This is a genomic window from Nocardioides sp. P4_G10, from assembly GCF_056401175.1.
The window spans coordinates 1-56,681 of the sequence record NZ_JBFUJV010000014.1 but is presented as its reverse complement, the minus strand read 5'-3'; the positions used below and the strand labels follow the sequence as shown (position 1 = coordinate 56,681).

The 56,681-nt window shown below is 71.1% G+C and carries 55 protein-coding genes, 2 pseudogenes and 1 riboswitch (1 of these 58 running past the window's edge); of the genes and pseudogenes, 27 read left to right on the top strand and 30 right to left on the bottom strand.

The window, feature by feature from the left end; translation table 11 throughout:
* A protein-coding gene (locus AC1DP1_RS15000; RefSeq protein WP_477507487.1) for a DEDD exonuclease domain-containing protein crosses the window boundary here: on the bottom strand, window positions 1–707 show its start. Its footprint begins 1,084 nt before the window's first position; the window shows 707 of its 1,791 coding nt (coding positions 1–707); the start codon lies at window positions 705–707; the stop codon falls past the left edge of the window.
* 106 nt (window positions 708–813) lie between these two features.
* Here AC1DP1_RS15000 and AC1DP1_RS14995 point away from each other — a divergent pair, with 106 nt between their 5' ends.
* The 6 genes and pseudogenes from AC1DP1_RS14995 (at window position 814) to AC1DP1_RS14970 (ending at window position 6,216) form a co-directional block, all read left to right on the top strand.
* Window positions 814–1,089: a hypothetical protein gene (locus AC1DP1_RS14995; RefSeq protein WP_457185347.1), complete on the top strand. Its 276-nt coding sequence runs from the start codon at window positions 814–816 to the stop codon at window positions 1,087–1,089.
* A gap of 10 nt (window positions 1,090–1,099) precedes the next feature.
* Window positions 1,100–2,341, top strand: coding sequence for an NYN domain-containing protein (locus AC1DP1_RS14990; RefSeq protein WP_477507486.1), 1,242 nt, complete (start codon window positions 1,100–1,102; stop codon window positions 2,339–2,341).
* A 65-nt stretch (window positions 2,342–2,406) separates the two neighbouring features.
* Window positions 2,407–2,613, top strand: coding sequence for a hypothetical protein (locus AC1DP1_RS14985; RefSeq protein WP_477507485.1), 207 nt, complete (start codon window positions 2,407–2,409; stop codon window positions 2,611–2,613).
* 32 nt (window positions 2,614–2,645) lie between these two features.
* Window positions 2,646–3,578, top strand: a pseudogene (locus AC1DP1_RS14980) (acyltransferase family protein); the annotation flags it as partial.
* A gap of 216 nt (window positions 3,579–3,794) precedes the next feature.
* A riboswitch (cyclic di-AMP (ydaO/yuaA leader) is annotated at window positions 3,795–3,929 on the top strand.
* Window positions 3,930–4,028: 99 nt separating this feature from the next.
* Window positions 4,029–4,955, top strand: a complete 927-nt coding sequence (locus AC1DP1_RS14975; protein WP_307821103.1) for a C40 family peptidase — start codon at window positions 4,029–4,031, stop codon at window positions 4,953–4,955.
* 73 nt (window positions 4,956–5,028) lie between these two features.
* Entirely contained in the window at window positions 5,029–6,216 is a 1,188-nt protein-coding gene (locus AC1DP1_RS14970; protein ID WP_477507484.1) for a hypothetical protein, read from the top strand.
* Between the two features lie 13 nt (window positions 6,217–6,229).
* Here AC1DP1_RS14970 and AC1DP1_RS14965 read toward each other — a convergent pair whose 3' ends face one another.
* From AC1DP1_RS14965 to AC1DP1_RS14905, 13 genes are all read right to left on the bottom strand, one after another.
* Entirely contained in the window at window positions 6,230–7,582 is a 1,353-nt protein-coding gene (locus AC1DP1_RS14965) for a hypothetical protein (RefSeq protein ID WP_477507483.1), read from the bottom strand.
* A 149-nt stretch (window positions 7,583–7,731) separates the two neighbouring features.
* A complete protein-coding gene (locus AC1DP1_RS14960; protein WP_477507482.1) occupies window positions 7,732–7,905 on the bottom strand; it encodes a Flp family type IVb pilin in 174 nt (57 codons plus the stop codon).
* A gap of 82 nt (window positions 7,906–7,987) precedes the next feature.
* Window positions 7,988–8,170: a Flp family type IVb pilin gene (locus tag AC1DP1_RS14955; protein ID WP_477507481.1), complete on the bottom strand. Its 183-nt coding sequence runs from the start codon at window positions 8,168–8,170 to the stop codon at window positions 7,988–7,990.
* A gap of 570 nt (window positions 8,171–8,740) precedes the next feature.
* Entirely contained in the window at window positions 8,741–9,388 is a 648-nt protein-coding gene (locus tag AC1DP1_RS14950) for a response regulator (protein WP_477507480.1), read from the bottom strand.
* Window positions 9,385–10,950, bottom strand: coding sequence for a sensor histidine kinase (locus AC1DP1_RS14945; RefSeq protein WP_477507479.1), 1,566 nt, complete (start codon window positions 10,948–10,950; stop codon window positions 9,385–9,387). Before AC1DP1_RS14945 ends, AC1DP1_RS14950 begins: the two co-directional genes overlap by 4 nt.
* Before the next feature lie 7 nt (window positions 10,951–10,957).
* Window positions 10,958–11,878, bottom strand: coding sequence for a type II secretion system F family protein (locus AC1DP1_RS14940; protein ID WP_477507478.1), 921 nt, complete (start codon window positions 11,876–11,878; stop codon window positions 10,958–10,960).
* 3 nt (window positions 11,879–11,881) lie between these two features.
* Window positions 11,882–13,765 carry a type II secretion system F family protein gene (locus AC1DP1_RS14935; RefSeq protein ID WP_477507477.1) on the bottom strand — a complete coding sequence of 628 codons (1,884 nt, stop codon included), beginning with the start codon at window positions 13,763–13,765 and terminating at the stop codon, window positions 11,882–11,884.
* Between the two features lie 14 nt (window positions 13,766–13,779).
* A complete protein-coding gene (locus tag AC1DP1_RS14930) occupies window positions 13,780–15,192 on the bottom strand; it encodes a CpaF family protein (protein WP_477507476.1) in 1,413 nt (470 codons plus the stop codon).
* A 1-nt stretch (window position 15,193) separates the two neighbouring features.
* Window positions 15,194–16,444 (bottom strand): CpaE/TadZ family protein, encoded by a 1,251-nt coding sequence (locus AC1DP1_RS14925; RefSeq protein ID WP_477507475.1) that lies wholly within the window; start codon window positions 16,442–16,444, stop codon window positions 15,194–15,196.
* Window positions 16,441–17,223 (bottom strand): Flp pilus assembly protein CpaB, encoded by a 783-nt coding sequence (gene cpaB, locus AC1DP1_RS14920; protein WP_477507474.1) that lies wholly within the window; start codon window positions 17,221–17,223, stop codon window positions 16,441–16,443. The genes AC1DP1_RS14925 and cpaB overlap by 4 nt, the downstream gene beginning before the upstream one ends.
* Before the next feature lie 51 nt (window positions 17,224–17,274).
* The gene (locus tag AC1DP1_RS14915) at window positions 17,275–18,951 is read right to left on the bottom strand and encodes a pilus assembly protein TadG-related protein (protein ID WP_477507473.1); all 1,677 of its coding nucleotides are present in this window, start codon (window positions 18,949–18,951) and stop codon (window positions 17,275–17,277) included.
* A complete protein-coding gene (locus tag AC1DP1_RS14910) occupies window positions 18,951–19,382 on the bottom strand; it encodes a TadE/TadG family type IV pilus assembly protein (protein WP_477507472.1) in 432 nt (143 codons plus the stop codon). Before AC1DP1_RS14910 ends, AC1DP1_RS14915 begins: the two co-directional genes overlap by 1 nt.
* A 197-nt stretch (window positions 19,383–19,579) precedes the next feature.
* Window positions 19,580–21,376 (bottom strand): AMP-dependent synthetase/ligase, encoded by a 1,797-nt coding sequence (locus AC1DP1_RS14905; RefSeq protein WP_477507471.1) that lies wholly within the window; start codon window positions 21,374–21,376, stop codon window positions 19,580–19,582.
* A gap of 117 nt (window positions 21,377–21,493) precedes the next feature.
* Here AC1DP1_RS14905 and AC1DP1_RS14900 point away from each other — a divergent pair, with 117 nt between their 5' ends.
* The 4 genes from AC1DP1_RS14900 to AC1DP1_RS14885 are packed head-to-tail and all read left to right on the top strand — an operon-like array spanning window position 21,494 to window position 24,478.
* Window positions 21,494–21,931, top strand: a complete 438-nt coding sequence (locus tag AC1DP1_RS14900; RefSeq protein ID WP_457185383.1) for an SRPBCC family protein — start codon at window positions 21,494–21,496, stop codon at window positions 21,929–21,931.
* Window positions 21,932–21,945: 14 nt separating this feature from the next.
* Window positions 21,946–23,133, top strand: coding sequence for an ArsA family ATPase (locus tag AC1DP1_RS14895; RefSeq protein WP_477507470.1), 1,188 nt, complete (start codon window positions 21,946–21,948; stop codon window positions 23,131–23,133).
* A complete protein-coding gene (locus tag AC1DP1_RS14890) occupies window positions 23,130–23,513 on the top strand; it encodes a hypothetical protein (protein ID WP_477507469.1) in 384 nt (127 codons plus the stop codon). Before AC1DP1_RS14895 ends, AC1DP1_RS14890 begins: the two co-directional genes overlap by 4 nt.
* The gene (locus AC1DP1_RS14885; protein WP_477507468.1) at window positions 23,510–24,478 is read left to right on the top strand and encodes an ROK family protein; all 969 of its coding nucleotides are present in this window, start codon (window positions 23,510–23,512) and stop codon (window positions 24,476–24,478) included. Before AC1DP1_RS14890 ends, AC1DP1_RS14885 begins: the two co-directional genes overlap by 4 nt.
* Here the strand turns inward: AC1DP1_RS14885 and AC1DP1_RS14880 are convergent.
* The 3 genes from AC1DP1_RS14880 to AC1DP1_RS14870 form a co-directional block, all read right to left on the bottom strand.
* Entirely contained in the window at window positions 24,467–25,849 is a 1,383-nt protein-coding gene (locus tag AC1DP1_RS14880) for a hypothetical protein (protein WP_477507467.1), read from the bottom strand. The genes AC1DP1_RS14885 and AC1DP1_RS14880 overlap by 12 nt on opposite strands.
* An 88-nt stretch (window positions 25,850–25,937) precedes the next feature.
* Entirely contained in the window at window positions 25,938–27,173 is a 1,236-nt protein-coding gene (locus AC1DP1_RS14875; RefSeq protein WP_477507466.1) for an ornithine cyclodeaminase family domain, read from the bottom strand.
* A 39-nt stretch (window positions 27,174–27,212) separates the two neighbouring features.
* Entirely contained in the window at window positions 27,213–27,695 is a 483-nt protein-coding gene (locus AC1DP1_RS14870) for a hypothetical protein (protein WP_477507465.1), read from the bottom strand.
* A gap of 114 nt (window positions 27,696–27,809) precedes the next feature.
* Here AC1DP1_RS14870 and AC1DP1_RS14865 point away from each other — a divergent pair, with 114 nt between their 5' ends.
* Genes AC1DP1_RS14865 through AC1DP1_RS14845 form a run of 5 tightly spaced genes read left to right on the top strand, consistent with a single transcriptional unit; the run spans window position 27,810 to window position 31,742 of the window.
* On the top strand, window positions 27,810–28,622 hold the full coding sequence (locus AC1DP1_RS14865; protein ID WP_477507464.1) for an alpha/beta hydrolase: 813 nt from the start codon (window positions 27,810–27,812) through the stop codon (window positions 28,620–28,622).
* 9 nt (window positions 28,623–28,631) lie between these two features.
* Complete coding sequence (locus AC1DP1_RS14860) at window positions 28,632–29,399, top strand: lysophospholipid acyltransferase family protein (protein WP_457185395.1); 768 nt, start codon at window positions 28,632–28,634, stop codon at window positions 29,397–29,399.
* Complete coding sequence (gene macS / locus AC1DP1_RS14855) at window positions 29,396–30,550, top strand: MacS family sensor histidine kinase (RefSeq protein ID WP_477507530.1); 1,155 nt, start codon at window positions 29,396–29,398, stop codon at window positions 30,548–30,550. The genes AC1DP1_RS14860 and macS overlap by 4 nt, the downstream gene beginning before the upstream one ends.
* A 4-nt stretch (window positions 30,551–30,554) precedes the next feature.
* Window positions 30,555–31,061 carry a flavin reductase family protein gene (locus AC1DP1_RS14850; protein WP_477507463.1) on the top strand — a complete coding sequence of 169 codons (507 nt, stop codon included), beginning with the start codon at window positions 30,555–30,557 and terminating at the stop codon, window positions 31,059–31,061.
* A 36-nt stretch (window positions 31,062–31,097) separates the two neighbouring features.
* Window positions 31,098–31,742, top strand: a complete 645-nt coding sequence (locus tag AC1DP1_RS14845) for a response regulator (protein WP_457185399.1) — start codon at window positions 31,098–31,100, stop codon at window positions 31,740–31,742.
* A gap of 9 nt (window positions 31,743–31,751) precedes the next feature.
* Here the strand turns inward: AC1DP1_RS14845 and AC1DP1_RS14840 are convergent, their stop codons facing one another.
* The 3 genes from AC1DP1_RS14840 to AC1DP1_RS14830 form a co-directional block, all read right to left on the bottom strand.
* A complete protein-coding gene (locus AC1DP1_RS14840) occupies window positions 31,752–32,354 on the bottom strand; it encodes a hypothetical protein (protein ID WP_477507462.1) in 603 nt (200 codons plus the stop codon).
* 458 nt (window positions 32,355–32,812) lie between these two features.
* Complete coding sequence (locus tag AC1DP1_RS14835) at window positions 32,813–33,469, bottom strand: class F sortase (RefSeq protein WP_477507461.1); 657 nt, start codon at window positions 33,467–33,469, stop codon at window positions 32,813–32,815.
* Window positions 33,466–34,338, bottom strand: a complete 873-nt coding sequence (locus AC1DP1_RS14830; RefSeq protein WP_477507460.1) for a DUF4397 domain-containing protein — start codon at window positions 34,336–34,338, stop codon at window positions 33,466–33,468. Before AC1DP1_RS14830 ends, AC1DP1_RS14835 begins: the two co-directional genes overlap by 4 nt.
* 137 nt (window positions 34,339–34,475) lie before the next feature.
* On the opposite strand from AC1DP1_RS14830, the gene AC1DP1_RS14825 reads away from it, so the two are divergent.
* On the top strand, window positions 34,476–34,931 hold the full coding sequence (locus tag AC1DP1_RS14825; RefSeq protein WP_477507459.1) for a GNAT family N-acetyltransferase: 456 nt from the start codon (window positions 34,476–34,478) through the stop codon (window positions 34,929–34,931).
* Window positions 34,932–34,940: 9 nt separating this feature from the next.
* On the top strand, window positions 34,941–35,840 hold the full coding sequence (locus AC1DP1_RS14820; RefSeq protein WP_477507458.1) for a zinc ribbon domain-containing protein: 900 nt from the start codon (window positions 34,941–34,943) through the stop codon (window positions 35,838–35,840).
* Window position 35,841: 1 nt separating this feature from the next.
* Here the strand turns inward: AC1DP1_RS14820 and glpK are convergent, their stop codons facing one another.
* Both glpK and AC1DP1_RS14810 read right to left on the bottom strand, forming a co-directional pair.
* Complete coding sequence (gene glpK / locus AC1DP1_RS14815; protein ID WP_477507457.1) at window positions 35,842–37,311, bottom strand: glycerol kinase GlpK; 1,470 nt, start codon at window positions 37,309–37,311, stop codon at window positions 35,842–35,844.
* Window positions 37,308–38,147, bottom strand: a complete 840-nt coding sequence (locus AC1DP1_RS14810) for a DUF1028 domain-containing protein (RefSeq protein WP_477507456.1) — start codon at window positions 38,145–38,147, stop codon at window positions 37,308–37,310. The genes glpK and AC1DP1_RS14810 overlap by 4 nt, the downstream gene beginning before the upstream one ends.
* A gap of 154 nt (window positions 38,148–38,301) precedes the next feature.
* Between AC1DP1_RS14810 and AC1DP1_RS14805 the strand changes: the two genes are divergently transcribed.
* Complete coding sequence (locus tag AC1DP1_RS14805; protein WP_457185415.1) at window positions 38,302–39,549, top strand: MFS transporter; 1,248 nt, start codon at window positions 38,302–38,304, stop codon at window positions 39,547–39,549.
* A gap of 4 nt (window positions 39,550–39,553) precedes the next feature.
* Here AC1DP1_RS14805 and AC1DP1_RS14800 read toward each other — a convergent pair whose 3' ends face one another.
* The gene (locus AC1DP1_RS14800; RefSeq protein WP_477507455.1) at window positions 39,554–40,762 is read right to left on the bottom strand and encodes a pyrophosphate--fructose-6-phosphate 1-phosphotransferase; all 1,209 of its coding nucleotides are present in this window, start codon (window positions 40,760–40,762) and stop codon (window positions 39,554–39,556) included.
* Between the two features lie 197 nt (window positions 40,763–40,959).
* On the opposite strand from AC1DP1_RS14800, the gene AC1DP1_RS14795 reads away from it, so the two are divergent.
* From AC1DP1_RS14795 to AC1DP1_RS14780, 4 genes are all read left to right on the top strand, one after another.
* Complete coding sequence (locus tag AC1DP1_RS14795; protein ID WP_477507454.1) at window positions 40,960–42,405, top strand: APC family permease; 1,446 nt, start codon at window positions 40,960–40,962, stop codon at window positions 42,403–42,405.
* 65 nt (window positions 42,406–42,470) lie between these two features.
* Window positions 42,471–43,841 (top strand): metallophosphoesterase family protein, encoded by a 1,371-nt coding sequence (locus AC1DP1_RS14790; RefSeq protein WP_477507453.1) that lies wholly within the window; start codon window positions 42,471–42,473, stop codon window positions 43,839–43,841.
* Window positions 43,842–43,929: 88 nt separating this feature from the next.
* The gene (locus AC1DP1_RS14785) at window positions 43,930–45,267 is read left to right on the top strand and encodes a class II 3-deoxy-7-phosphoheptulonate synthase (protein WP_477507452.1); all 1,338 of its coding nucleotides are present in this window, start codon (window positions 43,930–43,932) and stop codon (window positions 45,265–45,267) included.
* 101 nt (window positions 45,268–45,368) lie between these two features.
* Window positions 45,369–46,370 carry a threonine aldolase family protein gene (locus AC1DP1_RS14780; RefSeq protein WP_477507451.1) on the top strand — a complete coding sequence of 334 codons (1,002 nt, stop codon included), beginning with the start codon at window positions 45,369–45,371 and terminating at the stop codon, window positions 46,368–46,370.
* Here AC1DP1_RS14780 and AC1DP1_RS14775 read toward each other — a convergent pair.
* From AC1DP1_RS14775 to AC1DP1_RS14750, 6 genes and pseudogenes are all read right to left on the bottom strand, one after another.
* Window positions 46,348–47,499 carry an NADase-type glycan-binding domain-containing protein gene (locus AC1DP1_RS14775; RefSeq protein WP_477507450.1) on the bottom strand — a complete coding sequence of 384 codons (1,152 nt, stop codon included), beginning with the start codon at window positions 47,497–47,499 and terminating at the stop codon, window positions 46,348–46,350. The genes AC1DP1_RS14780 and AC1DP1_RS14775 overlap by 23 nt on opposite strands.
* Before the next feature lie 57 nt (window positions 47,500–47,556).
* The gene (locus tag AC1DP1_RS14770; protein ID WP_457185429.1) at window positions 47,557–48,456 is read right to left on the bottom strand and encodes a DMT family transporter; all 900 of its coding nucleotides are present in this window, start codon (window positions 48,454–48,456) and stop codon (window positions 47,557–47,559) included.
* Window positions 48,457–48,473: 17 nt separating this feature from the next.
* On the bottom strand, window positions 48,474–49,487 hold the full coding sequence (locus AC1DP1_RS14765; RefSeq protein WP_457185620.1) for a Stk1 family PASTA domain-containing Ser/Thr kinase: 1,014 nt from the start codon (window positions 49,485–49,487) through the stop codon (window positions 48,474–48,476).
* Window positions 49,488–49,727: 240 nt separating this feature from the next.
* Window positions 49,728–50,660 (bottom strand): annotated as a pseudogene (locus AC1DP1_RS14760) (protein kinase domain-containing protein); the annotation flags it as partial.
* A gap of 149 nt (window positions 50,661–50,809) precedes the next feature.
* On the bottom strand, window positions 50,810–51,574 hold the full coding sequence (locus AC1DP1_RS14755; protein ID WP_477507449.1) for a transglycosylase SLT domain-containing protein: 765 nt from the start codon (window positions 51,572–51,574) through the stop codon (window positions 50,810–50,812).
* Window positions 51,575–51,749: 175 nt separating this feature from the next.
* Entirely contained in the window at window positions 51,750–52,550 is an 801-nt protein-coding gene (locus tag AC1DP1_RS14750) for a glycoside hydrolase family 16 protein (RefSeq protein ID WP_477507448.1), read from the bottom strand.
* A gap of 92 nt (window positions 52,551–52,642) precedes the next feature.
* Here AC1DP1_RS14750 and AC1DP1_RS14745 point away from each other — a divergent pair, with 92 nt between their 5' ends.
* From AC1DP1_RS14745 to AC1DP1_RS14735, 3 genes are read left to right on the top strand one after another with little or no spacing between them, the layout of a single operon-like run.
* Window positions 52,643–53,014 carry an Rv2175c family DNA-binding protein gene (locus AC1DP1_RS14745; RefSeq protein ID WP_477507447.1) on the top strand — a complete coding sequence of 124 codons (372 nt, stop codon included), beginning with the start codon at window positions 52,643–52,645 and terminating at the stop codon, window positions 53,012–53,014.
* A complete protein-coding gene (locus AC1DP1_RS14740) occupies window positions 53,014–53,505 on the top strand; it encodes a guanyl-specific ribonuclease (protein WP_477507446.1) in 492 nt (163 codons plus the stop codon). Before AC1DP1_RS14745 ends, AC1DP1_RS14740 begins: the two co-directional genes overlap by 1 nt.
* 4 nt (window positions 53,506–53,509) lie before the next feature.
* Window positions 53,510–53,944 carry a barstar family protein gene (locus tag AC1DP1_RS14735; RefSeq protein WP_477507445.1) on the top strand — a complete coding sequence of 145 codons (435 nt, stop codon included), beginning with the start codon at window positions 53,510–53,512 and terminating at the stop codon, window positions 53,942–53,944.
* Here AC1DP1_RS14735 and AC1DP1_RS14730 read toward each other — a convergent pair.
* A complete protein-coding gene (locus tag AC1DP1_RS14730) occupies window positions 53,941–55,005 on the bottom strand; it encodes a polyprenyl synthetase family protein (RefSeq protein WP_477507444.1) in 1,065 nt (354 codons plus the stop codon). The genes AC1DP1_RS14735 and AC1DP1_RS14730 overlap by 4 nt on opposite strands.
* A 63-nt stretch (window positions 55,006–55,068) precedes the next feature.
* Here AC1DP1_RS14730 and metF point away from each other — a divergent pair, with 63 nt between their 5' ends.
* Window positions 55,069–55,959: a methylenetetrahydrofolate reductase [NAD(P)H] gene (gene metF, locus AC1DP1_RS14725; protein ID WP_477507443.1), complete on the top strand. Its 891-nt coding sequence runs from the start codon at window positions 55,069–55,071 to the stop codon at window positions 55,957–55,959.
* A 5-nt stretch (window positions 55,960–55,964) separates the two neighbouring features.
* Window positions 55,965–56,573 carry an SIMPL domain-containing protein gene (locus AC1DP1_RS14720; protein WP_477507442.1) on the top strand — a complete coding sequence of 203 codons (609 nt, stop codon included), beginning with the start codon at window positions 55,965–55,967 and terminating at the stop codon, window positions 56,571–56,573.
* Window positions 56,574–56,681: the final 108 nt, after the last annotated feature.

The window sequence follows — 56,681 nt, the reverse complement described above, 5'->3', positions numbered from 1 at the left end:
CCGGGGGAGTGGGGCAGGCCCTCGGCGAGGTGACGCTTGCGGCGCTGGGCGGTGCTGACCCTGGCCGAGAACGTCTGGAGCTCCTCGAGGGTGTGGACGCCGAGGCCGCCGAGCCGTTCCATCAGGCCGTGCAGGACGTCCACCGTGGCCCGGGCGTCCGAGAGCGCACGGTGGTTGGGCGTCGTGGTCGAGCTGAACACCTTGGCCAGCGACGACAGCTTGCAGTTGGGGGCTTCGTCGCGGGTGATCACGCGCCGTGCGAGCTTCGCCGTGTCGAGCACCTCGAACTTCGGCCACGGGCGTCCCTGCTCGCGCGCGAAGTGCTGGAGGAACCCGACGTCGAACGGTGCGTTGTGCGCGACGAGGACGCACCCGGCCGCGAAGTCCAGGAACGCGGGCAACGCGGTCTCGATCGGTGGGGCGTCGCGGACCATGGAGTTGCTGATGCCGGTCAGCACCGCGATGAACGCCGGGATCTCCGTGTGCGGGTCGACCAGCGTCTGGAACTCGCCGAGCACCTCGCCGCCCCGGACCTTCACCGCGCCGATCTCCGTGATCATCGACCCGGCCGCAGCGGAACCGCCCGTCGTCTCGAGGTCGACCACGCAGAAGGTCAGGTCCCGCAGCGGCCGCCCGAGCTCGTCGAAGCTGCGCTGCGCCTCCCAGCGGGACCTCTCCCGCGTCGGACGGTGGGCGGTGGTGCTCATGTCCGACGACGCTAGACGTGGGATCCGACATCGGGGCCGCGGCGCGCGGACTACGCTGACCGCGCCCGCCCACCAGGGGCGGCCACCGACGACCGAGGAGACCTCCGTGCCCGAGCAGACCAGCGACCTCCGCGTTCCCGGCGACGGCGAGCGGTGGCGTTGTGCCGGCTGCGGCAACCTCACCCGCTTCGACGTCACCCGCACCCGTCGTACGACGGAGTACTGGCACTTCGACCTCGCGGGCGAGCACCAGGTCGAGGAGGAGACGGTGCGTTCTGAGGCGGTCGAGTCGGTCTCCTGCCGCTGGTGCGGACGCAACGACGCCATCGAGGTCGTGGATCGCGCCTCGGCGGACACGTCCGCCGACCCGGCCGCCGGATGACGGGACGTCGGTGACCGACCCAGCGGCCCTCCCGGAGCGGCTGCGCCTGCGGGTGGTCGCACTGGTCTCGGCGGTCCTGCCGTCGGTCGCACCGGTGCCGCCGTCCCTCCGCAAGGTCGCCGGCTTCGCGCCGGCGCGCCGTGCCCGGCTCGGCGGGTCGGCGATCTGGGCCGCCCTCGATGACGCCGCGTTCCGCGAGCACGCGGCGGTGCAGGTCGCGGTCGTACCGGCCTCTGCGGACGACCCGGTCGACACCGCCGCGCGCGCGTGGCTGGCCAGGGACGAGGGCTGGGAGTCCGTCGTCGCGGAGGTCGCCGGCTCCCTGGGCGAGCACGAGGAGCGCGACGAGCAGGCCCACGCCGAGCACGCCCGCCTGACCGCGCAGGTGGCAGCGCTGCAGGCCGAGCTCGGTGCCGTACGCGCGGAGCACCGCGAGGAGCTCGAGCGCGCGAAGGCCGACCACAAGGTGCTGCGCCAGAGGCTGGGCGAGGCACGCGGTGTGCTGCGTGCCGCCGAGCAGGCGAGGGACGAGGCCCACGCCGCCCGGGACGAGGCCCTGGCTGCTGCAGCGTCTGCGACCCGCACCGCCGAGGCAGACGTACGACGACTGCGCGCCCAGCTGGAGGAGGCCGAGGCCGGCCTCGCCGCCAGCCGACGCGAGACGCGGTCCGAGCGCGACGCCGCGAGCATCCGGGCGCGGCTCCTGCTCGACGCGGTCGTCGACGCCGCGACGGGGCTGCGGCGCGAGCTCGCCCTCCCCGCTGTCAGCGGCGCTCCCGGCGATGCCGTCGAGGCCGCCCTGGCAGGCGTGGAGGCGGCGCCCTCCTCCAGCGCGCCGGCCACACCCGCGCTGCTCGAGCAGACCCTCGCGCTGCCGCGGGCCCGACTCGTGATCGACGGTTACAACGTCACCAAGCAACGCTGGCCCAGCGCGAGCCTCGAGGCACAGCGCAGCCGACTGGTCGCTGCGCTGGGGCCGCTGGTGGCGAGGACGGGGGCGGAGACGACCGTGGTGTTCGACGCAGCGGAGTCCACGGTGCGCACGGCGATGCCGGCGCCCCGCGGCGTCCGCGTGGTGTTCAGCCCGGAGGGCGTCATCGCCGACGACGTGATCCGCCAGCTGGTGGCAGCCGAGCCTCGTGGGCGGGTGGTCGTCGTGGTGACCGGAGACCAGGCAGTCGCGCGCGACGTGGCACGTGACGGAGCGAGAACCGTTCCCGTGGCGGCGCTGCTCGGCGTGATCGCCGGTTAGCCCGACACGCCGGCGCGCGACACGCCGCGGAGGCGTTGTCGGTGGCCCCTGTCACCGTTCGGGACATGACGACACGGATCGATTGCGACACCTGCGTGGTGCGTGGGCTGCACTGCCACGACTGCGTGGTGACGGTGCTCCTCGGCCCACCACCCGAGCTGACCATTGATGACGACGAGATGGCGGCGCTCGACGTGCTGGCCTCAGGTGGCCTGGTGCCGCCCCTACGGCTCGTGGAGCCGGTGAGCGGACCTGTGGTCGAGTCCGCCTGACCAATCCGGTCAAGCCGCTTCGCGCCGGACTGATGTCGGCGAGGATGGCCGGCGTGGACACGACGGGCGAGCGTTGGCGGCTGACGCACCTGCCGAGCCTCGACGGCCTACGTGGCCTCGCCATCGTCCTGGTGATGCTGGCGCACACCCAGGTCGGCGTCCTCCACGCGGCGGGCACCGTCGGCGTCACGGTGTTCTTCACCCTCAGCGGCTTCCTCATCACCGGACTGCTGCTCCAGGACATCGAGGATCATGGAAACGTGAGGCTGCGTCGTTTCTTCGCCAGGAGGGCGAGGCGGCTCGCTCCTGCGCTAGCCCTCTTCCTGGCGGCGATGGCTGCGCTCGGGGTCGTCTCCGAGAGCCCGGTGGTTCCCGGTATGCGCGACATCCTCGGTGCGGTGTTCTACGTGAGCAACTACACGGGCGCCATGGCAGCCCGGGACACGGTGATCCTCCACACCTGGTCGCTCGCCGTCGAGGAGCAGTTCTACCTCGCGTGGCCGTTCCTCCTCATGGCTCTGCTCCGATGCGCGCGCGGACGGTGGCTGGTGCCGTGCGTGGTGACGCTCGCCCTCGTCAGCGTCCTCGGACGCTTGGTCCTGTGGGACGACGGCTCGGGGTTCCTCCACGTCAACTACGGCACCGACATGCGCGTCGACGGACTTCTGATCGGGTGCCTGGCAGCGGTGCATCTCTGGCGTCGAGGGCCTACGTGCTGGTGGGCCGGCACGTCGGTCGTCGTCGTGGCGGCCCTGGCCGCCATGTCACTCGCCGGGCTGGCGTGGGAGATGCTCGCGGTCACGACCTTCGTTCCACTGCTGACGGCGCTCGTTCTCATGCATGTGGCCGCGGGTGGAGCCACGTTCTTGGCGTCATCCCCGTTGGTGCTCCTCGGGCGGCGGTCCTACGGGCTCTACCTCTGGCACTATCCGCTCTTCGCGCTGGCCAGCCTTGCCCCTCCCGGCCAGAAGCTGGTCGCCTGGACGATCGTCCTCTTCGTCACCGGAGCGATCGTCCATCTGTCGTGGCGGTGCGTTGAGGAACCCTTCCTGAAGAAAAGTCCCATCGGTCGTGGCGAAGATTGGCGAGGCCCGGACGAGCGGTCTAAGGTGTGGGCTGACGTCCGTGGCAGTGGGTCACCAGGCCCGCGCGGACGTCGCGCCGAGTCGTGGACCACACCCCCGCATCACCCGTGGTCGACGAGCCGGGGAACCACACTTCCCCCTGGGGTGAATCGCCTGCGAGGCGTGCTGCGCGAGCGGCACGAGGAGCAGGAGTAGGCCAGTCGTGCCGAACCCGTCAGCTCACCTGGTAGGCGTACGACACCCCGAGGAGTTCCCCCGCTCGTGGCTCACACCCGCAAGCGAGTTGGCGCGACCGTTCTTGGTCTCTCCGCGATCGCTGCCATCGCTTTCGTGCCTGCAACCCCCGCGCAGGCCGACCCCGACATCAAGGACGTCAAGGTTCGCGTCGACCGCCTCTACCACGAGGCCGAGGCGGCGCAAGAGCGCCTCCACGACGCCAAGCTCGACCTCGCCGACCTGCGAAGCGACCTCGACGGTCTGAAGGCCGACCAGGATCGCCAGGACGAGCGCCTCGGCGCCGTGCGCGACCAGGTCTCCGACGCCGTCGTGCGCCAGCTCGAGGGAGAGGGCATCTCGACCGTCGGTCAGATCGTCGTCTCCGACGACCCGGGAGCGTTCCTCGACTCGCTCTCGACGATGTCGTCGTTCAACGACCTCCAGGCCTCGCTGCTCTCCGACTACGACACCGAGCTCGAGGCCCTCGAGATCCGTCGCGAGGCCACCGCGTCCCGCACCAAGGAGATCGCTGAGATCACCGAGCAGCTGAGCGCCGAGAAGGACACGGTCGACGACAAGCTGGCCGAGGCCAAGGACCTGCTCGCCGACCTCGAGGCCGAGGAGCGCGAGCGCGTGCTCGCCTCGCGCGGCACCACCACCCGCGCGCCCAGCTCGGTCTCCGTCCCCGCGTCCGGCCGTGCCGCCGCGGCCGTGCAGTATGCGATGGCACAGGTGGGCGACGCCTACGTCTACGGCGCGATGGGTGAGAACGCCTTCGACTGCAGCGGCCTGACCATGCGCGCCTGGGCCCAGGCCGGCGTGTCGCTCCCGCACTCGTCCAGCGCCCAGTTCAGCTCCGGTCCGCGCATCGCCGCCAGCGACCTGCAGCCCGGCGACCTGGTCTTCTACTACAGCCCGATCAGCCACGTCGGCATGTACATCGGCAACGGCATGATCGTCCACGCTGCCAACCCCGGCACCGGCGTCGCCGTCTCGGGCCTCTACTCGATGCCCTTCGTCGGCGCGGTCCGCCCTGGCTGACCAGCAGACATCGAAGGCCGGTCGTCCACTCCTGTGGGCGGCCGGCCTTTCGCTGTTCCTCGGGGTCGTCCTGGTGGTCGTCCTGGTCGTCGTCCTCACCCGGGACGGCCGGCAAGAGGTGGCGCTTCCTCAGCCGACCGAGGCGCCGCGGGCGAGTCCCGCGGAGGCTACGGCCGCGCTGACTGCGTTCGTCGAGGCCGTCGAGGCACGTGACGGGCAGGCCCTGGCGCAGCTGGCGCCCCCTCAGGTGCCGGCCGCGGACGAGCTGCTGTCGGGCATCGCGGCCAACGTCCGCTCGCTCGACCTCGCGGGCGTGGACGCACGCTATGTCGACCAGCTGGGCGCCGTCGCCCCGGACGGCTCGTGGAGCGGCGTGGCCGAGCTGACCTGGCGCGTGCGCGGCTTCGACGCGGCGCCGGCGCGCAGCGACGTGGTCGTGAGCTTCGCGCCGAGTGGCGGGGGACTGGGCATCGTGGAGTTCGCGCCGTCCGACGCAGCGGGAACTCGCCTTCCGCTGTGGCTCCATGGCCGCCTGTCGGTCACCCGGTCGGGCGACGTCCTGGTGATGGCGGACGGGCCCTCGAGCGTCGCCGAGGCCACGGCCGCACGAGCGGCGCGTGGCATCGACGTCGTACGGCGCGTCCTGCCGGAATGGAGCTCGCCCGTCGTGGTGGAGGTGCCCGCCACCGCAGCCGCGCTCGACGAGACCCTGGGCGTGCGACCCGGGACCTACGCCGGGATCGCTGCGGTGACCGCTCCGGTCGGGCGAGCCTCGGACGGTGACGGGCCCGTCCACGTGTTCGTGAACCCCGACCTCACTGACGGGCTGCGCCGCGTGGGCGCGCAGGTGGTCATGAGCCACGAGCTGGTCCATGTCGCGACCGATGCGGTGCGGAAACCGGTCGAGCCGTGGCTGCTCGAGGGCTTCGCTGACTACGTCGCGCTCCGTGGGACGCGACTGCCGGACCGCGTCACCCTGGGACGGGCAGTCGCGGCGGCCAGGCGCGACGGCGTACCGGACGCACTCCCGACCGCGGCGGACTTCGACACCCGCGCGCACGACCTGCAGGCCCGCTACGAGGAGGCGTGGCTCGCGTGTCGGATCATCGCCGAGAGGCTGGGGGAGCGGGACCTGGTGGCGGTGTACGCCGCTGCCGCTCGGGGGACGCCGGTCGAGGTCGTGCTTCGACGTTCGGGGCTGCCGGTCCTGGCGCTCGCCCCGCTCTGGCGCGCGAGGCTCCGATTGCTCTCCGGGCGCTGATCAGCGGGTCGGATCAGTGAGGTGGCTCGAGCAGCACGTAGCCCTCGTCATGGGCGACCTCGGTCCATCCCCGCCGCTCTGCCAAGGCCGTCGCCAAGGGGGACCGGTCGAGCACGAGGGCTGCGGCCGGGTTCCATTCATCGAACGTCGTCTCCCAGCCGGCAGCCATCGCCTGCACACGTCCGAAGCCCTGCAGGTGCTCGACGGAGTACGCCTCGGACATCCCGTCGACGACGGGCTCGAGATCGGGATGCTTCCACCGGAGCCAACCGCCCAGCTCGTAGGCGTTGAGGACAACAGCGCCTGCCGGCAGGTCGTCCAATTCCTGCGCGAGGGCAGAAGGTACACCTTCCGGGTTCGCTGCAGTGCTGGGGACGGCGACCGCAGACATGCAGGCAATGACGCCGGCAACCACTCCCAGGGACCAGGTCTCGCGGCGGTTGGGCAAGCGGTGCTCGCGTGCCATCAGGTCCTGCAAGGTCGCCGCAACCAACGGACACGCGATCAGGGCACCCAGCGCCACGGTGCGGGTCGCCAGCAGGATCCATCCGCCGGCAAGCGCGAGGAGCGCGATGTGTACCCAGGGGACCCTCCGCGGCGACCGCGCCCATGCCGTGACGACGACGGCCACCATGAGGGCGGCGGCTGCTGGACCGGGTGACCGGAACGACGGTGGCTGCCACTCGGTGATGAACGCACCCACGCCCGCGACGGCCACGGGTGCCCCCAGCAGGTCAGGACCCACCGGGGTGAACGCAGCCGCAGCGATGCTGGCCACCGGTACGGCAACGAGTCGCAGTACCTGCGACCTGTCCACCCGTCGATCCAGGACCAACCCGGTGACGACTGCGAGGCCGACGAGGGGGCCGACGAACCACATGCCGTGGGACATCGCCCACACCCAGGTGAGGGGCGTGAGCCACCACCGCGGTCGAAGGTCCTCAGCCGTGCGCTGCCACGCGATGAGCGTGGCGCACAGGAGCAGATAGGTCATCAGGTGCGGTCGAGGAGACAGACTCGCCGACATGGCGACGATGGTCAGCCCGGTGGTGAAGGCCGCTGGCACGGCGTCGGACCCTTGTCGGGCGAGCTGGTGGACGAGGAGCACAAGGACGAGAAGCGCGATGGTGAAGAGCCACGCCACGGCGGGAAGCCCCCCCACGTCCTCAGCGAACGCAAGGACCGCCTCGGTGAGCCACTGGGTCGGGACCCACGGCTGGTCGGACAGCGAGCTCCATGGGCCGGTCACGGTCTTGACCGACCGAGTATCGAGGATGTCGTGTCCCAGGCGTAGGTGCCAGAACGTGTCGGGGTCGGAGATGGCCTGCACGCCCTGGCGTGCGACTGCAGCGAGGAAGACACCCATCAGCCCGAAGGGAAGCCACCCCGGGATCACCGAGTAGCCACTTCGTTCCTCCGCGCTTCCCGCAGGTGCAGCTGCGGTCGTCCCCACACGCCGCATCACGTGCCCCGTCCCGAGATCGAGCCCGCCAGTGTGGCAGGGCGCTGGATGTGTCAGATGACGGTGGCCAGCCAGGTGGACAGTCCGTCGAAGTAGGTGTTGAGTGCCTCGCCGAACAGCCCCACCCCGACCACGATCACGATCGCGATGAAGCCGACCAGGAGGCCGTACTCGGTTGCAGTGGCACCCCGTTCGTCGCGCTCCTGGGGGGCATCGATGTCCTTCACGGCGTCTCCTCTCAAGTGGGACAGAAAGAGGCCGACCACTCCGAGACGGAATGGCCGACCTCTCATCGTCAGGAGTTGATGGTCACCAGCTGCCGACGGTGCCAGCGAGGCCGCTGAAGAAGGTGTTGAGGGCGTTGCCGAAGAGGCCGACACCGACGACGATGATGAGCGCGATGAGACCGACGAGGAGGCCGTACTCCGTGGCGGTGGCACCCTTGTCCTCGTCGCGGCCGACGATCATGAGGGTGATGAACTTCTCAAGCATGGTTTTCCCCTTGTTGTCTGTGTGATGAGTCTCGGTTGCGAGCCGCGAAGCCCGTCGAGGAAGACTCTGCCAAGTCTTGGCGGTTTCCGGATCGGGTGATCGGCCCGCTCTGGATAGCCCCTTGTGACTATCTCCGGGTCACCCTGCTGGCCTCCTGGGTGGCCCGGTCGGCGTTCGATGTCCCGATCGGGCTCGTTGGTCGAGATCGTGTGACGACGCGGTCTCATCGAGATGCGGCGAAGGCCTGGGCGCTCGGACTGGACCTGGCCAAGAACAGGACCGACACCGATGGGGCAACGCTGACGCCCGCGCTGGCTCCTTGCGCCCGTGTGCGTTGAAGCTACGACGCGGGCGGGCCAGGTCGCCGACCGCAGGTCAGCCGGCAACTGGGGAGTCGATCGACGACCACCCGAGCGCCTTCGCCGGGACCCACGACCACGTGGCCGCCGCCGTCAAGGCCCTCCGCCGAGCACATGACCAGGCTCGCTGGATGCGGTGTCGTCGTGGAACTGGTGCTGCCGACAACGGAGCGGCGCCCGTAGCCAGACGAGAATTCACCGATGAGTACAGTCAGAAGCGCTGCGACGAGGCGTGGTCAAGCAGGCCCAGCCGCATGGCCGCGACGAGCGCCTGCGCGCGGTTGGCCGCACCGAGCTTCTGGTAGATGTGCGTGATGTGCGTCTTGGCGGTGGATTCACTCATGTACAGGTTGACGGCGATCTCGCCGGTGCCCATTCCGTCGGCGAGCAGCGCGAGCACCTCGTCCTCACGCGCCGACAGCCTCGGGGGGGCGGGTGCCGTGGCCCGACGCACCATCGCCGCACTGAGACCGGCACAGAGGAACGTACGGGGCGCAACAGCCGCGTGCCTGGCCGCGCTCACCACGTCCGTCGCCTTGCTGTCCTTCCCGACGAAGGCGGACGCACCTGCCTCCATCGCGGCGAAGATCTGGTCGTCACCCGCGTGCATGGTGAGCACGACCAGACCGACCGTGTCGGTCGTCGCCCTCACCTTGCGGACCACCTCGAGGCCGTGCCCGTCGGGTAGCTCGAGGTCGGTCACGACGACGTCGGGATCGAGCCCGACGAACGCGGTCATGCCCTCCGTGACGGAACCGGCCTGACCGACGACTGTCATGTCGTCGTCGCGCTCGAAGGCGCGCGCCAGTCCCTGGCGGATCAGCTCATGGTCGTCGATGAGCAAGACACGGGTGGTCATGCGTACTCCTTGGTGGCGGTGGCGAATGGGGTGCTGGGGGGCGACTGGAGGCGGACGATGGTGCCGCCGCCCCGACGGGCCGTGACCTCAAGGGAGGCCTCCATGGCCGCGGCGCGCTCCTGCATGCTCTGCAGCCCCCAGTGGCGATCCCTCGGCCTGGCGTTGCCGACACCGTCATCCTCGACCTCAAGGAGCAAGGTCGTGCCGTCGGAGACAAGCGTGACCCAGAGGTTGTCAGCGTGCGCGTGCTTGCGCACGTTGCCGATGGCCTCCTGCGCTACACGGAGCAGCTCCGACTCGGTCCTCGGCGGAAGGGCTGGCCCGGACTCGTCGAGGGTGAGGTTGACCCGGAGATCCATGTCCTGGGTGACCTGGTGGACGTAGTCGGCGAGCGCACCGGACAGTCGGTGGTCGGTGACGTGGTGTCGCAGGTCGAGGATCGAGTACCGGATCTCGGCGACGACCCGGCTTATTTCCGCTCGCAAGCTCTCGGCCAGCACGACGGTCTCAGCCTCGTCCGAGATCGAGGCGATCTCATCAACGAGATAGCCGAGCGCGACGAGCTCCTGCGCGACCCCGTCGTGCATCTCACGGGCGATCCGTTTGCGCTCCTCAGCGGTCGCGAGGCGGCGGACCTCGTCGAAGAGGACGGCGGTGTCGAGGCGCAGCGCAAACTCGTCGGCGACGGTCTGGGCGACGGCCCGGGACTGGTCGGTCCATCCATCGGCACGCTTGAGGACGACGCTGCCGAGCTGGTGCCCGGCGCCGCGCAGGCCGATCACCAGCACATCGTCCTTGTGCTCGTGGTTGGCCCCCAAGGCATGGCTGGCCAGTGAGCTCGTGTCGCCCTGGCCGGCGAGCTGCACGAGCGGCTGTCCCCACGCGTGACCGTAGACCRCGACACCCATGGCGCCGGTGCCGTCGCGCAGCCGTCCGGCAAGCTCGGTGGCGAGCTTGACGCTGTCGAGGCCCACCTCGCCGCGGCTGGCGAGGTAGTGGAGCTGGCTCATGAGCTGATGAGTGGCGACGTAGGGAGCTTGCCCCTGTTCAAGATCACGGATGCTGCGCGTCTGGACGCCGGCGAGCACGCCGATGCCGAGCCCGGTGACCAGCCAGAACCCGGCCGCCTGGAAGCGATCGACGTCGAATGGCGCGCTGGGCAACGCGCTTCCCAGCGCGAGTGCCACCGCTGACACGAGGAAGGTGTTTGTCGCCGAGAGCCAGCCGTGCCGGACCCCGGCGGCCAGGGCTGGCACGGTCAGGTAGAGGAGGATCGACTCCTCCTGGGACGGGTTGAGGGCGACGACCGCGGCGACAAGGAGCGCCTCCGCGATCGGGATCCACCGTTGCAGTCCATCTGCCGCAATGCCCTCGACCAAGCTGGCGAGTGTCGCTACGAGCGCCAACGCCACGATCGGAATGGCGATGGCGGTCGCACCGTCGGATGACACGGCCCGTCCCACACAGAGAGCGATGGCAAAGACCCGCACCGCCGTCGTTATCCGCCACGTTCGCCGAGCCGCTCCCCTCGGCTCGGACGACGCGACGAGGTCGATGATCACTGGAGGATCACCCGAACAGGTCGCCCATCGACAGGAACACCGGGCCGATGACGACGATGAAGATGGTCGGAAGGATGAAGAAGATGACCGGGAAGAGGATCTTGACCGGCACCTTCTGGGCAGCCTCTTCGGCGCGCTGGCGGCGCTTGGTCCGCATCTCGTGGCTCTGGATGCGCAGCACGCGCGCGATCGGGATGCCGAGGCTGTCGGCCTGCACCATGGCGAGGCAGAACGACTTCAGGTCGGGCAGGCTGGTCCGTTCGCCCATCGCGCGCATCGCCTCGGCGCGGCCGATGCCGAGCTGCATCTCCTGGAGCAGGCGCGAGAACTCCTGAGCCAGAGGACCAGAAGTGTTCCTGGCTACCCGCGCGACGGCGGCATCGAACCCGAGGCCAGCTTCGACGGAGATCGTGAGCAGGTCGATGGCGTCCGGTAGGGAGTTGCGCATGAGCGTCTCGCGCTTGTCGCCGGCGTTCTTGAGCAGCAGGTTGGGCAGGACGTAGCCGAAGGCGGCGAAACCCGCCGTGAAGAGCAGGACACGGTCGATCGCGTAGCCACGGGAGAGGCAGAACAAGAAGCCGAGAATGCCGACGACGCCGAGCCCCAGGACTTTGAGGCCGATGATGCGGTTGACGTCCCAAGCGGGCGGATTTCCGGCGATGTCGAGTCGGTGCGCGATCTTGCTGGCTGTGTCCGCGCGCGTGACCTTGCGGCCAACGCCGACCAGACGTCCGCCGAGGGGAGCGATCACCCGCTCAGCGAACGGCCGGTCGAGCTCGTCGTCGATGAGGCTGGGCGCCGAGTTGATGGCTTGAACGGCGGCAACGGAGCGGGCCACGGCGCGACGTTCGCTCGTGAGGACACCCATGATCGACAGTGCCAGGACGAGGGCGGCGAAAAGGAGACCGGCTCCCATGAGAAGCAACATGTGTCACACCTTGATCTTGGTGAGCCGAGACATAACGAAGTAGCCGGCGGCCAGCATCGTCACTGCAACCCCCAGAAGGACGTAGCCCATTCCGGTGGTGTACAGCGGTTCCACGAAGTCAGCCTTGAAGAGCATCATGTAGACGAACAAACCAACTGGTAGCGCAGTGAGCACGTAGCCGGAGAACTTTCCCTCGGCGGCCAGCACCTTGACCTGGCGGCGCAAGTACTCGCGGTCACGCAGTGTCTCCGACACCGTGTTGAGCAGCTCGGCCAGGTTGCCGCCGACTTCACGCTGGATCCGGATGGCCATGACGACCCAGGAGAAGTCCTCGGACTCCATCCGGGCGGCGACGTTCTCAAGGGTCTCCTCGATCGGGATGCCGAGGCGCTGCTCGATGAGCGCACGCCCGAGCTCGCTCGCCATGGGCTCGTGTCCTTCGCGGACGACGGTGTCCACCGCTTGGGGGAGGGACAATCCCGCAGAGAGGCCGCCTGCCATGAGCGTCAGCGTCTCTGCCAGCTGTGCATTGAAGGCAGCCAACCGCTTCGAGTGCTTGCGCTTGAGCCACCACCATGGCACCAGGATTCCGCCCACGAGGGCGACGATCGACAGCAAGCCGCCCTTCAGGATGAAGCCCACGAAAGCAGCACCCACAGCTATGGCGGCGTGGAGCAGCAGCCACTCCGCGGGTTTGAGGGACGATCCAGCGCCAGCCAGCCGCTTGGAGAGCCGGTCCTCGAAGTCTCCCTTGACCACCTGGCCGGCAAGCCCTACTGCAGCCTCCTTGAGGCTGCCCTGCGCCTTCGCTCGGCTCTTGCGGCCGTCGACGGACTTCGCAGGGCCCCCCTGCTCGAAGTAGGCACTCAACCGCTGATCACTCAGTGACTTGGACGAACCGCCACCAAGTGCGAAGGCGAGAACACCGGCGAGCCCAAGGCCCAGGGCTAGCGCGCCCAGAAGAAATCCGGTGCGGCCGATGATGGGCTTACCGGGGTGAACGACCTTCGATGTCGCCGCTGTACTTGAGGCGGCCAGCGTGACGAACGCGGAGTCGGTGAACGTGTCATCACCCACCGTGAGGGACGTCTCGACGGTCTGCTCTCCGGCGACACCGACGGGCAGCTCGAACGTCACCAACACCTGCGACGCGAGTGCCTCCGCCTGGGCCGAGAACACACCTCCCAACGCTTCGGGTTCCGCAGGAATGACCTGGCCACCGGCGGCCGACGCGAGACCGTCCAGCGTGGCCTCCTGCTCGGCGGATTGACCCAGCGCTACGACGTCGACCACGACCCCGGCATCCGTCGCGGCCGTCGAGAGCTCATCGATCGTGGACGTGCTGCCCGTGTCCGCCCCGTCCGACAGGACGAGCAGAGAACGGGCGCCGTCGTCGCCCGCGAGCTCAACGCCGGCAGCGACGGCGTCGTAGAGCTTGGTACCGGGCCTCAGCTGCAGGTTCTCCAGCTCGCCGATGATCGACTGGTGGTCGGTGGTCGGTTCGACAGATGCCTGGACGGAGCCGGCGAAGGTCACGAGACCGATGCGCACGTCCTCGGGAGCGGTGTCGAGGAACGACTCGATGGCAACCGTGGCAGCCTCGAGCTTCGCGCCCTCCATGCTGTTGCTCGCGTCGAGCACCAAGACGGTCGTGCGCTCGACCTCACCGCCCTCCACGTCCTCGGCCGAGGCCGTGACGGACTCACCGTCGACCGTGACGGCGACGCTGTCGAGGTCCGGGCTGACGCCACCCGGCAGGCGGCCGACGCCGAGCAGCATCGAGACCTGGCCGTCGGTCGCCTGGACGTGGTCGATGGTGATCTCGTCGGACGCGCTGGCGGGACTTCCCACCAACGCGGTTCCGCACACCACGGCGGCGGCAGCCACCAGGGGGCCGATCCTCATCGCACGCCCCCACGCGTGGCGAACACCGCGGGGTCGACGTGCACCCCGTGGTCCGCGAGTCGCTCGAGGAACCGGGGACGCAGTCCGGTGGAGATGAGCTCGCCCTGGAACTTCCCTTGGTCGTTCACGCCGGCCGAGAAGTCGAACATGAAGACGTCCTGCGTGGTGATGATGTCGCCCTCCATGCCCACGATCTCTGTGATGGCCGTGATGCGGCGCGAGCCATCCTTGAGACGCGTCTGCTGGATGATCAGGTCGACCGCACTGGACACCTGCTCGCGGATTGCCCGCACAGGAAGATCCATGCCGGCCATGAGGACCATCGTCTCCAGTCGCGCGAGGGCGTCCCGCGGGGTGTTTGCGTGGAGCGTCGAGATGGAACCGTCGTGACCCGTGTTCATCGCCTGCAGCATGTCCAGGGCGGCGGCGTCACGGATCTCACCGACGACAATGCGGTCGGGCCGCATGCGCAGCGAGTTCTTGACCAGGTCGCGGATGAGCACGGCGCCCTTGCCCTCGATGTTCGGCGGTCGTGACTCGAGCCGGAGGACGTGGTCCTGCCCGAGCCTGAGCTCGGCAGCGTCCTCGATGGTCACGATCCGCTCGTCGTCCGGAATGAACGACGACAGAACGTTGAGCGTCGTCGTCTTGCCCGCGCCCGTTCCACCCGACACCAGGATGTTGAGCCGGCCCTTGACGCAGGCCTCGAGCAGGCTCGCCGACATGTTCGTGAGGCTGCCGAAGTTGATGAGGTCCTGGACGGTGTACGGATCCTCCGAGAACTTTCGGATGGTGAGCTTGGACCCGTCGAGGGCGAGCGGAGGGATGATCGCGTTCACACGAGACCCGTCAGGAAGGCGGGCGTCCACCATGGGACTGGCCTCGTCGACGCGTCGACCGATCTTGCCGACGATCTTGTCGATGGTGCGACGGAGGTGTGCCTCGTCGGAGAAGCTCGTCCCGGTCTTGACGAGCTTTCCGCTGCGCTCGACGTAGATGGAGTTGTAGGCGTTGACCATCACCTCGGTGAGGTCGGGGTCACGCAGGAGCGGCTCGAGAGGGCCGTAGCCGAGGATGTCGTCCGAGATCTCCTGCGTGATCCGGGTGCGGTCGGCGCCCGACATGACGACGTCTGTCGCAGCGACGGCGCCCTGGAGCGCGAGCCGGACGTTGCTCTCCAGCTCGCTCTGCGTCATGTGGACGTCGTAGAGCTTGGGGCCGAGCGATGCCACGAGCTGGGCGTGCACGGCCCGCTTCACGTCCTCGAACGGGTCGCGCGCCTGGGCACGGCCCGCCTGGGGAGCGGTCTGCGTCGCGGTCGTGGTGGTCGCAGGAGTCTTCTCCTGGGAAACCTGTGGGCCCTCACTGCGCACGCGCTGCGCGGCGGCCAGTCTGTCGGTGAGACCCATGTCAGGCCTTTCTCAATCGAAATCTGCTCGCAGACGAGGGAGACTTACCGGCTGCGTCGGCGTCTGCTTCCGCTGTGCGGGCAGCGCCCGCGATGGACTTGGCAAACGCCTTGATGGCCTTGCTGTTGGCGTGACCGGAGTAGGCCTTGACCAGGGGCTCACCCCGGTTGACCGCCGCAAGTACCTCCCGGCTCGAGACGAGCGAGCAGTCCGACTTGAGGCCCAGCGTCGACTCGTACTCGTCGGTCGAGAGACCCACCTTGGCGTCGGCTCGGTTGAGCACGAACCGCCACTTCTCGCGCGGGAAGTTGAGCAGGTCGAGGGTCTGGGTCGCGAGCTTGAGACCCTTCAGCGCCGGGATGTCGAGCGTGCCGACCAGGACCAGGGTGTCCGTCCGGTCCAGCGCGGCCAGCGCGAAGTCGTCGAAGACCCCGGAGGTGTCGATCACGACGTAGTCGTAGACACGCACGAGGATTTCGAGCAGCTTTCCGACATCCTCGGTCGTGGCTTGGTCCGGCGCATCCAGGTGCACCGGCGCGGCGACCACGCCCAGTGTCTTGGACCAGGGGGTCACGAGCGTCTCGACCACGTCGATGTCGATGTCGCCGCGGAAGGCGGCCAAGTCGTTGAGGGTGCGCGTCGGCGTGAGCTGGAGCATGATTGCCACGTCGCCGTTGTTGACATCGAGGTCGACGATGCACACCGAGCTGCCTTGGTCGGCAAGGGACACCGCGACGTTAGTGGCCATCAGGCTCTTGCCCACCCCGCCCTTGGTGGAGAACACGGTGATCGTGTGCCCCGACGGCTTCTCGGCGGCCTCACGGGCAGCCTCTGCCCGTGCGTGTGCCTCGGTCAGGGCCGCTTTGGCCGCTGCCTGTGTCTCGTCCTCCATGGTCTGGGCGATGGCGGTGGAGACCGCCCGCGCACGGCTGACGGCCGTTGTCAGGCCGGCGAGGTCCCGCGACTCCACGACCTCGCGCATGCCGCTGCGCAGAGCGGTCGACAGGGCGCGGGCGTCCACGGTCTCGCGGAGCAGGATCACGCCGAGGTCCGGCTTGTGCACCCGCGCCCACTGGGCGAAGACTGCTGCGTCGTCGACGAGGATGGACGGGCCGATGACGATCGCGAACTCCTGGGGCGTCGAGCCGACGTGCTCGCTCAGCGCCTCCATCGACTCGAGGGGTACGGAGCCGTGAAGCATGGCCTGCAGGACGCTCAGCCGGGACCGGTCCGTCTCCACGATGGCTGTCATCCAGCGGCCCCCCTGAACGTCTCGGGCAGGATGTCGATGGGAGTGACGCCGGCCTTGTCCTGCGACTTGGTGCCTCCGCCGAGCAGTGCGAACGTGAGCTCCGTGGTCCGGTCGGCCAGGACGAGCTTCTCGGCCTCCTCCTGGGTCACTGCCACCGTCAGGATCGTACGCGGAACTGACTCCGTGACCTGCTCACCCTCGCCGGTGGTGGTCGTGGTGGACGTCACCGACGTGGTGCCCACGCCGATGACCGGTACCCGGGTCAGCACGATTCGAGTGACCGCTGGCAGCGTCTGCTCGGTCCCGTCAGGCAGTCGCCGAATGGGCGATGCGGCACTTCCGAAGATGGCGACCTCGGAGCCAGGGTTCACAAACCCCGCGACTCGCTCGAAGTCGGTCAGCTCGATCGAGATCGCCATCTTGTCGTCCGGGATGACCAGGTTCTCGATGCTGCCCAGGCTGCCGAACCTGTCGGAGATGATCTGCTCGCCGGGGTAGACGGTCCCGAGAGCCACGAGGTCGGAGATGGACTCTGTGGTGTCGAGGGCACCGGCCACCATGTCGTCGCGCCGGACCTCCCGCGCCTCGAACTTGCCGGCCTCCTGTGCAGCTGTAACGGTTTCACCGGCCTCGATGACAGCGGAGGCCGTCAGCACCTCGACGAGTTCCTGACCCTGAGCTGCGCGGTCATCGATACCCCGCACGTAGAGGACGATCATTGTGGTTCCCAGTGCCGCAATCAGGACGGCGACGATGAGCAGCATGGAGCGGCGTGCCATGAAGAGTTCCTTCACTCGAGGTGGATCGAAGATGTAGGTGGTGAGTCAAGCTCAGTCGACGAGGACGATGACCTTTGCGCCGGTGCCGCGGTAGGCCACTTCGTGACCTTCGGCAGTCGAGCTGGACGGCAGCGCGTTGGGTTGGATGAACCAGACCCTCATTTCCCGCACCTTGGTGCCGGAGAGAGTCAGGCCATTGGGCACGCCGGTTACGGTGCCCGGGCTTCCACTGGTACCGGACGCAGGCTGGTCAGTGATGAAACCAGGCTTGAAACCCTGAACCGAGACGTTCTGGCTGGCCCCGCTGGGGGGCTCCGCGATGATCGGCACCCAGACGAATCTCGGCGAGTCGAAGATCGCCGGGCTGATGACAGGCTCGCCCGTGTAGGTGGCCCCGGTGACGTCGCCGACGCGAGTGCTGGTGGTCGTGAAGAAGCAGCTGAGCACGTCGTCGTTCAAGCTGTAGGAGCCCACCGTGACATTGGGCCGGGTGCACGGGGAGGTGGCCGGTTTGCGCAACCGCCCCACCGGCGTCGTACCAGTGATCATGCCGTCTTCGAGCGCGTTCGCAGGAAGGCCCGTGTCCATGGACAGGCAGTTCTGCCCGTCGACGGCCGCGGTGACGAAACCGCTGCCCGATGTGCAGAAGCTGGGTGCGCTTGGTGCGCCCGGGGCCGTGCTGAGCTCGTGGTCGACGCCGAGGGCGGTGTTGTAGTAGACCAACGTGTTCTTGTTGCTGATCGAGGGGGTGCGGTCGATCATCAGCGAGCCGAAGTTGCCCTTGTCCGAGAGGTTGCAGTAGAGCTTCTCGTCACCGACGGTGAACTTCTGGACGCCCGAGGTGGCGTTGCCGTCGAGGGCTGACCAGTTGCCTCCCTGGAGCACGCGGACGTACCAGATGTCGTCCTTGGCGATCACCTGCGACGGCACGGATACCACCGTGATCTTGGTCGACGAGTCGATGACTGCGCTCCCGGGCCCGATGGGCACTTGGAAGTGGTCGCCGGACGCCGTGGTGAAGCCGACGGCGGTCACTGATGTCGGCGACGTGAAGCTGGTGCCAGTGATGACCAGGTTCGAGGCCGGGGTACCCACGGGGGTGCTGGTGGGCGACAGGGCGGTGACGTTCGAGCTGTTGAGCGTCCCAGTGGACGGGGTGAGCGGGATGACAGGGAGAGACGCGTGCCCGCTGGAATCGGTCGAGAGCACCTGTTGGCCGTTGCTGCAGGTGGGAGTCGCGTAGAACGGCAGCGTCCCGAGCCGGGGGGAACGAACCTCGGCGACCGCGTGTGCCGGCACCCGGATGTCGGACCGACTGGTGACGGCCTTGGCAAGGCCCAGGTTCACCTTGGCGGTGGGAGCCCAGAGCTCGACGCGCCACTTGTTGCAGCTCATGTAGCCGTTGCCATCGCCAGCCGAGCCGCCGAGGTCGATGTCCGTCAGGGTCTTCGGGTCTCCGCCCTGGTCGATCCAGTTGCTGAGGAGGTACTGCTTGGCCGCGTCCACCGCTCCCGCCGTGCACACGGTGGTGCCGTCGAGCTCGGCTGCGGCTGCCAGCACGGCTTGGTCGGCTGCGCTCTGAAGGGAGGCACGCTTGGCGTAGACCTGCCCGACGTCGATCGCGACCGCTGCCATCCCGAGGATGACCAACGACATCAGCGCGACCATCACGGCGATGGTGCCGTTGTCGTCGCGGGACGTGCGCCAGAGGGCGGTGAACCGGTACATCAGGGGCACCCCTGTACGTCTTCGACCCGAGCTGTTGCGGTCTTGGTGATGTCGCGGTCGTAGTTCCAGCCCGGCACAAGGTTGAAGCCGAGGGCCTTTGCCTTCATCTTCACCGTCACTGTCACGCTGTCGCCTGGCTCGCGGCCAGTCGCCGTGTTGCCGGAACCCTTGGTGAACGCGGGGGTTGCGGTCACGGAGCTGGTGCGTGCTGCGGGCGTCACTGCCGTGATCACCTTGGCGGCGTTGGTCGTCCCGCACGGGTTCACGGCCCAGGCACGTGCTCCTTCGCGGGCGCCGTTGGCGGCAGCTTGGAACGCCCAGAGATAGATGGCGAACTGGAAGACCACACCCACGAGCGTGATGAGGACAAGCGAGACGAGCGCGAACTCGACTGCAGCGGCTCCCCGCTCGTGGTTCCTGCGTCGACGCATCACTCGTACCCTTTCGCCGGACGACGTCTGCGAGGGCCCGATTCCTAGCAGCGGCACGAAACTAGTGCCGTCGTCATCCAGCTCGGGGGCTAAACCGAGCAAACCACCCGATGATGCGCTCGCGTAGTCAGAAAGGACTAGTTCGACCTAGTCATGGTCCAGCCCGCCGCCGGACGCGAGTGGGCCAGCCAGGTCGCTCACCCGAGGTAGAGCGCCTCGATCTCCTCGCGCGACTCGCGCATCACGACGCGTCGCTTCAGCTTCAGGCTGGGCGTGAGCTGCCCGCCCTCCTCGGTCCACTCACCGGGCAGGATGGTGAACTTCCGGATCGACTCGGCTTTCGAGACCGCCTTGTTGGCCTCGTCGACCGCCTCCTGGACCGCAGCGACCAGGTCGGGGTCGTCGATGAGGGCGTCGAGGTCCGCCGACTTGCCGTGCTGCTCGGCCCAGGCCGGGAACGTCTCGCGGTCGATGGTGACGAGCGCGCCGATGAACGGCTGTCCGTCACCGACGACGAGGCACTGGTCGACGAGGGCGTGGGCCCGGAGCCGGTCCTCCAGGACGGCGGGCGCGACGTTCTTGCCGCCGGCCGTCACGAGGATCTCCTTCTTGCGGCCGGTGATGCGGACGAAGCCCTCGTCGTCGACCTCGCCGACGTCCCCGGTGTGGAACCAGCCGTCGCGGTCGACCGCCTCGGTCGTCGCCTCGTCGTTGCGCCAGTAGCCGGCGAAGACCTGGCCGCCACGGAAGAGCAGCTCCCCGTCGTCGGCCACGCGCACGCTCGTGCCGGGCAGCGGGCGACCGACCGTCCCGATCTTCGTGGCGTCGGGGAGGTTGGCGGACAGGGCGGCCGTCGTCTCGGTCAGGCCGTAGCCCTCGAGCACGGTGAGGCCGATGCCGCGGTAGAAGTGGCCGAGCCGGTCGCCGAGCGGCGCGCCGCCGGAGATGGCGTACGCGCAGCTCCCGCCGAGCGCCTGGCGCAGCTTGCCGTAGACCAGGCGGTCGAAGAGCGCGTGCTGCGCTCGCAGGCGCACCGGCACCCGCTTGCCGTCGGAGGCCCGCGACCAGGCGATCGCGACGTCTGCTGCGCGGTCGAAGATCTTGCCCCGCCCGTCGGCGGTGGCCCGCTGGGAGGCGCTGTTGAAGACCTTCTCGAACACGCGCGGCACGGCCAGGATGAAGGTCGGCCTGAACTCGCCGAGGTCGGTCACCAGGTTCTTGATGTCGGCGCTGTGGCCCATCCTGGCCCGGCTCTTGACGCAACCCACCTGGATGATGCGCGCGAAGACGTGGGCGAGCGGCAGGAAGAGCAGGGTCGAGGCGTCGTCGGTGTCGAAGAGGTCAGCCAGCTCGTCGACCGCGACGCCGAGCTCGAACATGAAGTTGCCGTGGGTGAGCATGCAGCCCTTCGGCTTGCCGGTCGTGCCGCTGGTGTAGATCAGCGTGGCGACGTCCTGCGGGGTCGCCGTCGTACGACGCTGCTCGAGCACGTCGTCGGAGATGTCGGAGCCGAGGCGGCCGAGCACGTCGACCGCGTTGTCCTGGAGCGACCACACGTGCTGCAGCTCGGCGAGGTCGCCGGACCGGCGGGCCTCGCGGACCCGGGCGAGGTGGTCCGGGCCCTCGGCCACGATGGCGCGGGCACCCGAGTCCTCGAGGATCCAGCCGATCTGCTCGGCGGAGGACGTCTCGTAGATCGGCACGGTGACGGCGCCGGCGAACCAGATGGCGTAGTCGAGGAGCGTCCACTCGTAGCGGGTCTTGGAGAGGATCGCGACACGGTCGCCGGCCTCGACGCCGGCGGCGACCAGCCCCTTGGCGACGGCCTTCACCTCGTCGAGGAACTCGGCGGCGGTGACGTCGGACCACTCGTCGCCGGTGCGTCGGCTGAACACCACGGTGTCGGCGAAGTCGCGGCCGTTGGTGACCACGTCGTCGGTGAGGTTCCCGGTGGACGGGATGGTGATGCTGAGCGGCGACGCGTACTCCCGCACGATGAACCTCCTGAAGGGTGGGGACTGCGGTCCGCAGGCTATCGCCCGATCAGCCGCCCCGAGAACGCCCGGTGCCACCGGCCCAGGCCGGCCGGATCCGTGGGCTAGGCTCCGGCCATGGCCGAACAGACCTCCTCGTCGATCGTCGTCGACGCTCCTCCGGCCGACGTGATGGCCGTCATCGCCGACTTCGAGTCCTACCCCGAGTGGGCCAAGGGCGTGCAGAAGGCGGAGGTCGTCGACCCGGGCACCGGCGACCGGGCCGACCAGGTCTACTTCGCGCTCGACGTCTCGCCGATCAAGGACGAGTACACCCTCGCCTACGACTGGGACGGCGACCGCGAGGTCACCTGGACCCTCGTCGAGGGCAACATGCTCCGGGCGCTCGACGGCGCCTACACCTTGGTCGACCGTGGCGACGGCAGCACCGAGGTCACCTACCGGCTCGCGCTCGACGTCAGCATCCCGTTGATCGGCATGCTCAAGCGCAAGGGCGAGAAGATCCTCATCGACGCCGCGCTGAAGGGCCTCAAGAAGCGCGTCGAGTCGCTCTGACCCGCGGTCCGGGCATGCGGATCCTGCTGTTCACCGGCAAGGGCGGCGTGGGGAAGTCGACCCTGGCCGCCGCCACGGCGTGCGCCAGCGCGGCGGCCGGCCACAAGACGCTCGTGCTGTCGACCGACGCCGCCCACTCGCTGGCCGACGCGCTGGACGTGCCTGCCACCTCGGAGCCGACCGAGGCCGCCCCGGACCTGTGGGTGCAGCACGTCGACGCACAGCAGCGGTTCGAGCGGTCGTGGGCCGACATCCAGGGCTACCTCCTGAGCGTGCTCGACGTGGCGGGGGTCGATCCCGTCGCCGCCGAGGAGCTGACGGTCATCCCCGGCGCGGAGGAGGTGCTCGCCCTGCTCGAGGTGCGCGCCCAGGCGCGGTCGGGGGAGTGGGACGTGCTGGTCGTCGACTGCGCGCCGACCGCCGAGACGCTGCGGCTCCTCGCCCTCCCGGAGGCCCTCGGGTGGTACATGACCCGTGTCCTCCCCGTCGAGCGACGCGTCGTCAAGGCGCTCAAGCCCGTCCTGACCCGGGCGGCGGGCGTGCCGATGCCCGAGGACTCGGTGTTCGACGCGATCGAGCGGCTCCACGCCGACCTCGACGACGTACGCGCCGTGCTGACCGGACCGGAGACGTCGGTCCGCCTGGTGCTGACGCCTGAGTCGGTGGTGCTGGCCGAGGCCCGTCGGGCCTACACGTTCCTGACGCTCTTCGGCTACCGCGTCGACACGGCGATCGTGAACCGCGTCTTCCCCGACGGGGGTGCCGACGAGTGGCGGCGCAGCTGGGTCGTCGCGCAGGCGCGCCACCTCGACGAGGCCGCCGACTCGTTCGCCGGGCTCGACCTGCGCACGTCGGTCTACCGGGCGGCCGAGCCTGTGGGGCGCGACGAGCTGCTCGACCTCGCGGCATCGGTGTACGACGACGTGGACCCGATCGCGCCCGGCGCGTCCGTGCCACCGATGTCGGTCAGCACCACGTCGGCCGGGCTCGTGCTCTCGCTTCCCCTGCCCCTGGCCGCCCAGGACGATGTCGGCCTCGTGCGCAAGGGCGACGAGCTGATCGTCTCGGTCGCGTCGTACCGTCGTCTCGTGACGCTGCCGACGGGACTCGCGCGGCACCGCGTGGCCGGTGCGCGCGTGCGCGACGGTCAGCTCCAGGTCCGGTTCACAGCGCCGGCCGAGCTGCCGGAGGAGGTCTCGTGACCGACGCCGAGCGCGACGAGGTCGGCTCGCTCGGCGAGGAGGCGGCCAAGCTCCTCGGCGCGCTGTCGGGCTGGGCGCGCGAGCACGGGGTCGAGGCCGGTGACGGCCTGTCAGGACTGGCGTCGCAGGCCGCCGCGTCCGCGCACGAGCTCAACGACCACCTCGCCACGGGCGCCGCTGAGTGCACGGTGTGCCCCCTGTGCCGCGCGGTCAGTGCCGTCCGCCAGGTCAGCCCGGAGGTGACGGCTCACCTGTCCGCTGCGGCCACCTCGCTCGCGCAGGCAGCAGCGGCGTTCCTCGCGACCGCCCCGCGCACACCCGGCGCCACGCACGACGTCGAGCACGTGGAGCTCACGGACGACTGGCCTGAGGACGCATGAGCGAGTCACCCCCCGGCGTGGTGGTCGGGGTCGACATCGGCGGCACGAAGGTGCTGGCGGGTGCGGTCGACGACGCGGGGCGGGTCGTTCGCACGGCACTGCGTACGACACCCGGGCGACGCGTGGTGACGAGCCGGGTCGAGGATGCGCTGGTCGAGGCGATCCTCGAGGCGGCGGGCAGCGTGCCCCTCGAGGGGGTCGGGGTCGCTGCGGCCGGCTTCGTCGACTCGGCGGGTGATCGCGTCATGTTCGCACCCCACCTGCCCTGGCAGGGCGAGCCGCTCAAGGACCTGCTCGAGGGGCGCCTCGGCTGCCCGGTCGGCCTCGACAACGACGCCAACTGCGCGGCGCGTGCCGAGGCCCGCTACGGCGCGGCGAAGGGCGCCACCTCGGCGCTGATGGTCACGATGGGCACCGGTATCGGGGGTGCCGTGCTGCTCGAGGGACGGGTGGTGCGGGGCGCCAACGGGATGGCGGGGGAGTTCGGGCACATGCAGGTCGTTCCCGACGGGCAGCCCTGTGAGTGCGGCCGCCGAGGCTGCTGGGAGCAGTACTCCTCGGGCAACGCGCTCGTCCGCAACGCCCGCGCCCTGATGGTCGAGCAGCCGTCGGTCCTCGGGGACATGACAGACGGCAACCCGGACCGGGTCACCGGGCCCATGGTCACCAGCGCGGCCGAGCAGGGCGACCTCGTCGCGCGCCGGGCCTTCGCGTCCGTCGGCGACTGGCTCGGCATCGGTGTGGCGAACCTCGTCGCGGCCCTCGACCCGGAGGTGGTGGTCATCGGTGGTGGAGTGTCGGCCGCCGGTGACCGGCTGCTCGACCCCGCGCGCGACGCGCTTCGTCGTACCCTCGTGGGCGCAGCACACCGCCGGGTCCCCGACCTGCTCGCGGCCGAGCTCGGGCCGCAGGCAGGCATGATCGGGGGCGCCCTGCTGGTGGATCCGTTCAGCTCAGCTTTGTGAGCAGAACGCCCGGCCATCGGTCGTGACGGGGCGGAACAGGAAGAACTTGTGCTCCCACCAAGGCAGCGGTTCGAGCGCTGCCTGGCCGTCGTCCGGTCCCCAGGTCACGGTGCGACCGTGAAGGAGCCCCGTGACCTCGAGGTCGGGGTCGTCCATCGCCATCCGGCGCAGTGCGACGAGGGGCAGTGCCATGTCGTTGTCGGCGCCGGCGGACAGCTCGTCGTCGTTGGACGCCTCGAGCGTGACCATGTCGTCCTGCCAGTCGGTGAGCCGCCACGACGGCATGAACATGTGATTGGGATCGGGTGACTCGGTGCGAAGGTTGGAGAACATGGTGAAGGAGCCAGTGGTTCGCAGGCCGAGATAGGGGTTCAATGCCCAGAAGACGGCAAGTGCCAAGACCGGCAGGTGGTAGAGCCGGACGCGCCCGAGGCTCGAACCCCCGCGCGACTCCCGCAGCACGAGTGCCGTAGCGAGCAGCAGCGCCACGAAATAGAACTGCTGGAAGACGTAGAGCGACGCCAGGGCGACGGAGGTGACGAGGTAGCCGCCGAACACCAGAACGAGGAAGGACAACGCGGCTGTCAAGGGCGGTCGTCTGCGTGCGTCCCGGACGACGCGCGAGCGAGCCGCCCACCCGGTAGTGAGGTCGAGGACCCGACCCGTGACGTCCGGTCGGAGGAAGAGGAAGAACAGCGCGTATACCGTGGAGGTGAAGTCGCCCACGACGATCAACGGGCTCGCGCTGAGGCTGAAGTGAAACGCGAGTCCGAGCATGACCCCCCAGCTGCGCGTGGCAGGCACGGCGAGCAGCAGGAAGACCAGCGTCTCCGTCGCCGTCGCGCCGATGTTGAGTAGGTAGCTGTCCCCTAACGGCCCGACGAGGCCGAACGACACGACCCGGGCGATGGCGTTGGCACAGCTGGTGACGGGGTCAAGGAACGTCGTGTTCCACTTCGAGAGGGCCGCGGCGCCGTATGCCACGAGCAGGATCGCACGCGCTGCGGGAAACGCCTGCTCCAGATCCCGGAGCCCGGTCGAGCGGCTCACGAGCAGCGTGAGCAGTACGGCCACGTTGACCAGCGAGACCAGCGCCCAGTGGTCGGGGCTGAATGGCATCTCCACGGCGTACTCGACGAGCTGCGCGACCATCATCGCGGCGAACACTCGACCCGAGTCCGGACGCAGGAGCACGACCATGGCGAGAGCCACGACGGCCACGCTCCACACGGTGTCGAGGGCGTTTCGGTCGGCGATGACGAGGTGCAGGACGTGGGCGACCGCCCACATGCGGACGAACAGCAGCGCGGCGCGGCGCTGAGGTCGGTGGTCCACCTCGGCCGACGCGGCGTTGTCGAGTTCGCTGGTCATGGCCGTCCCGGTGCTGGCTGGGGATACGCGCCCGTGGCGGGCACCGCACTGAGGTTAGTCAGTCCTCCGGCTCCGCGTGGACGAACACTCAGGTCCGGCGGTAGTCGGCCACCAGCTCGAGGGCGAGCTGCTCGAGGAAAAGGCCGACGTCGGTCACGATGCCGCGTCCCTGGCCGGTGCCGCGGTCGGCGAGCCGGGTGACGGTGGCCGGGTTGATGTCGACGCAGACGAGCGGCACGGACGCGGGAAGGATGCTGGCCGTGGCGACGGCGTAGAGCTGGGTCGCCATCATCAGGCAGTAGCCGAGGTCGTGGATCTCGTCGCGCATGGCTCGCTGGCCCTCGACGACGTCGGTGTGGACCTCGGGGAGCGGCCCTTCGTCGCGGACGGATCCGACGAGGACGAAGCGCTTCCCCTCGGTGACGAGCGCGTGCATCATGCCGCTCGCAAGCACGCCGTCGCGCACCGCGCGCTCGATCGAGCCGGCCTTGCGGATGGCGTTGACCGCCCGGACCCGGTGCTCGTGACCGTGCTCGTGACCGGGCGGGGACGTGCTGTCGTGGCCGGCACCGTAGAGCGCGGTCTCGATGTCGAGCGCGGCCACCGCGTTGCCGGCGAAGAGGACGTCGACCCAGCCGGCCCGCACGAGAGCTGCCATGGCCGGTACGCCGCCCGCGTGGACGACGCCGGGGCCGGCCACCCACAGCAACCGGGTGCCCGCGGCCCGTGCCTCCCGCATCCCGTCGGCCACCTGGCGCACCAGCACCGTCTGCGGGCGCTCCGGACCGTGGTCCGCGTCGAACGGGCGGATTGCCTCGACCGAGGGGGTGGAGCTGGGCACGCTCACCTGGATGCCGGCCGCGCCGATCACGATGCGCATGCCCCGGGTGACGTCGGACATCGGCACTGTCCGCACCCGCGGGTCGCCTGCGGCCGACTCCTCGACGACCAGGCCGCAGTCCATCTCGGGGTGGTCCACGTCGTACCAGCGGCCTCCCAGGCGGACCTGCGTCGCGAGGTTGGTAGTGGCGTAGAACCCGTCGGGCAGCACGCCGTCCTGCTCGGAGGTCGCGACCGCGGCGTCGCCGTGGGCGATCTGGTTGACGCCACGTGTCTGCAGGCGCATGAGGAGGCGCTGGAGGGACTCGTCGTCCGGGGCCTCGACCGTGATGCGGGCACTGCTCGGGTCGTGCGCCTCGTGACCGACGTCGAACTCCTCGATGACGAAGTCGCCGCCGTACTCGCGGATGTCGTCGAGGACGCGCGACAGGATGCCGCTGTCCATCAGGTGTCCTGTGACCTCGACCGTCTCCCGTGCCCCCACCCGGCAGACCCTACGCCTGAGCGAGGTCGGGGGCGCGGCTCAGATGCGTGAGCCGTCGTCCCAGGGGTCGCGGGGCGACTTGGGCATCTCCAGGACGAGGTAGCCGAACCCGCCGACGAACCACCCGACCAGCACCCAGCCGACCAGCGGGTTGACGTAGATCGAGAGCAGACCGATCACGAGGGCGATCAGCGGAGCCACGAAGACGCCGGCCCAGGCGAGGCCGCGCTGCCAGGTGCGGGGGACGGGGAACGGGGGCGCCGGCGGTGGCCGGAAGCGCTCGGACTTGGCAATGGCCTGCTCGCGTCGCTCCACCTCGTCGTCGTCCCGCAGGTGCTCCGGCAGGTCGTCCGAGGGCGGGCTCCCGGGGCTCGCGGGAGCGTCGGAGGAGGGACCCTCGGGGGCGGGTGCCGCCTCGTCCGACGGGGCCGACGGGTCGTCCAGGACAGCGCGCTCGCCGTAGTTCTCGACGATCTCGCGCCACGCGAGCTCGGTGCGGCTCTCGTCCTCCGGGCGACTCACGGGATCTACGGTAGCGGGGGCGTGGTCTCCACGCTCCCTGCGCTCGTACCTCGACCACCCGGCGACACGACGTTCGGGGGCCTCACAGCTGCCCGGCTGGTGCACACTGTGCCCGTGAGGATCCCCTTCCGCGGCGCGCAGGCCGCACCCCTCGACCCCACCCTGGTCGCGCCGATGTCCACCCCCGCCAACCCGGCCCTGACCGGTGGTCGGCGCGTCGGTGTGCTCGTCGTGCACGGCTTCACCGGCAGCCCCGCCTCGATGCGGCCGTGGGCGCAGGAGCTGTCAGCGCGCGGGTACGCCGTCGAGATGCCGCTGCTGCCCGGCCACGGCACCCGGTGGCAGGACTGCAACAAGGTCACCTGGTCCGACTGGGTCGCGACCGTCGAGGGGGCGTTCGACACGCTCGCAGCCGAGAACGACGCAGTCTTCGCTGTCGGCCTGTCGATGGGCGCGTCGCTGTGCCTGCGCCTCGCCGCAGACCGCGGCGAGGAGCTCGCCGGCCTCGTGCTGGTCAACGCGGCCGTCGACACGCTGCGCAAGGACGCGGTGCTGCTGCCCGTCCTCAAGCTGGTGGTGCCTGCCTTCCCCGGGATCCGGAACGACATCAAGAAGCCCGGCATGGACGAGGTCGCCTACCCCGTCATGCCGCTGAAGGCGGCGTACGAGATGTCCACCGGGTGGTCGCAGCTGCGACGGGACCTGCCGAAGGTCACCATCCCGGTGCTGTCGTTCCGCTCCACGGACGACCACGTCGCGGACATCTCGACGTCGAAGGCCCTCCACGCCAGCTTGTCGTCCAAGGACTTCGAGGAGCGGTTGCTGGAGGACAGCTATCACGTGGCCACCCTCGACAACGACGCCCCGCGGATCTTCGCGGAGTCCGCCGCGTTCATCGAGCGGGTCACCAGCGAGCAGCAGGGATAGTCTCGGACCGTGCTGTACTGGTTCCTGAAGTGGATCGCCCTCGGGCCGGTCCTGCGACTCGTGTTCCGGCCCAAGGCCTACGGCATCGACCACGTGCCGGAGGAGGGTCCCGCGATCCTCGCCAGCAACCACCTGTCGTACGCCGACTGGCTGTTCATGCCGCTCACGCTCACCCGGCGGGTCACCTTCGTCGCCAAGGCCGAGTACTTCACCACCCCCGGCATCAAGGGCTGGTTCCAAAAGAAGTTCTTCACCGGCGCCGGGCAGGTGCCGATCGACCGGTCGGGCGCCAACGCCGCGGAGGGCGCCATGAAGTCGGCGATGAAGATCCTCGCAGAGGGCGACCTGTTCGGGATCTACCCCGAGGGCACCCGGTCCCACGACGGCAAGCTCTACCGCGGCAAGACCGGCGTGGCCCGGCTCGCGCTCGAGAGCGGCGCCCCGGTCATCCCGTGCGCCGTGGTCGGCACCGACGTCGTGGCCCCGACCGGCAAGGTCTACGGCACGTGGACGCGTCCGGTCGTGCGCTTCGGCAAGCCCCTCGACTTCTCCCGCTACGCCGGCATGGAGAACGACCGCTACATCCTGCGCTCGATCACCGACGAGATCATGTACGAGATCATGCGGCTCTCCGAGCAGGAGTACGTCGACCTCTACGCCAGCAAGGCGAAGGAGCTCGACAAGGAGAAGGCCAGGCAGGCCGAGCGCGAGAAGGCCGAGCGGGAGAAGGCGGCGCGCGAGCAGGCCGAGGACGGGCCTGAGCAGAAGGCGTCCTGAACGCCGACCCGCACCCGCGGCAGCAGCAGCCGCGGGCCGACTCCGCCCTCGCTGTCGAGGACCGGCTCTACTCCGCGCTCGCCATCGTGCGGGTCGTGGTCACGATCAACATGGTCGCCCTCAACGCCTACCGGCGCGACAGCTTCTCCCGTCCGACCCTCGCCCTGGCGGTGGTCCTGGCCCTGGTGGTGTGGACCGGCGTCGCGATCTGGCTCTACGGCCGGCGCTCCACGCGCACGCCCGCGCTGCTGGTCACCGACCTGCTGATCGCCGTGGCGGCGATCGGCGTCACGCCGTGGCTGAAGTCGGAGAGCTTCAACGCGACGCTGCCCGGCTTCTGGGTGATGGGCGCGCTGCTGGCGTGGGCGATCCACTGGCACTGGAAGGGCGGTCTCGTGGCCGCGGTCGCCCTGTCGCTGGCGGACCTCCTGCCGCGTGAGGCGGTCGACCAGGGCAACTACGGCAACGTCTTCCTGGTGCTCATCGGCGGGCCGATCGTCGGCTACATGTGCGAGTCGCTGCAGCGGATGGCGCGGGAGCGGGACGCGGCCGAGCATGCCGCCGCGGCGGCGGAGGAACGGACCCGACTCGCGCGCGCCGTGCACGACGGCGTGCTGCAGGTGCTCGCGATGGTGCAGCGCCAGGGTGCCGCCTCCGGCGGGCAGTGGGCCGAGCTCGGCCGGCTGGCAGGCGAGCAGGAGCGCGGGCTGCGTTCACTGATCCGGCAGCAGGACACGGTGCCGGCCCGGTCCGGCGGCAGGGTCGACCTCGCCGGCGCTCTCGAGGCGATGGCCACGGCGCACCCGGTCCGGGTCGAGGTGGCGACGCCGGGCGGCGCCGTCCTGGTCGACGAGCACGTGGGCACCGAGACCGTCGCTGCTGCCAAGGCGTGCCTCGACAACGTGCTGGCCCACGTCGGACCGGACGCCGGGGCGTGGATCCTGGCCGAGGCCGCAAGCGACGCGATCACGGTCTCCGTGCGCGACGACGGTCCAGGCATGCCCCCGGGCCGGGTGGTCGAGGCAGCGGCCGAGGGGCGACTCGGCGTCTCCTCCTCGATCCGCGGCCGCATCGAGGGCCTCGGCGGCACCGCCACCGTCCAGAGCGGCGAGTGGGGCACCGAGTGGGAGCTGACGGTCCCGCTAGCGTGACCGCGTGACCATCCACGCCGGCCACCCGTTCCCGACCCCCGACGACCCCGTACGACGCCTGCGCGGGCGTCTCGGCGGGGCGGTCTCCCTCTGGACGGCGGGGGACGACGTCGGACGGGCGGGCCTGACGGTCACGTCGTGGCTGGTGGCGGGCGGCGACCCCGGCCGGGTGCTCGCCCTTCTCGACCCCGACGCCGACCTCACCGAGGTGCTGCTCGGGACCGGCAGGGGCGTCGTACAGCTGCTGTCGTGGTCGGACCGCGACCTGGCAGACGCCTTCGCGGGCGTCGCCCCGGCGCCGGGCGGCCCGTGGCGGATGGCCGCGTGGGACCAGAGCACGCACGGTCCGCGGCTCGCCACCGCTGCCGCCTGGGCGCTGGTGAGCGTCGAGACCGAGGTCGAGGTGGGCTGGTCCCGGCTGGTGACCTGCACGCTGGACGGGGTCGTGGTCGGCGACGATCCCGAACCGCTCGTCCACCGGCGGGGTCGTTACGTACCGCCGGGCGACTGAGCGGTCTACGCTGCGGTCCAACCGGGAGGGGGATCCATGGTGAGGGTGATGGTGGTCGACGACCATCCGATGTGGCGCGACGCGGTCGAGCGCGACCTGCAGGCGGCCGGCCACGAGGTCGTGGCGGTGGCGGCCAACGGCCGTGAGGCGATGGCGCGGTTCCCGGCGGCGGCGCCGCAGGTGGTCGTGCTGGACCTCCAGCTGCCCGACCACAGCGGGGTGCAGGTCACCAGCATGATGCTGGAGCACGACCCGACGGCCCGGGTGCTGATCCTCTCGGCCAGCGGCGAGCAGGACGACGTGCTGGAGGCGATCAAGGCCGGCGCGACGGGCTACCTGGTGAAGTCGGCCTCGAGCGCCGAGCTCATCGACGCCGTGACGCGGGTCGCCGACGGCGACACCGTCTTCACCCCCGGCCTCGCCGGTCTCGTGCTGGGGGAGTTCCGGCGCATCGCGGACGGCCCGGCCGACGACCCGCGCGACCAGCTCACCGAGCGGGAGACCGAGATCCTCAAGATGGTCGCGACCGGCATGAGCTACAAGCAGATCGCCGCGCGCCTGGTCCTGTCGCACCGCACCGTGCAGAACCACGTCCAGAACACCCTGCGGAAGCTGCAGATGAACAACCGCGTGCAGCTGACCCGCTGGGCCATCGAGAACGGCCTCGACGGCAACGCCTGAACCGCTCGTTCAGGATGGGACGGTCACGACGGCGAGCACGCGGTTCCCGGCGTCGGCACCGGCGAGCTCCACCCGCCACTGGTCGTCGCCCTCCGACACCCCACACGGGAGGGGCTGCGCCCCGGGATCGGCGCACGCCAGCGACAACACCTCCTGGGACCGCACCACCCGGACGTCGCGCGCCTGCGTCGCGGAGACGTCGAGTGACGTCGTGGTGGCGAGTCCGCGGCCGTCCGCGGACGAGCTGAGCTCGACGGCACCCGTCATCCGGTAGCGCACCTGGATCCGGGTCGCGTCCGCGAAGGTGTACGTCGCGCCGCTCGGCGCGACCGTTGCGGGACCGGACGCCGCGCGACCGTCGGCGGTCACCTCCACGCCGGTCGCCGAGACCTCCGCGCCGTCGAGCTCCGGCAGGGTGAGGCTCAGCTCGCCGATCGGGTCCTCCGCGTGGATCCAGTGGGTGACCGCCAGGTCACCGCCGGGCAGCACCTCGGTCACGGCGCGCGACTCCGCGGCGATCGGCCAGCCGTCGATCGGCAGCGACGCGGTCGGAGTGCCTGACTGCTGACCGGGTCCGACGACCTGCCACGCCACGACCCCGCCCGCGACCACGCCCACCAGGGCAGCTGCCGCGAGCGCGAGCGTCCTGCGGGACTGGCGTCCTGAACGGGGGGCGGGTCCCGTCGGCGGAGAGACGGGCGGGGCGGTCGGTGCGGGGCTCGGCACGGTCAGCGGTGCGGCGACGGCGTCCGGCTCAACCGGACTTGTCGTCCGAAGTTCCCGCTTGTCGGCTGAAGTTTCGGCCGACAAGTGGGAGCTTCCCCGGATATCCGGGGATCCCGCGGCGTCCGGAGCCGTCGTGGTCGGGGCAGCGGCCTCGACAGGTGCCGGGTCGGGCGGCTGGACGACGGGCGGGACCGCCGATGGCGGGGCGACGGAGGGGCCCGCCGGCGGGGAACGACGTGCACGCGGGGGAGCGGGGCGCGGCCGGATCGCCTCCTGCGCCGGGGCACGGCGCGGGGCCGGGGGAAGGACGTTGGGGAGCCGCTTCTGGTACGGCTTCTTCGGGCTCACCTCGCCTCCGGCGTGCCGAGGGGCACGGCCGTGACCACGGCCAGGTTCTGGTAGCCGCCGCGGGAGGCGTCGTACGGCGGCGCGCACGTGACGAGGGTCAGCCGCAGGTCGCCCGCAGCGTCGTAGATCCAGGCGTCGTCGACGAGGCTGCCTTGCGGCACCAGCCGGCGCGACCGCACCTCGAAGTCCTGGCGCAGGCCGTGGGCCTCGAGGCGGATCCGCGCACCCTCACGGACCGTGAGCAGCTCCGCGAACGGCCCCAGGCCCTCGGAGTCGGAGTCGACGTGGGCCGCGACGAGGATCGACCCGAACGGGTCACCGATGCGCGAGCCGCCGCGCCACCACCCCGCGACGTCCACGTCGTCGGGCACGTCCAGCACCCCGGTGCCCGTGGTGCCGGCCCCGGACACGGGTACGACGCGCCCGCTGGGCAGCGTCGCCCGGACCGGCCGCCGCGGCGCCACGACCGACTCGGCGCGCCGGGCGGGGGTCACCGGCTCGGCGGAGGACGAGGAGGGAGTGGACGACGGGGCGGACTCGGGCGACGCGGAGGGCGACCGGGTGTCTGGACGGGTGGCGTCGGTGCTGCCGGCACAGCCGGTGGCCACGACGAGGCAGGCGGAGATCATGAGCGCGCGGGTGCGGACGCTCATCCGGTCGGCGGCACGAGGCGCGAGCGGCGCCGCCGCAGTCCCACGCCGGAGACGCCCAGCGCCACGAACAACGCCGCGCCGAGGGCTCCGACCGCCGGGAGCAGGCCGCGGTCGCCGTCGGCCGTCGAGCCGTTGAAGGTGGTCACCCTGTCCCCGACCAGCCCCGCCGACCCGGTCTCGATGCGCGACGGCCGGACGCTGCCGTCGGCCGCCAGGTCGACGGTGTGGGCGATGACGTTCATCGAGCCGTCGCGCGGGTTGCCGTAGGCGTAGATCATCGAGAGGGTGCGCGCCTTGAGGGCCACGTCGAGCGGACCGAGGATGGGGTCGGCGCCGGCCGCGCCCGAGGGCAGCAGCGCCACACTGATCGAGCCCTCCGGCACGTCGGCGTCGGCGAACTCGCCGTTGGCGATGTTGGTGAACACCGTCTGGCCGTCGACCTCGACGTCGGCGGGTGCGACGGTCGCCGTGTGGGCGAGGAGGACGCGGGCCTTGCCGGGACCGATCGGTCCGGCCGGGGCGAGGTAGGAGTGGACCACCGGGTCGCCCCCGACGTCCGCAGGGAGGTGCAGCACGACGTCGCTGGTGTCGCCGGCCCCGACGTCGAGGGTCGACTCCACCTTGACGCCCGTGCCACGGAACGAGATCTCGTGGCTGCCGGGCGCGAGCTCGAACGGTCCGAGCACCTCTCCGACGCCGGCGCCGCCGGCGACCGGGCGACCGTCGACGGTCACGTCGACCGTCGCCCCGGGCACGGCCTGCACGACGTTGACACGGGCCGGTGACGGTGCCGGGACGTCAGCCCCGGCCGGTGCCCCGGCGATGAGTGGCAGGCACGCGGCCGCCAGTACTGCTGAGAGTCGACGCATTCCGACCACACCCCCATGGCCCCACCACGACGTCGTCCCGGACGGAACGCCGGCCCTCACCTGAACACCCCGGGGTCAGCGGCCTCAACCCCGATATGGGGTACGTCTGTCCGCAGCGACACGCCTAGGGTTGAGCCGTGGAGACCGGGACGAGGACCTGGCGTCGGGCCACGGCGGAGGACGCCGTCGCGCTGCGCGACCTGGAGCGCACCGCGAGCCAGACCGGGCTGGCGCACGTGTTCGGCGAGCTGCCCTACCCCGACGACGACGTGCTGGCGCGCTGGGCGCTGCTCCTCGACGACCCGGAGGTGACGGTCGAGGTGGTCGAGGACGAGCGGGGGATGGTCGTCCTCGCCGCCCACGACGGTGCCACGCTGCGGCACCTGGCCGTCCGCCCCGACCACTGGAGCGCCGGTCTGGGCCGCGAGGGGTTCCGCCGGGCCGAGGCCGCCGGAGCGAGACGGCTGTGGGTGCTGGAGGCCAACGGACGGGCGCGCGGGCTCTACGAGTCGCTGGGCTGGACCCCGACCGGGGTCACCCAGGAGTGCCCCTGGGCGCCGTACCCGACCGAGGTCGAGTACGCCGCTCCCTAGGATCGGGGCATGCCGGACGCCGACCCGTTGCTGGAGATCGCCGACGACCTCTACGCCCTGCCGCTCGCGGACTTCACGCCTGCCCGCGATGCGCTCGTCAAGGAGCACAAGGCCGACAAGGCGCTCGCCGCCTCGATCAAGGGGCTGCGCAAGGCCTCGGCCGCGGCGTGGGTGGTCAACCTGCTGGTGCGACGCGACCCCGACCAGGTGGATCAGGTGCTGGCCGTGGGGGAGGCCCTGCGGGAGGCGCAGGAGAACCTCGACGCCACCCAGCTGCGGGAGTTCACGAAGCAGCGCCGTCAGCTGACCGCGACGGTGACCACGTCCGCGCGTCGGATGGCGCGCGAGGAGGGGGTCCGGACGACCGAGTCCGTCGCCGAGCAGGTGGAGGCGACGCTCACCGCCGCGATGCTGGAGCCGGACGCCGCCCGTGCCGTGCGCAGCGGGCTGCTGGTGACGTCGTTGTCGGCGACCGGGCTCGGCGACCTCGACCTCAGCGGTGCCGTGGCGCTGCCCGAGGCGCTCGGCTTCAGCGCGAAGTCCCGCCCGGCCCCGGCACCCGACCCGACGCAGCGGCCCCAGCTCCACGTCGTACCCGATCCCGACGCCGACGTGAAGGCCCGGGCGGCCGCCGACGAGCGCCTCGCGGACGCCCGCGCCGTGCTCAAGGAGCACGAGAAGGAGCACCGCGCCGCGCGCCGGGCGGTGGAGAAGCTGCAGGCGCGGACCCTGCAGGTCCAGTCCGAGATCGACGAGCTCCGCAGCCAGATCGCGGCCCTCGAGGACACGCTGGAGGAGGTCGACGACGAGCTCGCCGAGGCAGAGGCAGCGCAGGCCGAGGTCGAGGAGGCCGTCGACGAGGCGCGGTCGGAGGTCGACGCCGCACGCGAGGCGCGCGAGCGGACCTGACTCAGCCAGCCCAGCCCTTCGACCGCTCCACCGCATCGGTCCAGCGGGCGTACGACGCGTCGAGTGCCGCACGGTCGCCACCGGGCTCGAAACGCCGGTCGAGCGCCCACGTGTCCCGCAGGTCGTCGGTCGATCCCCACACCCCCGTGCCGAGCCCGGCCAGGAACGCGGCGCCGAGAGCCGTCGTCTCGACGATCTCGGGGCGCTCCACCGCGCGACCGACCTGGTCGGCCTGGAGCTGGCAGAGGAAGTCGTTCTCCGCCGCCCCGCCGTCCACGCGGATCGTGGTGAGCTCGGGCAGCGTCTCGAGCACGTCGCGGACCTCGAAGGCGATCCCCTCGAGCGTGGCCCGCACGAGGTGGGCGCGGGTGGTGCCGCGGGTGATGCCGAGGATGGTGCCGCGGGCGTGCGGGTCCCAGTGGGGCGCGCCGAGCCCCGTCAGCGCGGGGACGAAGACCACCCCGTCGGTGTCGTCGACGGTCGCGGCGATCGCCGCCGTCTCCGCGGCGTTGCCGACGATCTGCAGCCCGTCGCGCAGCCACTGGACCGCCGCCCCGGTCACGAAGATGGCGCCCTCGAGGGCGTAGGTGAGCTCGCCGTCGGGGGAGCGCCAGGCCGCAGTCGACAGCAGGCCGGCGTCGCTGCGCACCACCTGGGTGCCGGTGTTGGTGAGGATGAACGAGCCCGTGCCGTAGGTGCACTTGGACTCACCCTCCTCGAAGCACGTCTGCCCGAAGAGTGCGGACTGCTGGTCGCCGGCGACGCCCGCGATCGGCAGCGAGAGCCCGAGGAACACCGTCGGGTCGGTCGGCGCGATCTCGCCCCAGTTGGGGACCAGGTCGGGGAGGGCGTCACGCGGCACGCCGAAGAGCTCGCACAGCTCGTCGGACCAGTCGCCCGACTCGAGGTCGAGCAGCAGGGTGCGGCAGGCGTTGGACACGTCGGTGACGTGCCAGGTGCCGCGCGTCATCCGGGCGATGAGGTAGGAGTCGACCGTGCCCACGGCGTACCGTCCCGACTCCACCAGCGCCCACGTGTGCGGCTCGTTCTCGGCCAGCCACATCAGCTTGGTGCCGGAGAAGTAGGGGTCGAGGCGCAGGCCGGTGAGCTCGGTGACGCGGTCCTCGTGGCCGTCGGCGCGCAGCCGGTCGCAGATGTCGGCCGTACGACGGTCCTGCCACACGATGGCGCGGCGGGGCGAGCCGAGCGTCTCGCGATCCCACAGCACGACGGTCTCGCGCTGGTTGGTGATGCCGACCGCCGTGAGCTCGGACTGGTCGACCTTGGTCAGGACCTCCCGCGTCGCCTCCAGGGTGGCCTGCCAGATCTCCTCGGCGGAGTGCTCGACCCAGCCGGGCTGCGGGAAGTGCTGGCGGAACTCCTGGTAGCCCTTGGCCTGGATGCGGCCGTCGGGGGTGACGACGACGGCTGTCACACCGGTGGTGCCGGCGTCGATCGCGAGGATACTCATGCTTCCTCGCCCCGGATGATCGCGAGGATCCGGCGGTCGATCCACGCCGGCCGCGCGCCCGAGTCGACGCGCATCTCGTAGTTCTCCGAGCCGACCCACATGTGGAAGCTGTCCTTGCCCTCGGCCTTGGCCAGCGACTCCAGCTCGATCATCAGCGCGTCGTCGACCGGCACCTGCTCCTCTGGGGTCGACGCCGTCAGGTAGAGCTCGTTCAGGTCGACCAGCCGGGCCAGCTCCGTGACCGGGTCGGCGTGGTCGTCGACGCGCAGGTCGACGGCGACGTCGTCGTGCCCGCCGTAGCCGGCCCCGTCGCGTACGACGAGCAGTGCCGCCGACTGGCGCCCGCGGCTGTCACCTCCCGCGTCGTCGCCGGCGGCCAGCGCCGCGAGCAGCCGTCTCTCGAGCGGCTGTGCCTCGGACGCGATCCACGCACGCTCCATCGCCTCCACCACGTCGGGACCGGTGAGGATGTTGCCCTGGATCGCGTAGCCGCCGCGCTCGCCGCTGCGCCCGGTCGTCCCACCGGCCCAGGCGAAGCACTCGGAGCCGGTCCACGTCACGGCGTTGCCGTCGGAGTCGACGACGCCCACCTGCCGGTGCTCGCGGCCCTCGTCCTCCTCGACCAGCCGGTCGAGGGCGACCTGCGCGGTCGCGCCGTCGTCGAGGTGGGCCAGCCCGAGGTACTTGAAGGCGAGGTTGGCGTCCGCCTGCGTGGCGATGGCGCCGACCCCGGCCGCCGCTGCCGGCACGGCGGACCCGACCGCCAGGAACTTGGAGGCCACGGCCACGCCCCACGACTCACCGTCGTCGGACCGGGCCACGATCGAGAAAGTCATGTGCCGAACATAGTGGCAGTGAGGAACGCGCTGCCGCTGTGTGGGAGGCAGGTCGAGTGACCCGCACGGCCGAGCCGGCGAGGCCGTGACCGGGTCGTATCGAGACCCATGGATCCCGGGGCGTGGCGTCGGACCCCCGATCTAGGGTGATCCTGTGCTGACTCGTCTCGGATTCCCCCGCGTGGGGGAGCACCGCCGCTTCGTCGCGGCGATCGTTGCCGACACGGTCGGCAGCGGGCTGTTCATGCCGATCACGCTGCTCTACTTCCTCGCGATGACCGACCTGTCCCTCGTGCAGGTCGGGTCCGCTCTGTCGCTGTCCGCGGTGCTGACGATGCCCGGCGCCTTCGTCATCGGGAGCCTCGTCGACCGTTTCGGCCCGAGGAAGATGATGCTCATCGGCAACCTCGTCCAGGCGGTCGGCATGGCGGCCTACCTGTGGGCTGACTCGCTGCTCGCCGTCGCGCTGTGGACGGCTCTGCTCAACCTCGGGCGCCAGTCCTTCTGGGGCTCCTTCGGAAACGTCGTCACCGCGATCTCGGCGCCGGGGGAGCGGGAGCTGTGGTTCGGCTTCCTGCAGGCCGTGCGCAACCTCGGCTACTCGATCGGCGGGGTGCTCGCCGGACTCGCGCTGCAGGTCGGCACCGACGTCGCCTACCAGTCGGTGGTGGTCGTCAACGCGGTCACCTTCGTGATCGCCTTCGTCCTGCTGCTCGACGTGCCCGACCACCGCGTGGTGCATCCCGCCGACGCCCCGGTCGAGGGCTGGGGAGTGGTGCTGCGCGACACCGCCTACCTGCGGCTCGTGCTCGGTCAGCTCGGCTTCGTGGCCGGGATGATGGTGCTCAACTTCGCCCTGCCGGTCTACGTCGCCGAGACGATCGACCTGCCCGGCTGGGTGGTGGGGGCGATCTTCACGCTCAACACGGCGCTGGTCGGCCTTGGCCAGGGTCTCGTCGTACGCCGCATGACCGGGCGAGTGCGGGCACGGATGATGGGCCTGGCGCAGCTGACCTTCGTCGCCGCCTACGCCCTGTTCGTCGTCGCCGGCTGGCTCCCGGTCTGGCTGGCGATCGTGGTGATGCTCGTCGGAGCCGCGATCTACACCGCCGGTGAGCTCACCGGCGGGCCGGTCTTCAGCGCGACCGCGGCCGAGGCCGCACCCGACCACCTCCGCGGCCGCTACCTCGGCCTGTTCCAGCTCAGCTGGGGGCTCGGCGGAGCGGTGACGCCGGTGGCGTTCACGTGGCTCCTCGCCCACGGCCAGACGACGCTGTGGTGGGTCCTGGCGCTGGTCGCGCTCGCCAGCGCGGCGTACCTCCAGCGGCTGCCCCAGGTCCTGCCCGCGGCGGGCAAGCGCGTGACCAACCGGGTCGAGGAGGAGGCCCCGGAGGCGGCGTGAGCCGTCAGGGGCGTCCGGTGTCCTGACCGATGTCGGCGAGCAGGCCGGTGAACCACGCCTGCCCGGCGTCGAACGGCTTGTGCCCGGCGATCCGCTCGAACTCGATCGCGCGCAGCTCGTCGTCGTGGTCCTCGTCGTGGCCGATCACGCCCGCCGTGCCGTCGAGGGCGCAGGCGACAGCGAGCTCGGCCATCTCGCGGATGAGGGCGAGGTCGGTCTCGTTGGCGGGTGCCGAGCGGGAGAAGTAGCCCGACTTCTGCACCATCTTCTTCTCGGCGCCGATCGCCTCGGCGAAGCGGTCGGCGAAGTAGCGGCCCGGGTTGATGGTGTCGATCTGGACGTGCCCGAAGGGGTCGCGTTGCACGGTCTCGCCCAACGCCTCGAGGTGGGCGACGATGTCGTCGACGCCGGCCCCCTCGGCGAGGAAGATGTTGACGCAGCCGATCTCGTCCATGACCTCGCGCAGGCGGTCCGCCTCGGCGGCGAGGTCGATCGCCAGCTCAGGCACGTAGACCGCGTGGATCGCCCACTTCCGACCGTCGAGGCCGATGCCGGGGAGCCACTCCTGCTCGGCGTGCCAGGCCATGTAGTCGCGGGCGGCTGCGGCGGTCAGCCAGCCGCTGGCCCGCCCCATCACCTCGTGGACGATGAGCATCCGAGGGTTGGAGCCGTGCTCGGCGAGGACGTTCTGGGCGAACCGTGACGCCTGCTGGGCCGCGGTCAGCGCGCCGAGGCTCTGCCGGATCGGCACGATGTCGTTGTCGATGGTCTTGGGGAGGCCGACGACCGTGAGCTCCGAGCCCTGGGTCGCGAGGTAGGCCGCCAGGTCGGCCGCCGCCGTGTTGGTGTCGTCGCCGCCGATGGTGTGCAGGATGTCCACCCGGTCGGCCTGCAGCGCCTTCGCGGCGACCTCGAGCGCCGTGTCGCTCCGGCCGATCAGGCCCCGCCGGCGGCAGTCGTCGTCGTTGGTGAGCTTGACCCTGCTGTTGCCGATCGGGCTGCCGCCGAAGCGGTGCAGCAGCGCGGCGCCGGCCCGCTCCTCGGCGCCGATGGTGATGCTGTTGCCGGTCAGCAGGCCGTGGTAGCCGTGCCGGTAGGCGATCAGCTCGATGTCGGGGTCGGTGGCGTCGTAGGTCTCGATGAGGGCGCCCACCGCCGATGAGAGGCACGGGGCGTATCCGCCCGCGGTCAGGATCGCAACACGCTTCGGCATGGAGAGCAGGGTAGTTGGATCGATACAAGCCCGGAAGGTGCGTCCCACTCCACCCCTCGGGGCGCACGTCGGCCTTCCCGGCGTGACCCGGGCGCCGACACGGCGTTGTCCGGGTGCTGCGGTGGTTGCCACGCCCCCGCGGCAAGGCCATTCTGGTAGGCGCCGTGAGCTGCACGGGCCGATGAGGGGAGTGTTCGATGAGCGCGACGGAAGCCGAGCAGCAGGACGTCAACGGACCGGAGACCACCGACCTCAAGCGGGTGCTCGGCCCCAAGCTCCTGCTGCTGTTCATCGTCGGTGACATCCTCGGTGCCGGTGTGTACGCCGTCACCGGGAAGATCGCCGGACAGGTCGGCGGCATCGCCTGGCTGCCGTTCCTGGTGGCCTTCGCCGTCGCGACCGTCACCGCCTTCAGCTATCTCGAGCTGGTCACCAAGTACCCGCAGGCCGCCGGTGCCGCGCTCTACACGCACAAGGCGTTCGGCATCCACTTCATCACCTTCCTCGTGGCGTTCACCGTGGTCTGCTCCGGCATCACCAGCGCCTCGACGTCGTCCAACCTGCTCGCTGCCAACCTGCTCATCGGCTTCGGCAACGACGACCCCAGCCCGAGCGCCATCCTGATCACGGCGCTGCTGTTCATGCTGGTGCTCGCCGCGATCAACCTGCGCGGCGTCGGCGAGAGCGTGAAGTTCAACGTTCTGCTGACGCTCGTCGAGATGACGGCCCTCGCCATCGTCATCGGCATCGGCGTCTGGGTGATCGCCCGTGGCGACGGCGACCTCTCCCGGGTCACCGTCTTCGAGAGCCCCGACGACAAGGGCCTGTTCATGGCGGTCACCATCGCCACCGCCATCGCCTTCTTCTCCATGGTGGGCTTCGAGGACTCGGTCAACATGGTCGAGGAGACCCAGGACCCGCTGCGCATCTTCCCGCGCGCGATGCTGACCGGCCTGGGCATCGCCGTGCTGATCTACATGCTGGTCGCGATCTCGGTCGTCGCGGTCATCCCCGCCGGGCAGATCGCCGAGCCCACCAACGCGGAAGCCGGGATCCTGCTCGACGTCGTCAAGATCGGTGCACCCGACCTGCCGATCGACACGATCTTCCCGTTCCTCACGGTCTTCGCGGTCGCCAACACCGCCCTCATCAACATGCTGATGGCGAGCCGGCTCATCTACGGCATGGCCCAGCAGGACGTGCTGCCGCGGTCCCTCGGCAAGGTGCTCCCGGGCCGTCGCTCGCCGTGGACCGCCATCGTCTTCACCACGCTCCTGGCGCTGGGCCTGATCAGCGTCGTCACGCTCGACTCGGAGTCCTCGGTCGTGGGGGCGCTGTCGGGCACCACGGCCCTCCTGCTGCTGGCCGTGTTCACCATCGTCAACATCGCGTGCCTGATCCTGCGCCGCGACCCCACGCCCGAGCGCGCCTTCCGCGCACCGACGGCGCTACCGGTCATCGGTGCGATCTGCTGCGGCTACCTCCTCGGTCCGTGGGCGCGCCTGGAGGCCGACATGGTGCAGTACAAGATCGCGGCCGGCCTGCTCGCCATCGGTGTGGTCCTCTGGGCGCTGACCTGGATGACCAACCGCGGCGTGCGCGCCAAGAAGACCGGCTTCCGCGACATCGACCACCTCGAGTGAGGCACCCCGCCGACACGGCGGGGTCCCGCACGCGTGCGTGGGCCCTGCCGTCTACGGTGGGGCGGGTGAGCAAACGACCTGTGGGGCCCGTGCTGGCGTTGCTGGTGGCCGGCGCGCTGGGCTGCTCGACGGTCTCCCCTTCGGCGCCGACCGCGAGCGCCACGCCGAGCTCCGACCACCCGGCGCCCACGATCTCGGACGCCACTCCGGGGGGCGGCTCGACGACGCCCGTGGGACCGGCCGCCGAGCGCGGGCCGCGCGACCGGCCGTCCGTGCCGGCGGCACCGGAGCTGGCCGGGGCCTACCGGTTCGTCTCGGCCCCCGACTTCCTCAACCAGGACGTCGCCGACCTCACCGCCGACGGGCGCAAGCAGTTCGTCGACAAGCGCACGGGAGAGGTCGCGAACTCCACCAACGCCGACTACGAYGCGGCGCTCGACCACGTGATCGACGAGATGGCGTCGCACGGCACCGACGACGTCCTCGTGGCGGGCGACCTCGTCGAGGGACGCTGGGGCCGCGACGACGCGCGCACCGGCGTCTTCGGTCCGGTGCGGACCCAGTCCCAGCGCCTGCGGGCCTGGCGCCGCGCGGCGGACGTCTACTTCCCCGCATGGCGTGACCGGTTCGAGGGCCGCGGCCTCACGACCTACCCCGCCCTCGGCGACCACGAGATCGGTGACGACCCGTGGCGGGCCCGCAACAACCGGTGGATCGACTTCAAGCGCCGCCACGTGCCCGAGTTCAAGCGGATCTACGCCGACCACATGCTGACGGGCGAGGGCGGACGACCCCGGTTCGCCGACCGGCCCTCCGGGCAGGCCCGCCGCACCGCCTACGCCGTACGCCTCGACGCCGACGTCCTGCTCGTCACGCTCGACGTCTTCGAGCGCCGTGGCGGTGACGTGCACATGTCCGTCGACCCCGCGCAGCTGCGCTGGCTCAAGGGTGTCCTCCGGAAGGCCCGGAAGGACGACGTGCCGTGGGTGATGGTCCAGGGACACGTCCCGATGACCCCGAAGGTGCGCGTCCGCAACTCCAGCAACCTCGTCTACGAGAAGGGCGTGCGCTCCGACCTGTGGAAGGCGATGGTCGACGGCGGCGTCGACGTCTACCTCAGCGGAGAGGTGCACGACCAGACGGTCCACGAGCGCGACGGCATCCTGCAGGTGTCGCACGGGTCGCTCCTCTACCGCGGTGAGGCGTCCTACGTCCTCGGCCAGGCCACTGCCGACCGGCTGGTGCTGGAGAACCACCAGTTCCGCGGGGAGATCGGGTTCGAGGACCGGCTCTGGACCACGTCGCGCCAGGGGGCGCCGGGTCACATCAGCTACCCCGACGCGTCCGTCGTCACCGGCACCCTCGTCGCCAGCCGCACGCGTACAGGAGGACTGCGCGTGGACGACGCCGAGGGCGTGCTCGCACCCCTCGACTGAAGCACCCGCCCCGGGCGTGCGCGGCGTCACGCGTTCAGGGGTCGGTCACGGTTCGGGCGGGGCGGGGCGCGCGCCGTACCCTTGTCAGGTGACCGCGATCCCCACCCTCGAGCAGTTGCACGCCCTCGGGCCGAAGCAGCAGCCGACCTATCCCGACTCCGGGGCGGTCGACGCTGCCGTGGCCCGACTGAGGACCGTGCCGCCGCTCGTGTTCGCGGGTGAGTGCGACGACCTGACCGCCAAGATCGCCGCGGTGACGCGGGGCGAGGCCTTCCTGCTCCAGGGCGGCGACTGCGCCGAGACCTTTGCCGGCGTGACTGCCGACAACGTCCGCAACAAGCTGCGGGTGCTGCTGCAGATGGCGGTCGTGCTGACGTACGCCGCCTCGGTCCCCGTCGTGAAGCTGGGCCGCCTCGCCGGTCAGTACGCCAAGCCGCGCAGCTCCGACGAGGAGACCCGCGACGGCGTGACCCTCCCGGCCTACCGCGGCGACGCGGTCAACGGCTACGGCTTCACGCCCGAGGCCCGCATCCCGGACCCGCAGCGGCTCGTGGACGTCTACAACTCCTCGGCCGCCACGCTCAACCTGGTGCGGGCGTTCGTCACCGGCGGCTACGCCGACCTCCGCCAGGTCCACACCTGGAACACCGACTTCGTCCAGACGTCGCCGTTCGGGCAGCGCTACGAGGCGATGGCCGACGAGATCGAGCGCGCGCTGACCTTCATGAAGGCGATCGGCGCAGACCCCGACGAGTTCCATCGCGTCGACTTCCACTCCAGCCACGAGGCGCTGCTGCTGGAGTACGAGCAGTCCCTGACCCGCATCGACTCGCGCACCGACGAGCCCTACAACGTGTCCGCGCACTTCGTGTGGATCGGTGAGCGCACCCGCCAGCTCGACGGTGCCCATGTCGAGCTGCTGTCGAAGATCAAGAACCCGATCGGGATCAAGCTCGGCCCGACGACGACGCCCGACGACGCGCTCGCCTACGCCGCCCGCCTCAACCCCGACAACACCCCGGGCCGGCTCACCTTCATCACCCGCTTCGGCGCCGGCAAGATCCGCGACGGGCTGCCCGCCCTCGTGGAGAAGGTCACCGCCGAGGGCGTCAACGTCGCCTGGGTCTGCGACCCGATGCACGGCAACACCTTCGAGGCGTCCTCGGGCTACAAGACCCGCCGCTTCGACGACGTCATCGACGAGGTCCAGGGCTTCTTCGACGTGCACCGCAGCCTCGGCACCTGGCCCGGCGGCGTGCACGTCGAGCTCACCGGCGACGACGTCACCGAGTGCGTCGGCGGCGGCGAGGAGATCGACGAGGTGGGCCTGGCCCACCGCTACGAGTCGGTCTGCGACCCGCGTCTCAACCGGGTCCAGTCGCTCGAGCTCGCCTTCCTCGTGGCGGAGATGCTGCGCAAGGCCTGATCGCCCGCCCGCGGGCGGTGGCCGAGCCACGTCCGGGCCGGCGGGAAGGTGGGTGGGCCACCGCTCGAGGACGGTCCCGAGGTGCCCGATAGGTTCGGCGGGTGATCGACCTGCGCTCCGACACCCTGACCCGCCCGACCGACGCGATGCGTGAGGCGATGGCCCGCGCGGAGGTGGGCGACGACGTCTACGGCGAGGACCCGACGGTCGCGGCGCTGGAGGAGCGGGTCGCGGGGATGTTCGGCCATGAGGCCGCGTTGTTCACGCCGACCGGCTCGATGGCCAACGTGCTCGCCGTGGCGAGCGTCGTCTCGCCGGGCGAGGAGGTGCTGTGCGAGTCCTCGGCCCACATCGCACGCGCCGAGCTCGGTGCCCACGGCGCCATCACCGGTCTCACGATGCGCACCTGGACGAAAACGCGCGGCCAGGTCGACCTGCCGGCGATCGAGGCGATGCACGCCCCTGACATGGGTCCGTTCTTCGTGCGCACCGCCGCGGTGTCGGTCGAGAACACCCACAACTTCGCCGGCGGGGCGGTGCTGCCGATCGAGGACCTGCGGGCGCTGCGGGCGTGGGCCGAGATCAACGAGACCAAGGTCCACCTCGACGGCGCGCGGCTGTGGAACGCCCACGTCGCCACCGGGACGCCGCTGGCGGACTACGGCCGCGTCACCGACGTGCTCGCGGTGTGCCTGTCCAAGGGGCTCGGTGCGCCGATCGGGTCGTTGATGGTCGGCTCGGCGGACGCGATCGCCGTGGCGCGGGTGCGGCGCAAGCGGATGGGCGGCGGGATGCGCCAGGTCGGCGTGCTCGCGGCAGCCGGTGCGTACGCCCTCGACCACCACGTCGAGCGGCTGGCCGACGACCACGCCAACGCGCGGCTGCTCGGCGAGGCGCTGGGGCTCGACCCTGAGGTCATCGACACCAACATCGTCGTCGTCGAGCGCCCGGACGCCGCGTCGTTCGTGGAGCGGGCTGCCGCTGACGGTGTGCGCATCGCTGCCGTGGGACCGCGCACCGTGCGCCTCGTGACCCACCTCGACGTCTCGCGCACGGACGCCGAGCGTGCGGCCGCGGTGCTCAGCCGGCTCGCCGCCCCCTGACGCTGACCTCGCTGATCGCGGTGTAGTCGCGACCGAGGCTGCCGGAGCCCGGCGGTGTCACGGCGTCGATCGTGATGGTGATGGTGCTCGTCTCGCCCGGCGGGACCTTGAGCCACTGCATGGCCGGTCGCTCGGCGAAGGACTGCTCGATCGACGAGCCGTTGTCGAAGCCCCAGGTGACGGACAGGATGCGGCGGTTGTTGGGGTACCAGTCGACCCCGGCGACCTGCTTCGCGTAGCCGTTGACGAGCCCCACCCTGGTGACCACGCCGGGCTCGGTCAGCGTCACCGTGATGGTCCCGCCGGTGGCGTCACCGGCCGTACGCCACGCCGTGGCCGGGTTGCCGTCGCCCATCTGGCTGGCTTCGTAGGCCACCAGGTTGCCGTCGAAGTCGGTGGTCGGCGGTGCCGTGCCGGGGACCTCGAAGGTCGCGCCGCGGGCCAGGTCGAGCGCCTTGCCCACGCCGACCGGTGCCTCGCCGCCGCCGTCGTCCGTCGGCTCCGGTCCGTCCGTCTTCCCGGCGCCGGGGTCCGGCGCCTGCGAGGTGCCCGTGGCGGCGTCAGCGGGATCGGTGGCGACCTCGTCAGCGTCGGTGTCGAAGACCCGCAGCAGCAGGAAGGCCAGGCCCACCAGCAGCGCGGCGCCCAGGACCCACCCGAGCCACGCCAGGCCGTGCACCGGGAGGTCGCCGTCGTCGTCGTCGACCTCCTCGTAGGGCAGCAGCTCCTCGCGGGGGTCCCACGTCGCACGCCGCGAGGGAGGAGGGCCCGGTTCGTCGGGTACGACGTCGGGCGGGCTGGTCGGCGGGACCGGGGTGGGGTCGGCTGCCTGGACGGGTGGGACGACGGGGGCCGGGGCCACGTCCGCGTCCGGCGCGGGGTCGTCATCGACGGGCGACTCGGCAGCGGGGTCGGCAGCCGGGACGGCAGCGGTGTCGGACGCCTGCGGCGGCGCCTCGTCGGCCGGAGCCGGACGCTCGCGGGCCGGAGCCGTGGCGGTCACGGTCGGCGACGACGGAGCGGGTGGTTGCTCGACGGGGAGCGGCGCGGGCGCGCCGATGCGGTGCCCACAGTTGAGGCAGAACCGCCCCACCCCCAGCTCGGCGCCGCACGCCACACACGTGTCCACGGGCCCCACGATAGGGGGACGGACCCATGCAGGGTTCCACCCGAGGGACGGTGGGTCCTACACGGCGATGTGCGCGACCTCGCCCTCGACCACCCGGCGCGGGGCGAGCTCGACGGTCAGCATCGCCACCAGGACCATCGACCCGCCCAGCAGCAGCCGCGTCGTCAGGTCCTCGCCGCCGAGCCAGACCGCGAAGAACGAGGCGAACACCGGCTCCATGCTCATGATGATCGCGCAGCGCGTCGGCGGGAGGTGCGCCTGCGCCCACGTCTGGCCGAGCAGGCCGAGCGCGCCGACCACCACCGCCATGTAGAGCACCGACCACCAGTCGGCGGCCCGGTCGGGCAGGACGATCCCGTCGGGCGCGGTCGCCAACGTGCACACCACCGCGATCACCATGACCTGCAGGATCGTCATGCCAACGGCGTCCTGGGCGGTCGACCACGCGCCGAGCCCGACGATGTGCAGCGCGTAGAGCACCGCCGACGCCAAGGTGATCAGCTCGCCGTAGCCGATGCTGAGCCCGTTGAGGGCGAGCACGCCGAGCCCGACGGTCGCGAGCGCGACGGCCGCCCAGGTGATCGGCGGGATCCGGGTGCCGAGGATCGCGGCGGCCAGCAGCGGGGTGCACACGACGTACAGGCCGGTGACGAACCCGCTGATGCTCGCGGGGGTGTGCGCCAGGCCGGCGGTCTGGAGGATCTGCGCGACGCCGTAGAGGAGGCCGAGGACCATCGCGTGGCGGCGGACGACGGGGGAGAGCCGGCCGAGGGCCTTCGGCGCCACCACCAGCAGGGCGAGCGAGGCGATCGCGAACCGCAGGGCCAGGAAGTCGAGCGTCGGGACCCGCTCGAGGAGGTCCTTGATCATGAAGAACGTCGAGCCCCAGCACGCCGCCAGGGCCAGCAGGGCGGCCGTCGCGAGCAGGGACGTACGACGGGTCTGCTCGGCGTGCACGGACGAAATCTAGGGGGTCAGACGAGGAACAGCGTGATCGTGGAGCCCTTCGGGACCTCCTCGCCGGACCCCGGGTCGGAGCTGGCGACGAAGCCGAGCCCGAGGTAGGTGTCCGACTCCTTGGTCTCGACCTCGAAGCCGAGGCCCTCGAGCAGCTCGGTCGCGGCCTCGACGCCCATCGCCTGCACCCGCGGGACCTCGACCAGCTCGGGGCCGAGGGAGACCACGAACGACACCGTGTCGCCCCGGAAGAGGCTGGCCGTGGGCGGGTCCTGCGAGATGACGTCGCCCTCGGCGACGGTGTCGCTGTACTCCTCGCCGGTGACGCTGACCTGCAGGCCGCGCTTCTCGAGCGCGGCCGAGGCGTCGTCGAACGACTTGCCCGTCCAGTCCTTCACCTCGATCGGCTTGCGGCCACGGCTGAGCACGAGGTCGACGTTGGCGCCGGGCTTGAGGGTGGTGCCGGCCTTCGGCGACGTGCGGATGACCTGCCCCTCGGGCACCGTCTCGCTCCAGCGCGCCTTGCTCGCGCCGAAGGCGAGGTTGGTCGCGGCGAGCGCGTCCTGGGCCTGGTCCTCGGTCTGCCCGGCGAGGTCGGGCACGTCGTAGCGCTCGGGGCCCAGCGACAGGGTGAGGGTGACGGTGCCGCCGTCCAGCACCTTGCCGCCCGGTCCCGGGTCGGTCGCGATGACCAGCCCGGCGGTGACGTTCTCGCTGTACGCCGGCTCGCCGGCCTCGGCCTTGAGACCAGCGTCCTCCAGTTCGACGGTGGCGGCGGCCTCGTCGAGGCCCAGGACGCCGGGGGTGGTGGTGTAGCGCTCCCAGCCGAACCACCACGCGCCTGCCGCGACGCCACCGACCAGCAGCACCGACAGCAGGAGGAGCAGCGGGCCCTTCCTGGACCGGCGGCGCGCGGTCGTCTCGACCGGTGCCACCCGGGTCGGGGCACGACCCGGGGCCGGCCGCGCACTGGTCGGCGCGGCCGGGAGGGTGGTGGTCACGGCTCCCGTGGGAGGGATCGCGGTGCGCATCGGCTCGGTGACGGGGCCGCCGGCCGGCTCGTCGGTCCCGGCCGGTCCGGCAGGGGGAGCGGGGTGCCGCTCGAGGGCGGTGGTGCGGTCGGGGCTGCCGTCGTCGACGAGACCCGAGTCGCGCGGGTCGACCTCGGTCAGCAGCGCGAGCGCGCCGGCGTCGAAGGGCTCGGGGGTGGTGTCGTCGGTGGAGGGGGCCTGGTCGCCCGTCTCGACCGCGCGCCGGGGGAGCAGGTCGCCAGCCAGCTCGGGGTCGGAGGCCAGGCCCTCGCGCAGCGCCTGCTCGACCCGGTGGAGGTGGTGCAGCATGACGGTGGCGTCGGCCGGGCGCTGGTCGCGGTCGCGGGAGGTCGCGCGCGCCACCAGGGCGTCGACGTAGTCGGGGATGCCGGGCTCGACCAGCGACGGCATCGGCACGTCGTGGTGGACGTGGCGGTAGGCCACCTGGATCGGTGACTCGCCCTCGTGGGGCTTCCTGCCGGTCAGCAGCTCGTAGAGCACCACGCCGGCGGCGTACACGTCGGCCCGGGCGTCGGAGCGGCCGTCGATCACCAGCTCCGGCGCGAGGTAGGAGACGGTCCCGATGAGCACGCCCCCGGTCGCGGTGTGCTGGGTGTCGGCGCTGACCGCCTTCGCGAGGCCGAAGTCGGCGACCTTGACGGTGCCACCGTGCGCCTCGTCGGCGATGAGGACGTTCTCCGGCTTCACGTCACGGTGGACCAGCCCGGCCCGGTGCGCGGCGGCGAGCGCGGAGATCACCGGCTCGAGCAGCGCCAGGGCCCGCGCCGGCGGCATCGGGGACTCCTTGCGCAGGACGTCGCGGAGGGTGTGGCCCGGGACGTACTCCATCACCAGGAAGATCGTGTCGGTGCCGTCGGAGGTGTCGTCGCCCTGGTCGTAGACACCCACGACGTGCGGGTGGTTGAGGCGGGCGGCGGCGCGCGCCTCACGCACGAAGCGCTGGGCGAAGTCCTGGTCGTCGCCGAGCCCGGGATGCATCACCTTGACCGCCACGGTGCGGTCGAGCCGGGTGTCGGTGGCCTCGTAGACACTGGCCATGCCACCGCGAGCCACCCGGGCGAGGATGCGGTAGCGGCCGTCCAGCAGCCGTCCGACCAGGGGGTCGCCAGACGCGCCGGGCGCGGTTGCGCGGGCGTGCTCGGGTGGCTCCACTGGTCGACCTCCAAGCCGGACCTGGGGCGAGACGGGGAAGGATCCGGCGCGCCCATCGTACGGAAGCAGCGCCTGCCCCCGCGCTCAGGCGCGGCTCCGGCGTGGCGTCCGACGTGGTCGCGGTGCGCACGGAGGCCGGCACGCAGGCGTCAGGACGGTGGCCGACCGGCCTCGAGGCGTTGCTTGATCGCCACGACGTTGGCGACGTACGCGCGGGTCTCGTCGTACAACCCGTGCCGCCGCACCGCGCCGAGGCCCTGGTAGTAGGCGCCGATCTTGTGCGTACGACGATGGGTGTGGCGCGCGAGGACCTCGAGCAGCAGCACGCCGGCTGTGGCGTTGTCGCCGAGCCTGTCCAGGTCGAGCGGACGCCCGGCGTAGTGCTCCATCCAGCGTCCCGTCGGGGGCAGCACCTGCATGGCCCCGATGGCGTCGGCGTGCGAGACGAGGCCCATCTGCCACCCGGACTCCTGCCAGGACACCGCCAGCGCGAGCTGCGGGTCGACGCCGTGGTTGCGGGCCGCGCCGGCGATCACACGGCGGACCTTCTCGCGGTCCCGGTCGGGGTGCTGCCACATGGCGGTCGGGGTGCTCCCGCGGGTCTTGCCGACGACCGGGATCTCGATCCGCTGGCCGACCTCGAGCGCGCCGTCCCTGCCCAGGTGGTTGTGGGAGACGATCTCGGCCGTCCACGCGTGGAGCTGCACGGCGAGGCCCGAGACGGTGTCGCCCGGCTCCACGACGTACGACACCAGCGTGCGGCCGGACGGGATCCGCTCGTGGTCGGCGTGCGCGGGCGTGGCCAGGCTCGACAGCGTGGTCACGGCGAGCACGAGCCCGGCGGCGCACCGCGCGAGCCGACGGAACGGGCCGGTCGGTCGGGCCGGTCGGGCTGGTCGGGGGTGTGGGGGCACGGGGTTGCTCCTCGTCACGTCCGCTGCGCCCGAGGGTCCGAGGCCCGCGGGAGGGAAGCGCGCGAACGAGCAGTCGACGCTAGCCACTGCGGGCCGCGGGACGCGAACGGCGGCCGGGCCGGGCGTGTCGCCCCGGCCACGGCCGCCTCGCGTGGGTGCTCCGGTCCGAGGCCGGTCAGCAGCCTCCGTTGAACGTGCTGAGCTCGAACTGGGGAGCCTTGATGGACTTCTCGTTGGGTGCGCGCATCGACCAGTAGCGCATCCAGTCCATCTGCATCCGGGCCGGGTCCATCGTCTTGCCCTTCTTCGCGCGCAGCTCGAACTTCAGCTGCCGCGGCACCGGGTCGAGGGCCTCGTTGCGGCGCTCGGTGTGGATGACGTGGGCGTCGACGAACCAGGAGATGTGGTCCTTGGCGACCTCGACGGCGTACGTGTGCCAGCGGTCGTTGCGCAGGTGGCGGCCGAGGAACCCGCGGTAGGAGCTGTTGGGGAGCGTGTGGACGTAGGACTTCACGGTGTTGGTGCCGAGCGTGAAGTTCTGGATGCCGATGTCGCGGCCGCCGCAGTGCTGGTCACGGGTGCCGCCGGGGACCAGCTCGGTGACGACCTTGAACGGCTTGCCGCCCTTGACCTTCGCCATGGTGCGGGCGCGCATCCGGATCTCCCAGCGACCGTAGGTGCGGCCCTTGAGGTCGAGGGTGGCCGACACGCTGCCGCGCTTGGTGCTCATCAGGGTGAGCATGCCGTTCTGGGTGCGGACGACGCCGCGGCCCTTCTTCTTCCAGAAGCCCGGCTTGGGGCCGATGAACTCCTGGCGGAACACGCCGTGCTGGTACCAGCCGAACGTGTTGCCGGCGTGGATCGGGCCGGGTGCGCCGTCGTAGTGGTCGGCCGAGGCGGGGGACACGACCGGGGAGAGCGTGAGCGCCAGCAGGCCCACGAGGGCTGCTGCGAGTGCGGATCGGAGGGGGTGCATCCCCGGCACGGTACGGACCACCCGCCGGGGTGACAACTTCGGCGGCCTCGCACGACTTCGCTGCTGCGAGGGCGCTCTCATAGGCTGCAGCCATGACTGACGTCCCCCTCGCCGACCGTGACCTGGCCGCCCTCGTCCCCGAGTGGCTCGACTGGAACCAGGTCGCCGAGCTGCTCGGCGTGACGCCGGGCAAGGTGCGCACGATGATCCGCGACCACGAGCTCGCCGCCGCGGTGCCCGTGCCGGGTGCCGGCCCGCGGGTGCCGGCCGACTTCATCCAGGACGGCCTGGTGGTCAAGGGGCTGCCCGGCCTGCTGGTGCTCCTGCACGACCACCGCTTCGACGACCGCGAGTGCATCGCCTGGCTCTTCACCGACGACGACCTCCCGGGTCGCCCGATCGACGCCCTCCGCGAGAACCGCGGCAGCGAGGTCAAGCGCCGCGCCCAGGTGCTGGAGTACTGATGGCCCCGGCCGCGTCGACGGGCAGGCAGCGCTACCGCTGGCTGCTGCTCCTCGCGGCGGCGGCGATGCTCGTCGCCTGGCTGGTCTCCGGCGGCGGTCAGGGCGACGACGACCCCGCCGGTGACGGCGGGTCGACCTCGTCGACGACCTCGTCCCCGTCGCCGTCCTCGTCCCCGGACGACGCGACCGGCGCGACCGATGCGGCGAGCGGCCTGCCCGTCGTACGCCTTGCCGCCCTCCCGCCCGAGGCGGCACGGACCGTCGAGCTGATCGACGCCGGCGGGCCGTTCCCCGAGCCCGACCACGACGGCGGCACCTTCGGCAACCGTGAGGAGCTGCTGCCCGACCAGCCGATGGGCTACTACCGGGAGTACACGGTCCCCACTCCCGGCGTCGATCACCGTGGTGCGCGCCGCATCGTGGCGGGCGACGGCGAGGAGCTCTACTGGACCGACGACCACTACAGCTCGTTCTCACGCATCAGGAGGTAGGAACGTGAGTGGACTCGCAGCGGTGCTGGCAGGGCACGAACCCCCGGGCATCCACCTCTGGCACGGCGCCTTCGACGTCGCCGACGTACGCCACTCCGTCGAGCACGCCGGGTGGGGCTTCGGCTGGGTGGACGGCTGGACCGGCGCCGACACGAAGCCGGCCTTCCTCGCAGCGGTGGGCGAGGCGCTCGACTTCCCTGACCACTACGGGCAGAACTTCGATGCCCTCGCCGACTGCCTCCACGACATCGGGAGCGGTCGCGACGGAGTCGTCCTGCTGTGGGACGGCTGGTCGACGCTCGCCCGCGCGGACGAGAAGGCCTTCAGCATCGCCCTCAGCGTGCTGGGCTCGCGGGTCAACGACGAGCGAGGCGTGCCGTTCACCGTGCTGCTGCGGGGCGAGGGTCCYGTCGTGCCCGGGATAATCAGCCTCGACTAGACCGAGCGCTGGGTGGCCGCTGCCGCCAGCTCGACGAGCACGTCCCGCGCGTGCGCGTCGATGTCGGCTGCCCGGAGGGCCTCGACCGCGTGGTCGGACAGCTGGCCGATGACCGCCTCGACCTGCGCGCGCGCCCCGGAGTCGTCGATGATGCCGCGCAGCTCGTCGACGTCGGTGGCGGTGAGCGACGTGCCCAGCGCGGCGTCGAGGCGCTCGGCCGCGGCGCGGGGAGCGGCATCGAGCGCGAGGGCGACGAGCACCGTGCGCTTTCCCTCGACGAGGTCGTCGCCGGCCGGCTTGCCGGTCTCCTCCGGGTCACCGAACACCCCGAGCAGGTCGTCGCGCAGCTGGAACGCCTCCCCCAGGGGCAGGCCGAAGCGGCCGAGCTGGTCGAGCTGCCCGGGCGTGGCCCCGGCGAGGGCGGCGCCGATGTGGATCGGGCGCTCGATGGAGTACTTGGCGGACTTGTAGCGCAGCACCGTCATCGCCGTCTCGACGTCCGCCCGGCCGCGCGCCTGCACGGAGACGTCGAGGAACTGGCCCGCGATGACCTCGTTGCGGCACTGCTCGAAGATGGCCAGCCCGGGAGCGACCTCCTCGGCGGGGAAGCCGCTGCTCCGCAGCATGTCCTCGGCCCAGCCGAGCAGGAGGTCGCCGAGCAGGATCGCGGCGGCGGCGCCGTACTGCTCGGGGTCGCCGCGCCACCCGGCGGCACGGTGCTCGGCCTCGAACGCGCGGTGGGTCGCGGGCCGGCCGCGCCGGGTGTCGGAGGCGTCCATGAGGTCGTCGTGGACGAGCGCGCTGGCGTGCAGCACCTCCAGGGAGGCGCACGCCCGGGCCAGGGCGGCGTCGTCGTCGACCGACGGCCGGATGGCCCGGTGGCCCCAGTGGCAGAAGGCCGCCCGGAACCGCTTGCCCCCGCTGACCGCCGTACGTGCCTCGGCGATCAGGCGGCCGGCGTCGGGACCGAGCGGGGCGAGCTCGGCCCCACGTTCGTCGAGGAAGGCATCCAGCACCTGCTGGACCCGGTCGCGGAAGTCGGCGGGGTCCCAGGTCGTCACCCATTCAGCCTAAACACTGGACACGGCGCCGAGGACGGCGCGGTCCTCCGTAGGCTGTTGCGCATGACGCACGGACGGGGACAGAGCATGCGCGAGCTGCTCGCGCGCGGAGACCGGTCGTTCTCCTTCGAGTTCTTCCCGCCCAAGGACGAGGCCGGCGAGCAGCAGCTGTGGCAGGCGATCACCGACCTCGAGCCCTACGGGCCGACGTTCGTGTCGGTGACCTATGGCGCGGGCGGCACGACGCGCGACCGCACCGTGGCGATCACCGAGCGGATCGCCCGGGAGACCAGCATGATCCCGGTCGCCCACCTGACCTGCGTCGGGCACACGACCGACGAGATCGCCGCGATCCTCGACGACCTCGGCAACGCGGGCGTCGAGCACGTGATGGCGCTGCGGGGCGACCCGCCCGGAGGTCCCGGCACGCCGTGGACGCCGACGGACGGTGGGCTCACGTACGCCAACGAGCTGGTCGCACTGATCAGGGAGCGCACCGACATGCGCATCGGCGTCGCCGCCTTCCCCGAGGGCCACGTCGACGCGGCGGACCTCGACCAGGACGCGCAGGTGCTCAAGGCCAAGCACGACGCCGGTGCGGAGTTCGCGGTCACCGACATGGTGCTGCGAGCCTCCGACTACGTCGCGCTGGTCGAGCGGGCCGCCGCCGTCGGGGCCGACTTCCCGATCATCCCGGGCATCATGCCGATCCTGAACCTGCGCTCGATGGAGCGGATGGTCGAGTTCTCCCGCCGCCAGCTGCCCGAGGAGACCACCGTCCGCCTCACGCCGTACGCCGACGACCCGGCCCGGTTGCGGGCCGAGGGCATCGCGATCGCGACCGAGCTGTGCGCGACGCTGCTCGACGCCGGGGCGCCGGGCCTCCACTTCTACACGCTCAACCGGTCCAAGGCGACGCGCGAGATCTTCGCCAACCTGCAGATCACCGTCTGACGCGCATGCAGACCGTCACCGTGACCGGCACCGGCGTGGTCGCCGTCGTGCCGGACAGCGCGGTGGTGCGGCTCGCGGCCGTGGCACGAGGCAGCAGTGTCGCCGAGGCCTACGCGGCGATGGCTGCGGCCGCCGCCACCGTCGTGGAGGTCGCGCAACGCCACACCTATGAGCGCCGGGTCGCCTCCTCCGGCATCTCCGTGTGGCCGGCGCGCGACCACGAGGGGCGCGAGGCCGGCTACGAGGCGCGGCACTCCTACGCGATCGCGTGCCCGGACCTGGCGGCCGCCGGGGCGCTGCTGGGCGACCTGACGGGCGAGGTCGGCGACTCGCTCGCGATCGACGGGGTGGCCCTGGAGGTCACCGAGGACCACGGAGCCGGTGCCCGGGCCCGCGAGGCCGCGTTCCACGACGCCCGCGAGCGGGCGGCCCAGCTGGCCCGGATGGCCGGTGCGGGACTCGGCGCCGTGCAGACGATCGTCGAGGGTGATGCCGACCGGGGCCCCTCGCCGATGCCGAAGATGGCGCTGGCCCGCGCGTCGGCAGGTGACCTCGAGCCGGGCGAGGCGTTGGTCGCCACCACCGTCACGGTGGTGTGGGAGCTCGCCTACTGACGTGGGGCCCGGCCGACCATCTCGGCCACCAGCGCGGCACTGAGGCCGGCGAACGGCAGGCCCGACCCGGTGGTGGCGTGCGCCCCGGCGGCCAGCACGCCGGCGATC

Coding starts and splice junctions, on each gene's coding strand:
- AC1DP1_RS14740 (WP_477507446.1), top strand. CDS start 53,014: ATGGCCCCGGCCGCGTCGACGGGCAGGCAGCGCTACCGCTGGCTGCTG.
- AC1DP1_RS14750 (WP_477507448.1), bottom strand. CDS start 52,550: ATGCACCCCCTCCGATCCGCACTCGCAGCAGCCCTCGTGGGCCTGCTG.
- AC1DP1_RS14900 (WP_457185383.1), top strand. CDS start 21,494: ATGGCCGAACAGACCTCCTCGTCGATCGTCGTCGACGCTCCTCCGGCC.
- AC1DP1_RS14940 (WP_477507478.1), bottom strand. CDS start 11,878: ATGTTGCTTCTCATGGGAGCCGGTCTCCTTTTCGCCGCCCTCGTCCTG.
- AC1DP1_RS14820 (WP_477507458.1), top strand. CDS start 34,941: ATGCCGGACGCCGACCCGTTGCTGGAGATCGCCGACGACCTCTACGCC.
- AC1DP1_RS14880 (WP_477507467.1), bottom strand. CDS start 25,849: ATGACCAGCGAACTCGACAACGCCGCGTCGGCCGAGGTGGACCACCGA.
- AC1DP1_RS14915 (WP_477507473.1), bottom strand. CDS start 18,951: ATGTACCGGTTCACCGCCCTCTGGCGCACGTCCCGCGACGACAACGGC.
- AC1DP1_RS14745 (WP_477507447.1), top strand. CDS start 52,643: ATGACTGACGTCCCCCTCGCCGACCGTGACCTGGCCGCCCTCGTCCCC.
- AC1DP1_RS14950 (WP_477507480.1), bottom strand. CDS start 9,388: ATGACCACCCGTGTCTTGCTCATCGACGACCATGAGCTGATCCGCCAG.
- AC1DP1_RS14835 (WP_477507461.1), bottom strand. CDS start 33,469: ATGAGCGTCCGCACCCGCGCGCTCATGATCTCCGCCTGCCTCGTCGTG.
- AC1DP1_RS14720 (WP_477507442.1), top strand. CDS start 55,965: ATGCAGACCGTCACCGTGACCGGCACCGGCGTGGTCGCCGTCGTGCCG.
- AC1DP1_RS14765 (WP_457185620.1), bottom strand. CDS start 49,487: ATGCGCACCGCGATCCCTCCCACGGGAGCCGTGACCACCACCCTCCCG.
- cpaB (WP_477507474.1), bottom strand. CDS start 17,223: ATGGCACGCCGCTCCATGCTGCTCATCGTCGCCGTCCTGATTGCGGCA.
- AC1DP1_RS14910 (WP_477507472.1), bottom strand. CDS start 19,382: ATGCGTCGACGCAGGAACCACGAGCGGGGAGCCGCTGCAGTCGAGTTC.
- AC1DP1_RS14795 (WP_477507454.1), top strand. CDS start 40,960: ATGAGCGCGACGGAAGCCGAGCAGCAGGACGTCAACGGACCGGAGACC.
- AC1DP1_RS14810 (WP_477507456.1), bottom strand. CDS start 38,147: ATGACTTTCTCGATCGTGGCCCGGTCCGACGACGGTGAGTCGTGGGGC.
- AC1DP1_RS14985 (WP_477507485.1), top strand. CDS start 2,407: ATGACGACACGGATCGATTGCGACACCTGCGTGGTGCGTGGGCTGCAC.
- metF (WP_477507443.1), top strand. CDS start 55,069: ATGACGCACGGACGGGGACAGAGCATGCGCGAGCTGCTCGCGCGCGGA.
- AC1DP1_RS14830 (WP_477507460.1), bottom strand. CDS start 34,338: ATGCGTCGACTCTCAGCAGTACTGGCGGCCGCGTGCCTGCCACTCATC.
- glpK (WP_477507457.1), bottom strand. CDS start 37,311: ATGAGTATCCTCGCGATCGACGCCGGCACCACCGGTGTGACAGCCGTC.
- AC1DP1_RS14965 (WP_477507483.1), bottom strand. CDS start 7,582: ATGGGTGTCTTCCTCGCTGCAGTCGCACGCCAGGGCGTGCAGGCCATC.
- AC1DP1_RS14845 (WP_457185399.1), top strand. CDS start 31,098: ATGGTGAGGGTGATGGTGGTCGACGACCATCCGATGTGGCGCGACGCG.
- AC1DP1_RS14885 (WP_477507468.1), top strand. CDS start 23,510: ATGAGCGAGTCACCCCCCGGCGTGGTGGTCGGGGTCGACATCGGCGGC.
- AC1DP1_RS14930 (WP_477507476.1), bottom strand. CDS start 15,192: ATGGGTCTCACCGACAGACTGGCCGCCGCGCAGCGCGTGCGCAGTGAG.
- AC1DP1_RS14925 (WP_477507475.1), bottom strand. CDS start 16,444: ATGACAGCCATCGTGGAGACGGACCGGTCCCGGCTGAGCGTCCTGCAG.
- AC1DP1_RS14955 (WP_477507481.1), bottom strand. CDS start 8,170: ATGCTTGAGAAGTTCATCACCCTCATGATCGTCGGCCGCGACGAGGAC.
- AC1DP1_RS14800 (WP_477507455.1), bottom strand. CDS start 40,762: ATGCCGAAGCGTGTTGCGATCCTGACCGCGGGCGGATACGCCCCGTGC.
- AC1DP1_RS14895 (WP_477507470.1), top strand. CDS start 21,946: ATGCGGATCCTGCTGTTCACCGGCAAGGGCGGCGTGGGGAAGTCGACC.